61 protein-coding genes and 1 other annotated feature (2 of these 62 cut by a window edge) are annotated in these 57,671 nt (G+C 37.8%); of the genes, 50 read left to right on the top strand and 11 right to left on the bottom strand.

Translation table 11 applies throughout. From position 1 onward, the window contains the following. The 5 genes from ctaD to ACB089_RS19920 all read left to right on the top strand — a co-directional run. A protein-coding gene (gene ctaD / locus ACB089_RS19940) for a cytochrome c oxidase subunit I (RefSeq protein ID WP_068983282.1) crosses the window boundary here: on the top strand, positions 1–238 show its end. Its footprint begins 1,646 nt before the window's first position; only the last 238 of its 1,884 coding nucleotides appear in the window; its start codon lies beyond the left edge, outside the window; its stop codon occupies positions 236–238. Then, positions 238–864, top strand: a complete 627-nt coding sequence (locus ACB089_RS19935) for a cytochrome c oxidase subunit 3 (RefSeq protein WP_068983281.1) — start codon at positions 238–240, stop codon at positions 862–864. Before ctaD ends, ACB089_RS19935 begins: the two co-directional genes overlap by 1 nt. 1 nt (position 865) lies before the next feature. Then, a complete protein-coding gene (locus ACB089_RS19930) occupies positions 866–1,210 on the top strand; it encodes a cytochrome C oxidase subunit IV family protein (RefSeq protein ID WP_368636850.1) in 345 nt (114 codons plus the stop codon). A 532-nt stretch (positions 1,211–1,742) separates the two neighbouring features. Next, positions 1,743–2,672, top strand: coding sequence for a cytochrome c oxidase assembly factor CtaG (gene ctaG, locus ACB089_RS19925; protein ID WP_374963613.1), 930 nt, complete (start codon positions 1,743–1,745; stop codon positions 2,670–2,672). A gap of 34 nt (positions 2,673–2,706) precedes the next feature. After that, the gene (locus ACB089_RS19920; RefSeq protein ID WP_374963612.1) at positions 2,707–3,168 is read left to right on the top strand and encodes a DUF420 domain-containing protein; all 462 of its coding nucleotides are present in this window, start codon (positions 2,707–2,709) and stop codon (positions 3,166–3,168) included. A gap of 247 nt (positions 3,169–3,415) precedes the next feature. Here ACB089_RS19920 and ytvI read toward each other — a convergent pair whose 3' ends face one another. Both ytvI and ACB089_RS19910 read right to left on the bottom strand, forming a co-directional pair. Then, a complete protein-coding gene (gene ytvI, locus ACB089_RS19915) occupies positions 3,416–4,480 on the bottom strand; it encodes a sporulation integral membrane protein YtvI (RefSeq protein ID WP_374963611.1) in 1,065 nt (354 codons plus the stop codon). A 213-nt stretch (positions 4,481–4,693) separates the two neighbouring features. After that, the gene (locus tag ACB089_RS19910; RefSeq protein ID WP_068983277.1) at positions 4,694–5,059 is read right to left on the bottom strand and encodes a YugN family protein; all 366 of its coding nucleotides are present in this window, start codon (positions 5,057–5,059) and stop codon (positions 4,694–4,696) included. A 149-nt stretch (positions 5,060–5,208) separates the two neighbouring features. On the opposite strand from ACB089_RS19910, the gene ACB089_RS19905 reads away from it, so the two are divergent. Further along, entirely contained in the window at positions 5,209–6,330 is a 1,122-nt protein-coding gene (locus ACB089_RS19905) for a CAP domain-containing protein (protein WP_374963610.1), read from the top strand. A gap of 748 nt (positions 6,331–7,078) precedes the next feature. Then, a complete protein-coding gene (locus ACB089_RS19900; protein WP_374963609.1) occupies positions 7,079–8,560 on the top strand; it encodes a UDP-N-acetylmuramoyl-L-alanyl-D-glutamate--2,6-diaminopimelate ligase in 1,482 nt (493 codons plus the stop codon). Here the strand turns inward: ACB089_RS19900 and ACB089_RS19895 are convergent. Further along, positions 8,541–9,041: a PaaI family thioesterase gene (locus ACB089_RS19895; RefSeq protein ID WP_374963608.1), complete on the bottom strand. Its 501-nt coding sequence runs from the start codon at positions 9,039–9,041 to the stop codon at positions 8,541–8,543. The genes ACB089_RS19900 and ACB089_RS19895 overlap by 20 nt on opposite strands. A gap of 87 nt (positions 9,042–9,128) precedes the next feature. Between ACB089_RS19895 and ACB089_RS19890 the strand changes: the two genes are divergently transcribed. Then, positions 9,129–9,575, top strand: a complete 447-nt coding sequence (locus tag ACB089_RS19890) for a YlbF family regulator (RefSeq protein ID WP_368635567.1) — start codon at positions 9,129–9,131, stop codon at positions 9,573–9,575. A 164-nt stretch (positions 9,576–9,739) separates the two neighbouring features. Then, a complete protein-coding gene (locus ACB089_RS19885; RefSeq protein WP_374963607.1) occupies positions 9,740–10,792 on the top strand; it encodes a tartrate dehydrogenase in 1,053 nt (350 codons plus the stop codon). Positions 10,793–10,997: 205 nt separating this feature from the next. Here ACB089_RS19885 and ACB089_RS19880 read toward each other — a convergent pair whose 3' ends face one another. Then, positions 10,998–11,906 (bottom strand): glycerophosphodiester phosphodiesterase, encoded by a 909-nt coding sequence (locus ACB089_RS19880; RefSeq protein ID WP_374963606.1) that lies wholly within the window; start codon positions 11,904–11,906, stop codon positions 10,998–11,000. A 257-nt stretch (positions 11,907–12,163) separates the two neighbouring features. Here ACB089_RS19880 and ACB089_RS19875 point away from each other — a divergent pair, with 257 nt between their 5' ends. Then, positions 12,164–12,436: a YlbG family protein gene (locus ACB089_RS19875; protein ID WP_374963605.1), complete on the top strand. Its 273-nt coding sequence runs from the start codon at positions 12,164–12,166 to the stop codon at positions 12,434–12,436. Between the two features lie 2 nt (positions 12,437–12,438). Here the strand turns inward: ACB089_RS19875 and ACB089_RS19870 are convergent, their stop codons facing one another. After that, positions 12,439–12,828, bottom strand: coding sequence for a methylthioribose kinase (locus tag ACB089_RS19870; RefSeq protein WP_368635564.1), 390 nt, complete (start codon positions 12,826–12,828; stop codon positions 12,439–12,441). A gap of 56 nt (positions 12,829–12,884) precedes the next feature. Between ACB089_RS19870 and ACB089_RS19865 the strand changes: the two genes are divergently transcribed. From ACB089_RS19865 to coaD, 3 genes are all read left to right on the top strand, one after another. Next, positions 12,885–14,309 (top strand): RNA polymerase II, encoded by a 1,425-nt coding sequence (locus ACB089_RS19865; RefSeq protein ID WP_374963604.1) that lies wholly within the window; start codon positions 12,885–12,887, stop codon positions 14,307–14,309. A gap of 164 nt (positions 14,310–14,473) precedes the next feature. Beyond that, positions 14,474–15,049, top strand: a complete 576-nt coding sequence (gene rsmD, locus ACB089_RS19860) for a 16S rRNA (guanine(966)-N(2))-methyltransferase RsmD (protein ID WP_374963603.1) — start codon at positions 14,474–14,476, stop codon at positions 15,047–15,049. Between the two features lie 94 nt (positions 15,050–15,143). Further along, positions 15,144–15,635 carry a pantetheine-phosphate adenylyltransferase gene (coaD, locus tag ACB089_RS19855; RefSeq protein WP_368635561.1) on the top strand — a complete coding sequence of 164 codons (492 nt, stop codon included), beginning with the start codon at positions 15,144–15,146 and terminating at the stop codon, positions 15,633–15,635. 269 nt (positions 15,636–15,904) lie between these two features. Here coaD and ACB089_RS19850 read toward each other — a convergent pair whose 3' ends face one another. After that, a complete protein-coding gene (locus ACB089_RS19850) occupies positions 15,905–16,804 on the bottom strand; it encodes a hypothetical protein (RefSeq protein ID WP_374963602.1) in 900 nt (299 codons plus the stop codon). Between the two features lie 120 nt (positions 16,805–16,924). On the opposite strand from ACB089_RS19850, the gene ACB089_RS19845 reads away from it, so the two are divergent. Beyond that, the gene (locus ACB089_RS19845; RefSeq protein ID WP_374963601.1) at positions 16,925–17,971 is read left to right on the top strand and encodes a SepM family pheromone-processing serine protease; all 1,047 of its coding nucleotides are present in this window, start codon (positions 16,925–16,927) and stop codon (positions 17,969–17,971) included. 655 nt (positions 17,972–18,626) lie between these two features. On the opposite strand, the gene ACB089_RS19840 is transcribed toward ACB089_RS19845, so the two are convergent. Next, a complete protein-coding gene (locus tag ACB089_RS19840; protein WP_374963600.1) occupies positions 18,627–19,838 on the bottom strand; it encodes a nucleotidyltransferase in 1,212 nt (403 codons plus the stop codon). Positions 19,839–20,043: 205 nt separating this feature from the next. Here ACB089_RS19840 and ACB089_RS19835 point away from each other — a divergent pair, with 205 nt between their 5' ends. From ACB089_RS19835 to ileS, 32 genes are all read left to right on the top strand, one after another. Then, positions 20,044–20,577: a DUF177 domain-containing protein gene (locus ACB089_RS19835; RefSeq protein ID WP_374963599.1), complete on the top strand. Its 534-nt coding sequence runs from the start codon at positions 20,044–20,046 to the stop codon at positions 20,575–20,577. Between the two features lie 24 nt (positions 20,578–20,601). Next, positions 20,602–20,775, top strand: a complete 174-nt coding sequence (rpmF, locus tag ACB089_RS19830; protein ID WP_010858320.1) for a 50S ribosomal protein L32 — start codon at positions 20,602–20,604, stop codon at positions 20,773–20,775. Between the two features lie 163 nt (positions 20,776–20,938). Beyond that, positions 20,939–21,706, top strand: a complete 768-nt coding sequence (locus tag ACB089_RS19825) for an enoyl-CoA hydratase/isomerase family protein (protein WP_374963598.1) — start codon at positions 20,939–20,941, stop codon at positions 21,704–21,706. 128 nt (positions 21,707–21,834) lie between these two features. Then, the gene (locus ACB089_RS19820) at positions 21,835–22,212 is read left to right on the top strand and encodes a transcriptional regulator (protein ID WP_368635553.1); all 378 of its coding nucleotides are present in this window, start codon (positions 21,835–21,837) and stop codon (positions 22,210–22,212) included. A gap of 315 nt (positions 22,213–22,527) precedes the next feature. Next, complete coding sequence (locus ACB089_RS19815) at positions 22,528–23,430, top strand: ketopantoate reductase family protein (protein ID WP_374963597.1); 903 nt, start codon at positions 22,528–22,530, stop codon at positions 23,428–23,430. Next, positions 23,427–23,822, top strand: a complete 396-nt coding sequence (locus ACB089_RS19810; protein WP_368635551.1) for a DUF3397 domain-containing protein — start codon at positions 23,427–23,429, stop codon at positions 23,820–23,822. The genes ACB089_RS19815 and ACB089_RS19810 overlap by 4 nt, the downstream gene beginning before the upstream one ends. Positions 23,823–24,049: 227 nt before the next feature. Then, positions 24,050–25,666 carry a bacillithiol biosynthesis cysteine-adding enzyme BshC gene (gene bshC, locus ACB089_RS19805; protein WP_374963596.1) on the top strand — a complete coding sequence of 539 codons (1,617 nt, stop codon included), beginning with the start codon at positions 24,050–24,052 and terminating at the stop codon, positions 25,664–25,666. Between the two features lie 255 nt (positions 25,667–25,921). Next, on the top strand, positions 25,922–26,353 hold the full coding sequence (mraZ, locus tag ACB089_RS19800) for a division/cell wall cluster transcriptional repressor MraZ (protein WP_374963595.1): 432 nt from the start codon (positions 25,922–25,924) through the stop codon (positions 26,351–26,353). A gap of 60 nt (positions 26,354–26,413) precedes the next feature. Then, positions 26,414–27,364 (top strand): 16S rRNA (cytosine(1402)-N(4))-methyltransferase RsmH, encoded by a 951-nt coding sequence (gene rsmH, locus ACB089_RS19795; protein WP_374963594.1) that lies wholly within the window; start codon positions 26,414–26,416, stop codon positions 27,362–27,364. Beyond that, the gene (gene ftsL, locus ACB089_RS19790) at positions 27,365–27,733 is read left to right on the top strand and encodes a cell division protein FtsL (RefSeq protein ID WP_374963593.1); all 369 of its coding nucleotides are present in this window, start codon (positions 27,365–27,367) and stop codon (positions 27,731–27,733) included. Further along, positions 27,730–29,949 carry a penicillin-binding protein gene (locus ACB089_RS19785; RefSeq protein ID WP_374963592.1) on the top strand — a complete coding sequence of 740 codons (2,220 nt, stop codon included), beginning with the start codon at positions 27,730–27,732 and terminating at the stop codon, positions 29,947–29,949. The genes ftsL and ACB089_RS19785 overlap by 4 nt, the downstream gene beginning before the upstream one ends. A gap of 58 nt (positions 29,950–30,007) precedes the next feature. Further along, on the top strand, positions 30,008–31,924 hold the full coding sequence (locus ACB089_RS19780; protein WP_374963591.1) for a stage V sporulation protein D: 1,917 nt from the start codon (positions 30,008–30,010) through the stop codon (positions 31,922–31,924). A 125-nt stretch (positions 31,925–32,049) separates the two neighbouring features. Further along, positions 32,050–33,021 carry a phospho-N-acetylmuramoyl-pentapeptide-transferase gene (mraY, locus tag ACB089_RS19775; protein WP_374963590.1) on the top strand — a complete coding sequence of 324 codons (972 nt, stop codon included), beginning with the start codon at positions 32,050–32,052 and terminating at the stop codon, positions 33,019–33,021. Further along, positions 33,021–34,370: a UDP-N-acetylmuramoyl-L-alanine--D-glutamate ligase gene (murD, locus tag ACB089_RS19770; RefSeq protein WP_374963589.1), complete on the top strand. Its 1,350-nt coding sequence runs from the start codon at positions 33,021–33,023 to the stop codon at positions 34,368–34,370. Before mraY ends, murD begins: the two co-directional genes overlap by 1 nt. Before the next feature lie 40 nt (positions 34,371–34,410). Beyond that, positions 34,411–35,490, top strand: a complete 1,080-nt coding sequence (gene ftsW, locus ACB089_RS19765; protein WP_374963588.1) for a putative lipid II flippase FtsW — start codon at positions 34,411–34,413, stop codon at positions 35,488–35,490. Positions 35,491–35,510: 20 nt separating this feature from the next. Then, complete coding sequence (locus ACB089_RS19760) at positions 35,511–36,332, top strand: cell division protein FtsQ/DivIB (protein WP_374963587.1); 822 nt, start codon at positions 35,511–35,513, stop codon at positions 36,330–36,332. Further along, positions 36,310–37,038: a DUF881 domain-containing protein gene (locus ACB089_RS19755; RefSeq protein ID WP_374963586.1), complete on the top strand. Its 729-nt coding sequence runs from the start codon at positions 36,310–36,312 to the stop codon at positions 37,036–37,038. Before ACB089_RS19760 ends, ACB089_RS19755 begins: the two co-directional genes overlap by 23 nt. Before the next feature lie 144 nt (positions 37,039–37,182). Further along, positions 37,183–37,902: a DUF881 domain-containing protein gene (locus ACB089_RS19750; protein WP_374963585.1), complete on the top strand. Its 720-nt coding sequence runs from the start codon at positions 37,183–37,185 to the stop codon at positions 37,900–37,902. 3 nt (positions 37,903–37,905) lie between these two features. Then, positions 37,906–38,274 (top strand): small basic family protein, encoded by a 369-nt coding sequence (locus ACB089_RS19745; RefSeq protein ID WP_374963584.1) that lies wholly within the window; start codon positions 37,906–37,908, stop codon positions 38,272–38,274. A gap of 98 nt (positions 38,275–38,372) precedes the next feature. Then, the gene (gene ftsA / locus ACB089_RS19740) at positions 38,373–39,656 is read left to right on the top strand and encodes a cell division protein FtsA (RefSeq protein WP_374963583.1); all 1,284 of its coding nucleotides are present in this window, start codon (positions 38,373–38,375) and stop codon (positions 39,654–39,656) included. Positions 39,657–39,709: 53 nt separating this feature from the next. Beyond that, complete coding sequence (gene ftsZ, locus ACB089_RS19735; RefSeq protein ID WP_374963582.1) at positions 39,710–40,864, top strand: cell division protein FtsZ; 1,155 nt, start codon at positions 39,710–39,712, stop codon at positions 40,862–40,864. A 322-nt stretch (positions 40,865–41,186) separates the two neighbouring features. Further along, positions 41,187–42,020 carry a sigma-E processing peptidase SpoIIGA gene (locus ACB089_RS19730; RefSeq protein ID WP_374963581.1) on the top strand — a complete coding sequence of 278 codons (834 nt, stop codon included), beginning with the start codon at positions 41,187–41,189 and terminating at the stop codon, positions 42,018–42,020. 13 nt (positions 42,021–42,033) lie between these two features. Then, complete coding sequence (gene sigE, locus ACB089_RS19725; protein ID WP_053594633.1) at positions 42,034–42,741, top strand: RNA polymerase sporulation sigma factor SigE; 708 nt, start codon at positions 42,034–42,036, stop codon at positions 42,739–42,741. A 114-nt stretch (positions 42,742–42,855) separates the two neighbouring features. Continuing rightward, positions 42,856–43,629, top strand: a complete 774-nt coding sequence (gene sigG, locus ACB089_RS19720; protein WP_049668350.1) for an RNA polymerase sporulation sigma factor SigG — start codon at positions 42,856–42,858, stop codon at positions 43,627–43,629. A 665-nt stretch (positions 43,630–44,294) separates the two neighbouring features. Then, a complete protein-coding gene (locus tag ACB089_RS19715) occupies positions 44,295–44,447 on the top strand; it encodes a hypothetical protein (protein ID WP_374963580.1) in 153 nt (50 codons plus the stop codon). Positions 44,448–44,792: 345 nt separating this feature from the next. Further along, positions 44,793–45,029, top strand: a complete 237-nt coding sequence (locus ACB089_RS19710; protein ID WP_049668351.1) for a PRC-barrel domain-containing protein — start codon at positions 44,793–44,795, stop codon at positions 45,027–45,029. Between the two features lie 151 nt (positions 45,030–45,180). Then, entirely contained in the window at positions 45,181–45,885 is a 705-nt protein-coding gene (locus ACB089_RS19705; protein ID WP_374963579.1) for a YggS family pyridoxal phosphate-dependent enzyme, read from the top strand. Continuing rightward, positions 45,869–46,366 (top strand): cell division protein SepF, encoded by a 498-nt coding sequence (locus ACB089_RS19700; RefSeq protein ID WP_068983241.1) that lies wholly within the window; start codon positions 45,869–45,871, stop codon positions 46,364–46,366. The genes ACB089_RS19705 and ACB089_RS19700 overlap by 17 nt, the downstream gene beginning before the upstream one ends. Before the next feature lie 20 nt (positions 46,367–46,386). Further along, complete coding sequence (locus ACB089_RS19695) at positions 46,387–46,668, top strand: YggT family protein (RefSeq protein WP_374963578.1); 282 nt, start codon at positions 46,387–46,389, stop codon at positions 46,666–46,668. Positions 46,669–47,009: 341 nt separating this feature from the next. Next, positions 47,010–47,798 carry an RNA-binding protein gene (locus ACB089_RS19690; RefSeq protein WP_374963577.1) on the top strand — a complete coding sequence of 263 codons (789 nt, stop codon included), beginning with the start codon at positions 47,010–47,012 and terminating at the stop codon, positions 47,796–47,798. 95 nt (positions 47,799–47,893) lie between these two features. Continuing rightward, positions 47,894–48,418 (top strand): DivIVA domain-containing protein, encoded by a 525-nt coding sequence (locus tag ACB089_RS19685; protein WP_374963576.1) that lies wholly within the window; start codon positions 47,894–47,896, stop codon positions 48,416–48,418. 77 nt (positions 48,419–48,495) lie between these two features. Further along, positions 48,496–48,715, top strand: a binding site (T-box leader). Positions 48,716–48,917: 202 nt separating this feature from the next. Next, complete coding sequence (gene ileS / locus ACB089_RS19680) at positions 48,918–51,686, top strand: isoleucine--tRNA ligase (RefSeq protein ID WP_374963575.1); 2,769 nt, start codon at positions 48,918–48,920, stop codon at positions 51,684–51,686. A gap of 201 nt (positions 51,687–51,887) precedes the next feature. On the opposite strand, the gene ACB089_RS19675 is transcribed toward ileS, so the two are convergent. Next, positions 51,888–53,066, bottom strand: coding sequence for an AraC family transcriptional regulator (locus ACB089_RS19675; RefSeq protein WP_374963574.1), 1,179 nt, complete (start codon positions 53,064–53,066; stop codon positions 51,888–51,890). Between the two features lie 236 nt (positions 53,067–53,302). On the opposite strand from ACB089_RS19675, the gene ACB089_RS19670 reads away from it, so the two are divergent. Continuing rightward, positions 53,303–53,635 (top strand): hypothetical protein, encoded by a 333-nt coding sequence (locus ACB089_RS19670; protein WP_374963573.1) that lies wholly within the window; start codon positions 53,303–53,305, stop codon positions 53,633–53,635. Between the two features lie 29 nt (positions 53,636–53,664). Continuing rightward, positions 53,665–55,233: a cation acetate symporter gene (locus ACB089_RS19665; RefSeq protein ID WP_374963572.1), complete on the top strand. Its 1,569-nt coding sequence runs from the start codon at positions 53,665–53,667 to the stop codon at positions 55,231–55,233. Here the strand turns inward: ACB089_RS19665 and ACB089_RS19660 are convergent. From ACB089_RS19660 to ACB089_RS19650, 3 genes are read right to left on the bottom strand one after another with little or no spacing between them, the layout of a single operon-like run. Next, positions 55,230–55,451: a hypothetical protein gene (locus ACB089_RS19660; RefSeq protein ID WP_374963571.1), complete on the bottom strand. Its 222-nt coding sequence runs from the start codon at positions 55,449–55,451 to the stop codon at positions 55,230–55,232. The two genes, ACB089_RS19665 and ACB089_RS19660, sit on opposite strands and share 4 nt — an antisense overlap. Then, positions 55,448–55,594 carry a hypothetical protein gene (locus ACB089_RS19655; protein WP_374963570.1) on the bottom strand — a complete coding sequence of 49 codons (147 nt, stop codon included), beginning with the start codon at positions 55,592–55,594 and terminating at the stop codon, positions 55,448–55,450. The genes ACB089_RS19660 and ACB089_RS19655 overlap by 4 nt, the downstream gene beginning before the upstream one ends. A gap of 15 nt (positions 55,595–55,609) precedes the next feature. Beyond that, a complete protein-coding gene (locus tag ACB089_RS19650) occupies positions 55,610–56,143 on the bottom strand; it encodes a hypothetical protein (protein WP_374963569.1) in 534 nt (177 codons plus the stop codon). Positions 56,144–56,448: 305 nt separating this feature from the next. On the opposite strand from ACB089_RS19650, the gene lspA reads away from it, so the two are divergent. Both lspA and ACB089_RS19640 read left to right on the top strand, forming a co-directional pair. Beyond that, complete coding sequence (lspA, locus tag ACB089_RS19645; RefSeq protein WP_368635525.1) at positions 56,449–56,928, top strand: signal peptidase II; 480 nt, start codon at positions 56,449–56,451, stop codon at positions 56,926–56,928. After that, positions 56,925–57,671: the 5' portion of an RluA family pseudouridine synthase gene (locus ACB089_RS19640; protein ID WP_374963568.1), read on the top strand. Its footprint extends 165 nt past the window's final position; only the first 747 of its 912 coding nucleotides appear in the window; it begins with the start codon at positions 56,925–56,927; its stop codon lies off the right edge, out of view. Before lspA ends, ACB089_RS19640 begins: the two co-directional genes overlap by 4 nt.

Genomic DNA, 57,671 nt, shown 5'->3' with positions numbered 1-57,671 from the left:
TAATAACTCAGCTATCCCATTTGTTATTTCTCTAGGTATGTTTATTGCAGCATTCGGTGCACTTTATCATCCAGATGCAGATAAACCTTGGTCTATTTATATTTTAATTGGTGGTCTTGCAATTACATTTGGTGCTATGATTTTCCGTTCTGTTAAGGATGATCACGGTTTCCACTTACACAAAGAAGAAATTCTTGAAATTGAAGAACATCTTTACGGCAAAGGGGGAAATAAATAATGGATTTCAATACTAAATTTACTCCTCATACTTGGCCAGATCATCCTGAACAAGCTACGATGGAAGGTAAAAATAAAGTTGTTGGTTTCTGGATTTTCCTTGCCTGTGAAGTTGTACTTTTCGCAAGTTTATTCGCTACTTACCTAGCGCTTAAGAACAAAGGGCCAGCTGGCATGGAGTTCACAACACAAAGTTTATTTGAATTACCTTTAGCTTTCGCGATGACGATGTTATTATTAACATCTTCACTAACATCTGTTTATGCAATTTACCATATGCGTAACTTTAACTTTAAAGCTATGCAAACTTGGTTTGGTATTACATTACTTTTAGGTCTTGGATTCTTAGGTCTTGAAATCTATGAGTTTTATCACTATGTACACAAAGGCTTCACATTTGACCAATCTGCGTTCTCAACTGCGTTTTATTCATTAGTTGGTACACATGGTTTCCACGTAACTTTAGGTCTTGTGTGGATTTCAACGTTAATGATTCGTAACGCTAAACGTGGTCTTAACTTATACAATGCACCTAAATTCTTCGTGGCTGCTTTATACTGGCACTTTATCGACGTAGTTTGGGTATTTATCTTTACAGTAGTATACTTGATGGGAGTGATCGGATAATATGTCATCACACGATACACCGATAGTTGCTAAGTCTCAGGCACAATACGAGTATGATCGTCATCATAATGCCGTTCATATGCGTAAACAAGTAATGAATTTTGCGATTATGATTTTCTTTACGTTTATCGCATTCGCAGTAGTTGCAGCTGATTTTTCTAAATACTTAATATTCCCGCTCATTTTATTGCTTGCTGGTGTTCAAGTTGTTCTTCAACTTTACGCTTTCATGCACTTAGAAGACAAAAAAACACACTTCGGTGGTGTAATTGGCTTCTTCATGTGGATGGGTATATTAATCGCATTTACATTCTTCTTAGCATTTTTAACAATTATTTGGTGGTAATCACCAAAAAAGCACGTTCTCTACCTAGCGTAGGAACGTGCTTTTCTTTTTTCTTCTTTTTAAAGCTAGATTGGTGAAGACTAATAATTAGTGGTGGATAGAGAAACCTACACTACTTGCAAATGAGCTTTTTTGGCTATATTGGAGTAAAGGCTCAACGCCAAATTGTTCTGCCTATATAATAAAGAAGAACACTTTATACAAGTTGATTGGAGTGGAGACTGGGCGACTCCTTGGGGATTAGCGTCACAGATGAGACCCTGCAACGAGCAACGCGAGTGAAGCGGCTCATCGGACGCCCCCAGGAAAGCGCCCAGTCGGAACGGAAATCAACCCCACGCTATGCCGATGAGTCACGAAAAATAAGATACTCTTCATGTGGTGATTTATAGTTTTTAACATTTTTTCAATAGATGCTCTAGCTTGTTCGAGTAGTAAACTGTGGATAGTTATTTGTTCACCTTTCGTTCATTGCAGAATAAGTGTAAGCGTTCTATAATAGGAGTACTGAAGTTAAAGGAGTGCGTTCTATATGCCACTTAGTATATTTGGTTTCCAAGCTTTATGGAGCCCATACTTAATAGGGGTTCTTGTTTTCATAACAGTCATCTATTTTTTAGTCACAACAAAGTGGCGCAAGGATTTTAAAGTAAGTGAGCCTCTGAAAAAGGGAGAGGCAATTTATTTTGTACTGGCAATGGTAACGATTTATATTATTAAAGGATCTCCAATAGATTTAATGGCGCACATTATGTTTACGATGCATATGGTGCAAATGGCTATACTATTGTTACTTGTACCGATTTTCTTAATTAAAGGGATTCCATGGTGGGTATGGAAAGTTGCGATTGAAGCACCAGTTGTTAGATCTGTATTTAAAGTACTAACATTACCTGTCGTTGCGGTAATTGTGTTTATCGGTCTATTTTCTTTCTATCATTTACCAGATGTATTAGATTACATTAAGTTAAATGAAACATTACATGGTACATATACGTTTGTATTATTTGTTTCTGCTGTTTTAATGTATTGGCCATTAATCCACACGGTGCCAAATGGTCCGCAAATGAAGCCTTTGTATAAGTTAGCCTATATCATTGCTAATGCGGTCTTAATTACACCTGCTTGTGGGCTAATTATTTTCGCACCAAACGCTATGTATGAAACATATACAAATGGTGAAGCATGGCTTAAGGCAATGGAGCTTTGTGTACCCGCTTCAACATTATCTGGTTTATCCCTATCAGGACCAGAGCTCTTTACAGATATGACACCTGTTGCGGATCAGCAACTAGGCGGCGTTCTAATGAAGATTTTACAAGAGCTTATTTTTGGCGTTTTAATTGGCACTATCTTTACAAGATGGTATCGGTCAGAACAAAAGGATCCTGATAAAATTACAGCTGATGCGTTAAAAGAACATCAAAAGAAATGGGAAAGTCAGCAGCAACATCAATTGTAAAATAGAAATTTACTTTGTATAAGGAGTTTTGTGAATGGAATTGCAAATTTTGCCTACTATAAGTACATCATTCATCGTTATCAGTGCTGTACTTGTGGCTATTGGTTGGGGCTTAATAATTAAAAGAAAGGTAGAAGCACATAAAAAAGTAATGTTAGCTGCAGGGGTTGCTGCACTTACCTTCTTTATCATTTATGTTTCACGTACAGTCTTTATTGGTAATACAGCGTTTGGTGGAGGAGAAGATTTAAAACCATATTATACTTTCTTCTTGATTTTCCATATTACCCTAGCGACAGTAGGAGCAGTATTTGGTATTGTTAGCATTATTTCTGGTTTAAAAACTAATATCAAGCTTCACCGTCGTATTGGACCGATTACAAGTATTATTTGGTTCTTCGTAGCGATTACTGGAGTTTTAGTATACTTTTTACTATATATTTTATTTGAACCAGGTGAAACAACATCTGCCATTAAAGCTATTTTTGGCTTCTAACTTCTTTCAGCGGGTATCCAAACCCTCCGCTGAAAAAGAAGAATTCAGTCTAAGAACGCCACGTCCTGTGGCAACGACTGAGTGACCAGCATCATCATGTTGTTGAAGTCGCTATGCTTTCGCACAGACAAAACTATTTTGCTGACGCTACGTTAGCACTACGCTTTCGTACAAAAAACATCTGTTAGCCTAAAGCTTCCGGACACAATTATGCCGAGGTATAATTGATAAAAAAAGATCTCCCTCCTTATTCTTGAGAAGGTGGGAGATTTTTTATAGATGTTTGATTAAATAGAGAAAGAAACACAACAACGAGTAAAGGACCAATTAAAATACCGAAAAACCCAAATATTTCATAACCGATAAACATTGCAATAAAAGTTGTCAGTGATGACAGTCCGATTTTATTTCCGATTACTTTAGGCTCAATCATACGTCTAACTAAAAATAGTACGATTGTGAGTATGACTAAAACAGCAACAAAGACATAATCACCTGTAAAGGCTTTGTAAATTGCCCAAGGAATCAGCAACATAAATGAGTCTAAAAAAGGAATGAAATCTAAAATGACTAGTAAGAGTGCTAAAATAAGTGGGAAAGGTGTTTTAAGAAAATAAAAGGTTCCAAAAGCTATAGCAAAAATGCAAATACTAACTAAAAATTGTGCTTTTATAAAACCAAATAATGCAAGTTTTACACGTTGTCCAATAAATAGTATTTTTTGATGGTAGTGGAAGGGAATAGGCGTTAATATTTTACGATTAATAGTTGGTAATTCTAAAAGGAACATGTATAACACAATCCAATAAACAAAAATATCAAACAAACGTGAAGCTATATACGTAAGTAAAGATGACCAAACATTCACACTTGTTAAAGAAAGTGCAAATTTTTCGATTGCGGATAGGCCCTGTGCTATCATAAGTTGAATTTGTATAACTAGATCTAAGGGCAATTGATAAGTATAATTGGAAAGCTTGGATTGTATTTGAATCCATATGGCTGATAGCTGATTAAGGTACTCTGGAATTTGAATGATAAATGTTGAAAATTGTTTCCAACTTATAAATATAACGAAAATACATAATAGTAATGTCATACTTAAAAAGAACATAAAAAAAATGGAAGCGACTACTTTGCGTTTTTTTCGGAATCGTTTACTGATTCGTATGATTACAGGTTCTAATAGTAAAGCTGTTACGTAGGCAAGTAGTATTGGTAATGACAAGGATATAATCCAGAGAGTTGCAATCGCGATAACTATAACGATTATTGGATGACGAAAAAAAGGACTTTTAAAGAATTGTAACATTTATCTCACCTACATCATGTTAAAGATATAGGTAGTATGAGAAGAAATAATTTTTTTACTCAAAATAAAAAAGACTGGACCACCAGTCTTTTCAGATATAGCTATTGCACTGTATGCTGTTGCCAACTTGATGTACTGTCACCGTCTGACAGATAAATGATAAAATGATTCCGAATGTTTAATCGACATGCACCGTGAAATAACTATCTAAAATTACGCATGAATTTTAAAAGCTTCTAGGTCTAATTTAACCTTTTTTAAGATTTCTTCACATTTTTTTACAAGATGAGCTGGGAAAACTTCGTCATCTCCATACTCAACGCCGTGTGGATAGTAGTACTTACCAAGTACTGGTTTCATTAATGTTAGGATTGCATCGTGTGCACCAACATCACCAGATTTTGCATATGCAAATACACGTAGGTAGTAACGTCCCTCGCGAGTATCGAAACGCTTATCAAATGTCATACGTTCGTAGTCCCAGCCGCCATCACATTCTAAACCATTTTGTTTCATGATGCTTACAATAAGTTCTTGATCAGCTGTTAAATTTTCAAGGTTAGTATTTTCAAAATACATCTATAATCCTCCTTTAGGTTCTCGTACAAAGTATACGCTCATTTTTATAATAGAGCATATTTAACATTGTTGCAATGACAACATTGTGTCAACCCAATTACAATTGATATAATAATTTACAGAATAATGGCGATGAAAAGGAGTCAAATATGAAAGCTTTATTTCGCATTTTTATGGCATGTGCTGCAATTGCGTTGATTGGCTTTATGTTTTTTAATACACCACGGGAAAACGAGCCATTAAAAGGTCCGAATGCCAATTCAAATGTTATTCCTAAAACCGAGTTAAAGCAGCCTGAAGTAGGTGCGGTGACACGCCCAAAAAGTGGGATGTCGACATTAATCGGTCAAGAAGCAAAGAAAGTTTTGGATAAATACGGTAAACCGGCTCGGAAAGAACCATCATCCTTTGGTTATGAATGGTGGGTTTATAATGCAAGTGCTTCTACATTTTTTATGGTAGGCGTTCAAAATAATGTTGTGACACAAGTTTACATAGCTGGTGAAGATATAGATGCTTATCCGTTTAAAATTGGACAGAAGCGCGATGATATTTACCGAATGACACTCATTGATTATGAAGTATCTGCGAATGTAGGTGAAAATATCTTCGTTTTCTCCATGAGTGAAGAAGATATGCAGACTCGATTGCTTGTAAAATTCGATGGGCTTTTTGCGCAACTCTATATAGATAGAGAAACAAGTGAGCTACAAGGAATACGCTTTACTAATAGTAAAACGCTTGCTCTTCATCAACCTTATGAAATGACTTATCAAGGCGAGCTTGTTACATCAACACCACCTTCCTCGTTTTTACAGCAGGAAATTAATGAAGCGAATGCTAGACAGTTAGACGATTTAATAAATGTAACAAGGGTTCATCATGATTTACCTGTAGTAGAAATGGATGAGTCATTAGAAGAAGTAGCAAAAATGCATAGTGAAGATATGAAGGTTCAAAATTTTCTTGGACATGAATCACCAACAAATGGAGATTTAAAAAAGAGATTAGAAACACAGGAAATCATCTATAGTGAGGCCAATGAAAACCTTGCAACTGATTATTTTGATGCGATTGAAGCAATGCATGGTTGGCTTAATTCTCCTGAGCATCGAAAGGTTATATTAAATGATAAATATACTACAGTAGGATCTGGCGTATTTTTAAACTATTATACACAAATATTTTTAGAACCTTCTTCTCAGGAGCTGGATAGTGAGAATAAAGACACTGAGGAACCAGTAGAAAATATTGATGAATCATCACCATAAAGTGAAACTTTAATCAGTGGGGTTTTCTTCATCCCCACTGATTATTAGTCTTCACCAATCGGGCGATTACAGGCAGTTTATATGGTACAGATAAATTACTGCCTGTTAACGCGGGATAAAGTGAAACTTTAATCAGAGGGGATTTTCTTCATCCCCACTGATTATTAGTCTTCACCAATCGGGCGATTACAGGCAGTTTATATGGTACAGATAAATTACTGCCCGTTAACGCGGGATAAAGTGAAACTTTAATCAGCGGGGTTTTCTTCATCCCCACTGATTATTAGTCTTCACCAATCGGGCGATTACAGGCAGTTTATATGGTACAGATAAATTACTGCCCGTTAACGCGGGATAAAGTGAAACTTTAATCAGAGGGGATTTTCTTCATCCCCACTGATTATTAGTCTTCACCAATCGGGCGATTACAGGCAGTTTATATGGTACAGATAAATTACTGCCTGTTAACGCGGGATAAAGTGAAACTTTAATCAGAGGGGATTTTCTTCATCCCCACTGATTATTAGTCTTCACCAATCGGGCGATTACAGGCAGTTTATATGGTACAGATAAATTACTGCCTGTTAACGCGGGATACATATAAATCTAAGACTGAAGATAAACTTGGCACAATCAAGTTTATCTTCAGTCTTTTCATTTTATACGAAAAAGATAAGCACAATGACCGCTTAGATTTTTCGTCACACTGATACATACGCCGTCATATGATAGAGAACTGAAAGGGGGAATGAACTTGCAATTAGCTGAACTATTGAAAGACTGGCCATGTAGCGTGACTGGAGGATCGATTCGCACAATTATTACGGGCGTTGAGGATTATGCACAGGCAATCAAGCCTGGAGATATTTTTATTGTTCGTAAGGGGAAGAAAACATCGGGAAGCCGCTTTGTAAATGAAGCAATAGCTCGGGGTGCTGCCGCCATAGTATCAGAGGAAAGTATCTCACTACCTAGTACCGATCAAAACATACCTTTTGTGTGGGTTCCGAATACACAGTTATTTTTATCGTATGCGAGTGCAAAACTTTCAGCCTTTCCAGCAGAAGCATTAACAGTAATTGCGATTACAGGTACAAATGGTAAAACAACAGTCAGTCATTTTGTGAGCCAGTTGTTAAGAGCCTTACATAAAAATGTAGCAGTTATTGGAACGGTAGGATTTTTCATTAATGAACAGAAACAACAAACAAAGTATGAGCAATTAACAACATTGCAAGCAAAAGAGTTACATCCGATTTTAAAGCAATGTATACGAAATGGTGTTACACATGTTGTTTTAGAAGCTTCATCGATGGGGTTACAGCAACATAGACTTGATCATTGTGATATCGATTGTGGCGTTTTTTTAAATTTATCGGAGGACCATTTAGAAGATCATGGAGGACTTGAGGCGTATAAACGTGCGAAAAAAAGATTGGCAGATTTATCAAAAAAGCTAGTATTAAATGGAGATGATAATTTTTGCCGTTCTGTCGGTATTTATGATAAGAAAAAATCCTGCTCATTTGGCTTTGATAATCACAATGATTTACATATCCAAATTGTCAGTGAATCCACTGGAAAAACAGTACTTTGTTTACAAACTTCATCAAGTGAGCATATTGTAGAAATTCCTTTTGTTGGTAAGTATCATGTGCAAAATGCTGTAGCTGCGTTAATGACTTTGTGGCGTCTAGGTTTTTCCGTTGATGAAATAGCAGCGCATATGTGGTTGTTGAGGCTACCAGAAGGAAGGCTTGAAAAAATAGACAATACATTTGGAATTGATGTGTATGTAGATTATGCGCATACTGCAGAAGCATTGCAGGCTGTTTTACAAACTTTTGATAGCTCGAAAACGCTTTACCTCGTATTTAGCTGTGGGGGAAATCGTGATAAGGCCAAACGATTTGCGATGGGAGCGGTAGCTAGTAAGTATGCGGATATCATTTATTTAACAACCGATAATCCACGTGATGAAGACCCAATCTTAATTAATGAAAGTATTATTGCTGGTTTTACTGAACAGCAATACTATGAAATCTATCTAGATCGAAACATTGCTATTCATAAGGCATTAGCAAAGGCTGAAAAAGGTGATATTGTATTAGTTGCCGGAAAAGGGCATGAACAGACTCAACAAATAAAAAATCAAAAACTCCCTTTTTCCGATCAACAATGTATTCGAGATTACTTTTTAAATCTTATGACTAAGGACGGCGTTGAATGACAAAGAAAGAAGCGGTCGCAATCGCAAGTTTTCGCCCAGTCTCATCTTCAATATCACATTCCATCACAAGTGTTTGACGTCCCTTATGTACGAAACGTCCTCGAGCGATTAGTTCTTTGTTAGTTGTTGTTGCAATATAAGAGACATTAATATTAGTTGTGACCACATTAAAGCCTTCTGGTACAGAACGCGAAGCAAGCCCTCCCATTGCTGCATCTGCAATTGTTGCAATAATTCCTCCATGTGGAACCTTAATGGTATTATGGATAACGGGTGTAATGGGGATACGAACCTCGCTAATCTCAGCTTCAAATTTGCCAACCATATGTAAGGCAGCATTAATATAACGGCGATGGATACCTTGTTGTTTATCACGAAGTCCTGACAATAAATGCAGTAAAACTTCCTCATCTTCAGCTGTACTGTTTTGTAAAATATCTGCTAATAATTCTTCTATTTGTCCTTTAGACGATGTGACCAATTAGAAAACTCCTTTATTTAAAAATATCAATAATGTAAAATTACCACAAAATCTGTTATGATGGGAAAGAGATTGGGGGAATTAAATATGATGATCACCTCTGACTGGGTAATCATTTTGGATGAGGCCGATGCGCTTTGTGAGATGATTCTTTCCTCTGAGCCTGCGAAAACGCTGCAACAAGCGTATGATGCTGTTTATAGCGATGCCCAATTAGTTCAAGCTATTTACTCATTTAATCGCATAAAAGAGCAGTACGAAGATGTACAACGTTTCGGAAAATATCATCCGGACTATCATACAATTATGAAATCGATTCGTCAGCAAAAGCGCGCGCTCGATTTAAATGAAAAAGTTTCGGCCTTAAAGATTGCTGAAAATGATTTTCAAGATTTACTTGACGAGATAAGTCTACTTATGGGGAAAACTGTATCAGAAGCAGTGAAAGTTCCTGTAAGTAATCCATTCTTTGCATCAGGTTCTTCCTGTGGCGGAGGATGTGGCTCAGGCGGTTCTTGCTCTTGCTCTGCATAAACTAAGTAATACTTCTTTTTAGACTGTAACAAACTCGATGAATTATGAGTTTGTATACAGTCTTTTTTCTATATACAATACTACTGCGACTGCGGGGTGTAATAGTTGCGGAAAAATTGTATAGGATTGAATAAGCAATATAGAAATAAAAGGAGGATAAACAAATGAAAACTTATCGAATTGCCGTTATACCAGGAGATGGCATAGGTAAAGAGGTTGTACCAGCGGCGATAGAAGTTCTTAATAAAGCTGCTCAATTGGATGGAAGCTTCCAATTTGAATGGACAACATTCCCATGGGGCTGTGACTATTATTTAGAGACAGGTAAAATGATGCCTGATAATGGTATTGAAATATTGAAAGGTTATGATCAAATTTTCTTAGGTGCGGTTGGCATGCCAGATTTAGTACCAGATCACATTTCATTATGGGGACTACTTATTAAAATTCGCCGTGAGATGAAACAATCTATTAATGTACGTCCAGCAAAGCTACTTCAAGGATTGCCTTCGCCGTTACGTAACCCAAATGGCTTCGATTTTGTCGTTGTACGTGAAAACTCAGAGGGAGAGTACGCTGAAAGTGGTGGCAGAATACATAGTGGACAAGATGAGATTGCTATTCAAAATGCCATTTTTACAAGGAAGGGTACAGAACGTGCGATGCGGTATGCATTTGAAATGGCGAAAACTCGACGTCAGCATGTTACAAGTGCCACAAAATCGAATGGAATTACATACAGTATGCCTTTTTGGGATGAAGTATTTGCGCAAGTAGGTAAAGATTATGAGGACATAGGACAAGTGTCTAATCATATTGATGCTTTAGCTGCCTTTTTAGTAATGAAGCCAGATCACTTTGATGTTATCGTTGCATCAAATTTATTTGGCGATATTTTAACAGATTTAGGTGGTGCAATTATGGGGAGCATCGGAATTGCTCCTGCCGCAAATTTAAATATTGAGCGACAATATCCATCTATGTTCGAACCAGTCCATGGCTCTGCGCCTGATATTGCAGGTCAAGGGAAAGCCAATCCGCTTGGACAAATTTGGACGGGTAAAATGATGCTTGATTTTTTAGGCTATCATGAGCTTGGCACAAGCGTACTAAATGCAATAGAAGCGACATTAGCACAAGGTGTTAAAACAGCCGATTTGGGCGGAACAGCAACATTACGAGATGTGACAGATACAGTATTAGATTATCTGAAATAAAAGCTTTGTTTAAAAAATGCATGGGGTGAGAGCTACAAACAAATTCTTTGAATATAGCGGGATTCGTGGCATCACGGGTGAAAAAGACCGAATATTTAATTTTAATGAGTAAAAGGTAAGGGCTGGTAAAAGTGGCCCTTACCAATTCATGTAGTGACCTAGTATCTATCTAGTACTAGCTTAGAAATAGAGAGTAAGCTCCATTCTAGTTTTCATTTTTTTGTAATAGTTCTACAGCGATATCAGGCCGATCTGTAACGATACCTTTTGCACCGTTGTGAATTAACTTATCCATTGTTGCCGCGTCATTGATTGTCCAATAGTGAACAGGGATGTTTAAGTTGCTTAAAAACTGAATAAACTTCGGTGAATCCAGTGCAATAACCCCTGATTTTGGCGGTATTTGGAATACATCTACCTTTGGGTGATATAAATGTCCAAATTGGCTTGAGAAAGAAGCGAATGCTTTACGAATATCTGATTCACCTGCACCAAGTGCTACTTGATTTTGTGCATATAGATTAAAGCGATCTATCTGTTCACCGTAAGTACTTGTGACAACTACTCGATTCTCTGCCCCAAGCTCTTCAATTAAACGCCATAGTTTAGAGGGCATTAAACTTCCTTCGTACGTATCTGGTGCATCTTTAATATCAATATTTATCAACATATTTGGATAATTTTCTAGTAGATCACGTAACGTTACGACATCTATTTTTTCATTTCGATAAGGAAATTCCCCATCCAAATCTTCAAATTGATAACCGTGGTTTAATGCATTTATTTCTGCTAAAGTCATGTCTGCAACAAGACCATAGCCATCTGTCGTACGCTCAACAGTATCATCGTGGAATACGATGATTTCCTCATCTTTAGTTAAGCGAATGTCTATTTCAAAGCCGTCAACACCTAACTGTGCGGCTTTTTCAAAAGCAGGCATTGTATGCTCAGGTGCTAAATCGGCACCGCCACGATGTGCAAGAATAACTGGATGATCGAATTGTAATGCTTGTTTACTTTCTCGTTGTTGAGGTTTAGAAATAGCTTTACTACCTGCCCAAGCAGCTGCACTTGCCGCTGCAATTGCGAGCGCAATCTTTGTTTTCTTACCCATATTCGTCCTCCTTAACAATAAAATAATATAAAAAGTACTGGCAAATTCACTTATAGAATTTTTTGTGAACAAACAAAATCAGTGAAGTTCAAACTCTAGTTCCCTATTAACTTGTATAAGTGAAAGTAAAACTCTGAAAATCAACGTTGTATGCTTTTTTATTATAACGGAAAAATGAGCGTTCTGTCAGCTAAACTCTGTTGCTATCATTTTCCGGTCTATGGTATTCTTTTATGTAAGAAATGAGGGAATAATATATGAACGAACGACAAGGGCTAATCGTTTACGTCCATCAATTAAAACATGCGAAGTCTCTTCGAAAATATGGGCATGTTCTTTATATTTCTCGGAGGCAAAAATATGTAGTGCTTTATTGCGAGCGAGAGGAAATTGAAACAATGACAACAAAATTACAACGCCTTCCATTTGTGAAAGACGTTGTGAAGTCTTATCGTCCATTCGTTAAAACTGAGTTTGAAAATGCAAAACCAGATAAAGCGAAGGAATATGACTATAAAGCAGGACTATAATATTACACTAATGCTGGAATATAGTGATGAAGTCTCATTATCCCGATTAAGTATTGATAAAATAGTTTTGATTCCGAAAATATAGATGAGTGCTTTATTTCTACAACAACCGCTTTTCGATCTAGTTGTTTAATACTTTCTTCGAACATTTTTTGTCGCTTTGAAGGCTGCTCCTCATTAAAAGGGATGCCTTCTCGACAAATATAAATCGGCATGAATTTACTGTCACCGACTGGTTTTAAAGCGACTGCTAAAGAAGCAAACTTTTTTTCTTCTTTTGTGGAGGTTAGTATAAAGGCTTGGTGGAAGCGATCTTGATTGGTTCTTACTATTTCAAGTAGCTCATAAACATCACCATAGCCCTCACCTAATTCTATAAATTGTTGTGGCATAATAATTGCACATCCTTTCCAATACACATAGTATCATGCTGCGGGAGGTCAAGCACATGAAATTTGCAATGAGTTTTTTTTCCATACTAGTACTAATCATTACCGGAACGTTATTTTTCCAGTACCATGCTTATTCATCTGATTTAGAAACAGGAAATGGTGAATTCCATTATTCGCAAGAGATCGAAATTGTCTATCGGGAAAATAGCTTGGATATTCGCCAACATTTTAAAAATTTACCCAACCAAAAGGTGAATATTAAATGGCCAGAAAATGCGGTAAATCCTAGTTGCTTTATTGAAAATGAAAAAAGTTGTGGTCGTTTATCTGAAGAAGTCTCATACTTTAAAAAAGGAGAGACTAAATCGCAATCTGTTTCATACATAATTCCAATTGAGGGTGGCTTAAAAGATAAAATGCTCATCCAAAATGCTTTCGCTACATTAACGAATGGTGAAGCGTCTTATTCTGTTGTACATATTTCAACTGATAGTAAAATTGTTGGTCAGTGGATAACTGGCTTGCCTTTAGTAGGTCAGCAACAACTATCACTTGTTAACTATACAATGTTTAGTGGAAGTGGTACAGTTCGTGATATTTATTGGCAAGCGGGTAATCTAAAGGTACAAGAGCAAACCCCTGTGTTATCTATTTATGCACCGGAAGCTATTTCAAAGGATTTCTTAACGTCATTAGAAAATTTACAGTTTTTGAATGACGAACACGTTGCTATTATTCAAGAGAAGAGTCCAGCGAAAGAACATGATGATCGACTTTTATTTTTGCCAGAACTAACTGAACAAGCTGTTGAGCAAGAAGTTATAATGTCTCAAATAAAGTCACAATATAAGTTTAAAGATTCGCCAACATGGTTGCCGGAAGTTTTGGCATCCTATCTAGTGAAGGATACGATTGGTTCAGATAAAACAAAGGATATCGTGAAGACGTTAAAAGAATATATGACAGCTGATCAAGAGGCGGCATGGCAGGAGGCTCTGAATGAGCTTGGAGAAGAGCCGATTTCTCCTGATACAATGGACAAGCTTTTATCAGAGGTGTTAGAAGCAAAAACGTCTTATTTTAAGTTAAATGCGGCACAAGAACATGGCACATACCCATTGTTATTTGAGGATGAGCGAAGTGTTTACGTTAATGACGTTTTAAAAGAAGATGTTCATGTTATTCTCCATGAAGGACAAGTATTATATACTGCTGATACATTGTTGCCGTATCTAGGCTATACTGCTGGTGAAGGCAAAAATGGGTATTATGTAAATAGTGATAATCGCATTTTCCGATTCCCGAACGAGCCTGGATTTTATGTATTCAATCAACGTAGATATTCTACTATTTCAGAACCAATTATTAAAATTGCCAATCATTATTATGTTGAAGAAGCTTGGCTACAACGATTATTTTTAGTAGAATTACAAAAAAGTGATGATCGTATCCAAATTATAACTCAAGAACAACAAGAATAAATTTTTGCAGCGGAGGTTTGACTTTCGCTGCAAAAATGTTTTTTCTAAAGCTTCTGGCGGATGTCTCAGATTTTGGATTGTACAGGAACAATTCAAAATCTGGACGCAATTACGCCAAGGTGAAATTGATAGATGGAATAAAGAAAGTATGGTGATTTGACTACATGAGAGTTGTAGCAGGAGAACGTAAAGGGATGCCGTTAAAGGCCATTACAGGAAACACGACGAGACCTACAACAGATAAAGTGAAGGAATCCATTTTTAATATTATTGGTCCATTCTTTGATGGAGGCATTGCGCTCGATTTATTTGCAGGAAGCGGTGGCTTAGGCATCGAATCTTTAAGTAGAGGAGCTGAGCACGCCGTTTTTATTGAAAAGGATGCAAAGGCGTTCCAAGTGTTACAGGAAAACATAAAAAAATGTCGTTACGAGGATTATTCTGAGCTCTTTCGTATAGATGCGAAGCGTGCTGTGAAAGCGTTATTAAAACGTGATATTACGTTTAAATTAGTATTTTTAGATCCACCATACCATCATCAAGAGTATTATGACTTAGTGCAGGTACTTGTCGACAATAATAAGATTCAGCATGAAGGCATTATCTTATGTGAGCATGCAAAAGAAGTAGAATTACCACAAAGTTTTGGGGATTTTGTATTAAAGAGACAAGAAACTTATGGCGGAACGATTATTTCTGTTTATCTTCATTCAGTGGATGTCCAAACACCTACTGAATAGAGGGACTTAGGCTAAGAGCTTCACATTAACGAAGTGACAGCTACAATTACGCCAAGACGAAATGATTGTTGTGCAGAGGAAGAGGGAGAATAAGTTGTCAGAGAAAATTGCTGTAGTTCCTGGAAGTTTTGATCCGGTGACATTTGGCCACTTAGATATTATTAAACGTGCGGCAGATGTATTTGACACAGTTTATGTTGCTGTTTTAAATAATTCATCAAAGCGACCATTATTTTCAGTAGAAGAGCGCATGGCTTTAATGGCTGAGGTGACTAAAACATTGCCCAATGTACGCATTGAGAGTTCATCTGGACTGTTAATAGACTATGCTAAGGAAAAAAAAGCAAAGGCGATTGTCCGTGGTTTACGTGCTGTTTCGGATTTTGAATACGAAATGCAGATTACGTCGATGAACCGTTTTCTTGATGAAACCATCGAAACATTTTTCATTATGACAAAAAATCAATATTCATTCTTAAGCTCAAGCATCGTCAAAGAGGTTGCGAAATATGGTGGTGATGTCAGGGAACTGGTTCCTGTTTGTGTTGTGGCAGCCTTAAAAGAAAAGTATGATTTTACTAAATAAAATACAAAGAGGATGTCTTATTTTTAAGGCATCCTTTTTGTGTGTCATGTTAATTAGGAGACGCTGATTTTCGCTGTGAGCTACTCGTTTTCTAAGGGGGAATGTCGAGCGGATTTCTCCTCTTTCGTGCCCTATAGCGAGCCTGTAGAGGAACGAAGGGTAAAAACATCATTCGCCAATGCCCTTATGCCACAGTGACTCAGTCGGCACCTTGAGAAAGCCCCTAGTCGAAACGGAAATCAACCACACGTTATGGTGATGAGCCTTAGTTATTTTAAGAAAAAAAGAGCATAAATAGTGGGTACAATGATTATGCTAAGTAGGCGGAATTTTATATATGGTCGAACGGAAAGCTTGGCTGATTTCGCAATAACAAAAATTTGTAAGTGGATGCTTATACTTTGCATCGTTAACAAGATAACAACTAGTAATGGTAAATATGAAAGATTGGGAAAAGCCGAGACGGTCATTTTAAGACCATTTGTAACTTCGAGAATTGCGGCAATGGAAAGTTCGGCTATATAGGGAAGTTTGGGTATCAGTGAATCTAAGCCTTGCTGAACGATCGTCTGGATGGTAGTGAAAAAAATTATTGTCGTTCCAACTAATAGTATTGTTGGTGCTGTTTCTTTTATGCTTTCAGAGAATGGTGCTGTATGCAAAGGTGTATTGTGTATGGAGATGCTAGGAGGATCCGTTTTACGAAATAAAAAGTAACCCGTTATTAAACAACAAATATTAAAACTATGTAGTAAACATAAAAACAACCATCCGAACGTATTACTTTGTAATAAATCGAGGCTTACAAATCCCAACACGAAAAGTGGACTTGGCGCATGACATACAGCTAATAAAAAATTTGCTTCTTTTGGATGTAGTTGCCCACTGTTTTTTAAGTAAACGATTGTTGTTGCTCCAGATGGATACCCCCCGAGTGCGCTAATAATATAGGCTTGTACGTATAAGGAAGCTCTTTTTGTTTTCGTTCGCATAGGAGCCGTTAAACGGAGAAGCCATTGCGTTAAAATAAGATAGGGTAATAAATAAGGGAATAGCGCATCCATAAAAAGGGTTAAACCTAAATCAGTACCATGATGAGCTGTTTGTGGGAATAACAAGAGTAATAGAATAAGAACTATGCAAATCGCTATTTGAATTGTCGCATACATGTTATCATCTCGTTTCAACTTTTTGTCATTCACATAGGCAAATGCTAAAATCAATATATGTAAAAAAGGCAAAAACATGAACGTATGGATTTGCGAGCGTCCTAGGAGGTGTTCTTCTAAATGAAGAAAAAAATTAGTATTTATGCATTGTTACTCGTCTTGATTTGTTTTTTTATGTTATACCGTCTAGACGCTTATATTATGAAACCTGGAAGTGCTTATGATGTCAGTAAATTTGTTGCCGTTGAAAATGACCACACGGAAAACAAAGGATCTATGAGTTTAATGACAGTGGCTATGCAGCAAGCAACGCCTTTTTCATATTTGTGGGCGAAAACACAAAAGCATCAAAAAATAATGGATATTAGTCAAGTTCGAAATCCATTGGAGGATGAAGAAGAATATAATGTACGCCAGCTTAAATTAATGTCAGACTCACAATTTAATGCAAAGTATGTAGCTTTTCAAAAGGCTGGTATTCAAACAAAAGTTATCTTCAACGGTGTTTTTGTATTAAATGTCCTAGAGGGCGGTGCCTCAGATAGTCTATTAAAAGCTGGTGATGAAATTATTGAAGTTGATGGGCAAAAAATTAGGAACCAACAAATGCTTGTAGATCTTTTGAAGCCAAAGCAACTTGGAGATAAGGTGACTATTAAATTTATACGTAATCAAAAAGAACAAGAAGTAACGATTACATTAAAGGAAATTCCTAAATCAGAAGAGAAAAGAGCTGGTTTAGGTATTACGTATGCTGAAAGTAAGTCTATTGAAACGGATCCAAAGGTGTCTATGAAAACAGAGGATATTGGAGGTCCGTCTGCTGGGCTAATGTTTACATTAGAAATTTTAGATCAACTTCTCGAAGAAGATTTAACAAAAGGCTATGCTGTTGCAGGTACGGGGGAAATGTTGGTTGATGGCTCCGTTGGAAGAATTGGTGGAATAGACTATAAAGTCATTGCTGCGGATAAAGATGGTATGGAAATCTTTTTTGCGCCAGATGATGAAATTTCTCCAGAAATGAAAGCTAAATATCCCGAGCTTGAATCTAATTATGCTACAGCAGTAAAGACTGCTAAAGAAATTGGTACAAAAATGAAAATAGTTCCAGTTAAAACAGTTGATGATGCAATCGAATATTTAAAACAGTTACCACAGAAATAAAGTTTTATCATCGTAACGTGGGTTGATTTCCGTTGAGCGAGCGTCGAATCGCTTCCTCCGCGCTTTCGCAGGAAAAAACACGCTAATAATTAGGGTGATATCCTTGGCGACATAACAAAGTAAAAGGATTCACACATAGTTTTGTGTATGAATCCTTTTTTTTGCTCTTTGGAATGTGGATGTCGATAAAAACTTAAAGTTGGTTGATAAAACGTGAAAGTTAGTCGATAAAATTCAAAAGTTAGTCGATAAAATTCAAAAGTTGGTCGATAAAATTCTGAAGTTGGTTGATAAAGCGTGAATGTTTATCGATAAAAATTAACTTCTTTCAGCTGTCCAAACATCCGCTATAGAGAAACACTGCCTAAGAACGCCACGTCCAGAGGCAATGACTGAGTGCCCAACATCGTGCCACTGACACTACGTTAGCGCTTCGCTTTCGCGCAAAAACATCTCTTGGCCCGAAATCTGCCGCGAGTGAAGCGGCTCATCGTACGCCCCTAGGGAAGCGTCTACCCGAACGGAACTCAACCTTCGTTTTGCCCGCTAACTAATTTCATTGACGTAATTGTTTTCTAACAGCAAAAAAGGATGCTAGAAGATTTTCTGGCATCCTTTTGGTGTGAATTAGAAGTATTTTTCTTTAATTAATTACTTAAAAACGAATCGGTGGTGTTTGATAATCTTTAGGAAGACTTTGTTCTTTTGTTCCGTGTTCCATACTTAAATTGTATACCTCTGCTGCATGAATATCCACAGCAAGCATAGCATTGTCCATAGCTGCAACACGACTGATCAAAGGTAAAGGTATGTCTTTTTTATGCATTCCTAAATAGGCTTGTCCCTCTCTACTCATACCAAGTAAACGAATATTAGATGGTGCCTTAAAGCTTTGCAGTTGTTCCTTTGTAAATCCAGTATAAATGTGTGTGAGCATACGCTGAAGTCGTGTCCAAGTATAGCGTTTTGATTTAATCTTCTCCATAAAGCTGCTGAATGAATGACTTGTTTTCGCTGCTTTAATTAGAGCATGTTCAATTCCTTCTGTTACTTCAGCGTAGCGAGTAAGTTCCTTAGGTGTGTGCCGAATAAGTGTAAACTGTAAGAAAGGCCAAAAAGTATCCCAACTTGCAAATTTACTGTATTTTCCATGCCAATCAGTTAAATAATCAAACGATGCTTTAGGGAGAACGTCTTGGACACTTTGTAGAGCACTGGTTGTTGATAGAGCCTTACGTATTCCTGTGGCACTAGCAATGGATGAACCTTCTTGTAAAGCGTCGTGGTAACCTGCAGCAATACGAGGGATCGTTAAAGGTTTAATCTTACTATCTAATGCCATGGCTGCCTCAATATAATGAAAACCGAGTATATTGTTTGGTTGTGCCAAATCAATGTATGTAGCAGGAAACTTTTGAGAAAGCTGTTCATAGGCATAATGTAGACTTTTAGGATAGCTTGCACCCGTTTTAAGGCTTTCTTTAATAAAAGCGTCATATTCAGTGCGATGATTCTTAATGAGCTGAAACGTATTCATAAAGGGTTGAATGGAACCATCTTCGCTTCCGAAGGCAAAAGAATCGCAACCAATTGCAGATAGTAAGGAAATGGCTCCTTTTGCGAAATCAGTTGCAGGTGCGGTACTATAGACATAAGGTAGCTCGATGACGATATCAACACCACCTGCTAGAGCCATTTGTGTGCGTGTCCATTTATCGACCATGGCTGGTTCACCGCGCTGTAAGAAATTCCCGCTCATGATAGCGATGACTATATCCGCTTGTGCTACTTTTTTTGCCTGTTCCAAATGATAGGCATGTCCATTGTGAAAAGGATTGTATTCAACAACTATTCCGACTGCTTGCATTATTTAAGCCCCCTTTATCAAAATTATTTGCTTCGCGTTCTCAGTAAATTTGGAGTCTGTTGCTTATTTAGAACGGTTTGGAGCAAATACGCTTTTCATATATATATAATTATAGGTGGGTTTTATTGTGGTGACAAGAAATTATCTTGACATCTATTTTTACACATTATATAATCAACAGTGTTGTCTCGAGGTGATTAAACGAATGAAATGGTCAATTCATCAATTATCTAAATACCGCCAAAACGGGATGCCAATCGATGCCTGTGTCCAGTTGGACGAGGTGATGGAGCGAAACCAGGATATTCGAGCAATTTCGCCCGTTCATGTAAAAGGGCTATGTACTTTCGGTGCATCGCAAATGACATGTCAGCTAACTGTAGCGGCGACGTTAACATTACCATGTGCACGCACGTGGGAAGATGTTGAGTTTCCTATCGAAGTTGAGACAGTTGAAGTTTTCAGCTGGATTGACGAAGAAAAACGAGGGGAAGATGGCGGAGATATTCACTATCTTGATGGTGAAGTAATCGACATGAAGCCAGTTCTTGAGGAGTTAGTGCTTCTTGAGGTACCTATGCAAGTGTTCAAGGATAATACTGAAAGGCAAATGCAGGGTGGTAAAAACTGGTCTTACGCAACAGATGAAGACGTTAAACTACACAAAAAAGCTGATGAACAAAAAGTGGATCCAAGACTTGCTAATTTAGCTAAGTATTTTGATCAAACAGACGAATAGACGATCTGTAAGGAGGTGCCATCAATGGCTGTACCATTTAGAAGAACTTCTAAAACTGCAAAAAGAAAGCGTCGTACGCATTTCAAACTATCTGTACCTGGTATGGTAGCTTGCCCAAACTGTGGTGAAGCAAAATTATCACACCGTGTTTGCAAAGCTTGCGGACAATACAAAGGTAAAGAAGTAGTAAGCAAATAATACAGTGTTTGCTCACTTAAAAGGCTAGTAGAGAGACCATGGCTCTTTACTAGTCTTTTTGTTAGTTCAAAAAGACGGAATCTTTCGTCAATGACGAAGAGATATATAGTACTATAATAATTGTATGATACAATCTATCCAATGGGACAAAGGGGGAAATAGTATGGCTTATATAATTGATAACAAAGAAGGTATCATGACTTTTACGATTAATCGAGAGGAAAAGAGAAATGCTGTCAACGATGAGGTTATGGATGGTCTTCAAGAAGTCATTACATATATTCGGAATCATGATGATGTGCGTTTTTTAGTCGTGACGGGTACGGGGGATAAATCATTTTGCTCGGGTGGAGATTTATCTGAGTTCCATTCGCTTGAAACTGAGGATGAGGCGTTTGGGATGTTAGGTAAGATGGGCGAAATACTATATGACCTTGCAACATTGCCTGTGCCGACGATTGCATTGATAAATGGAACAGCAGTTGGTGGAGGCTGTGAGATTGCGACAGCTTGCGATTTTCGTCTAGTGGCAAGTCATGCGAAGTGTGGTTTTATACAAGGGACATTAGCAATAACGAGCGGCTGGGGTGGCGGCACGTACTTATTCGAACGAGGGTTACGCCATGATCGTGCGATGAAGATGCTGGTTGATGCGAAGCCTTATCCAGCACAATTACTATATGAAATTGGTTGGGCAATGCGTGTTTTTGAAGGTTCGAAAGAAGAGGCGTTGAATGATTTTATTGAACATATGCGTAAAATTCATCCTTCTGTTCATAAGGCCTATAAAGAAATTGAGCTTCGTAAGTGGCGTGAGTGTAATATGTATGAGCGTGTTATGGAGGAAGTTCGAACATGTGCAAAATTGTGGGAAAGTGAAGCTCATCACGAGGCAGTTGCTAATTTCCTAACAAAGAAGAACAATAAATAATGTATAACGACAGTGATTATAGCAAAACCTAATCGCTGTCTTTTTTAACATCAAGGCGAAATTGATTTCGGTGATTCTATTTTGCTCGCTCATGCATATAGTAGTAAAAAATGCGAGGGTGATAGATTATGGAATTGAAAAAAAGAAAAGATCAATGGACAAAGGAAGACGATGAAAGATTAGCAGAAATTGTGTTGCATAATGTGCAAAATGGCAAAACGCAGCTAGAAGCTTTTGAATTGGCAGCTGTTGAACTAGGTCGTACAAAACAAGCATGTGGTTTCCGTTGGAATAAAACGTTGCGTGGTCAATATAGTCAGTCACTACTAGCTGTACGAAATCAACCGCAACAATCTATGCGTAGCCATTTAAAATTGGCATTGACAAGTTTTGATGAATTAACAGAGGCCTATCAAAGTCTTGAAATGAGGCACCGTGAATTACAAAATGAGCATGAAAAACTAGTGAAATGGTTGCAACAAGGATATTCTTTAATGAAAGATTAAATGAGGTAGCGACTATTGAAAGTTAAAAGTGCTGTAGAGTAAGTTACTTAGAAAGAGTTTAAACTTGAATGAAAACATAATCCTACGCTAAGTGGTTCAACAATTATTTATCCCGCATTGACTGACCATAAAAGCCTGATTGGTGTATAATAAAAGAACCTGCATAGGAGGTGCCTTAGAAGTAAATCTAAGGCACCTCCTTCTGTAGAGAGGGGCAAAGACAGTGGCAGTCACGATGGTTTGTGATAGGGCTGTTTAGTAGGGTATTCTTTTATTTTGTGTGTCTATTTGTAAATGTGGGAGGTGTAGAGTGTTGTGAATGTAGCGATTATTGGTGCTGGGGCTGTAGGACAGTTAACGGCAAGTTTTTTAGTTGAGTCTGGTATCTCTGTGACATTGGTGGCAAGAAGGCAAGGACAAGCGGATGAACTTAATGCAAAGTATTTAACACGAGTGAATGTTGATGGAACGAAAACGGTTCAAAAGGTTGCTTCAACTACGAAAATAGAAGAGTTGCAACAGCATGATTTAATTGTAATTGCGGTTAAATATGGTCAATTACAAAAGCTTTATGAACAATTGTCTTCATTACCAAGTTCAGTACCGTTGCTGTTTATGCAAAATGGTTTAGCGCATTTCGATGAAGCACTACATTTACCGCAAAAAAATATAGCTTTTTGTTCTGTGTCATTTGGTGCTCAAATGATAAATCAGTCAACCGTACGACATAGAGGTGTAGGGGCTTGCAAAATCGCGATAGAGCGAGGGAGTAGTGATGCATTTAACGAGTTGTTACAACTTGGAAATTCTTTTTATCCAGTTGAATTGGCTGTTAATGCTGAACAAATGCTATTTGAGAAAGCTGTATTCAATTGCTTGATTAATCCATTAACGGCTGTTTTACAAGTGAAGAATGGAGAGCTAGTAACGAATAAGCAAGCATTTTTATTAATGCAAACTATCTATCAAGAGTTAACAGCTGCTTTTGAAGGTCTAGAACAAGCTATACCTTTTTTGGGAGTGATAGACTTATGTGAAAAAACAGCGAGTAATACATCCTCTATGTTAGCGGATCGGATGCAAGGAAGAAAAAGTGAAATTGACACGATTGTTGGAGTAATACTAGAAAAAGCTCTAGCGGGCGGTCATAATTTGCCTACTTTACGTACTTTATATCACCAAGTACTTGCAATAGAGGAGAGCGGTGAAAGACGTTGAAAGATTTTTTACATATTGTTATTAGTGTCGTTATTTTTTGTCCAATCCTCCTGTTTATGATTGTCTATTTAATTAGTCGAAAGGTTAAATTTCGAGGCACTCATGCTTTTGGAGCAGCATCGGACGTGACGACATTGTGTTTGTTTTTTTCAGTACCACTAGCGATTGATGTACTATGGAATATTAATGTTAGCGCTCTATTAGTAACGTTAGCGATAATGATGGCAATGGTTTTTACATATATTGATTGGCGAACAAAAAAAGAGATTGAAGTGAAATCGCTACTTAGGAAAATTTGGCGCTTTCAATTTTTAGTACTAAGTACGGCGTATATTGTTGTTTGTATAATAGGTGTTATTCAATCTGTAATTGAATATTTACAGGCTGTCTAAGCATTTTCTTTTCATGTTGAAGCCATAAGCGTTAAAATGATAGCATTATAAATTGTTTTTAATAATAACTCTTTATGTGCAAAAAATATTAAATAATTTCCAATGTACTTTAGCGATTGATAACATACTAAGGGTAAATCGCATAATAGTAAGTATTAGAAGAATTTATTTCGAATTTGCTTGTTAGAGTAAGAAGATGATTTAGTGAGTAGAGGAGTTTGTGTTAAATGAAACTGGAGTCAATCCGAGTACCCATAAAAAATCGTTTGCTAGCAGATTATTGGTCGCCAAATACTGCTATCCATGAGTTTTTTGAATATGAATATAACGATAAATCTTTTGAAAAACGAGCGCAATACTTAGATGAGCATGCGCGTGATCAAAAAGAATTAACGGCCATCATCCGTCAATTTATGGAGCCGCTTGGTATTTCAAAGAAAGCGAATGAACATTTACAGCAGCTAGAGCAAGGAGCTGTTGCGGTTGTCGGTGGACAACAAGCGGGTATATTAACTGGCCCTCTTTACTCGGTGCATAAGGCGATTTCGGTCATTACATTAGCGAAAGAGCAAAGTGTGAAGCTTCAGCGACCAGTTGTTCCTGTTTTTTGGATAGCTGGAGAGGATCATGATTTAGAGGAAATTAACCATACGTATACAGTCCATGGCGCTGACATTAAAAAAAGAGCGTACAGTGAACGTTCAAGACGTAAAACAATGGCTTCTGTAACAAGTATAAACAAAGAATCTATGACACAATTGTTAAATACAATTGTGAAAGATATTGGTGAAACAGAATTCACTGAAATACTTATTAAACAATTAGTGGATACTCTGAATAAGAGTGAAACATTTACGGACTTCTTTGCGCGACTCATGAACCAACTATTTGAAGATGAAGGTTTACTGATGATTGATGCGGCAGACTTTAAATTCCGTCGATCTGAGAGTGAAAATTTTACCCACATCATTCGTAATAATGAAGAAATTGCTAGGGTAGTAACGGAGAAGGAAGCTCAGTTAGCAAGTGCGGGTTATGGTAAGCCTATATTGGCAACGAATGAAGCGGCCAATCTATTTTTTGTAGAAGATGGGGAACGGCATCTATTGGAGAGAAAGAATCAGCTATTTGTTAATTTAGCTGCAAATATTAAGATGTCGCGTGAAGAACTTTTAGAAATGGCTAACAAGCATCCTGAGCAATTAAGTAATAATGTTGTAACAAGACCATTAATGCAGGAGATGACTTTACCTGTGCTTGCGTTTGTGGGTGGGCCAGGAGAACTTGCGTACTGGGCAACATTGAAGGATGCGTTTTCAGTATTAGGCTTACAAATGCCAATTTTTGCTCCGCGTCTTCATATCACGATTGTCACACGTCATGTAGAACAACTATTGCGTGAACATCATTTGAATGTTGCTGATGTGTGGGATGGGAAAGCGTTGCAACTTAAAGAACAGTTTATTGCTGAAGTACAAGATACTGAAGCGAAGCGTCAAATTCAAACGATGCAACAGATGCTTTTAGAAAAATATGATGAGCTTCGATCTTATTTAGAAGAGCAACATCTTCCGTTAGATAAAATACTTGGGAAAAATAAAGAGAATCATCTTAAACAATTTGAGTATTTACAGCAAAAGGTTGAACAAACAGTACTTAACAAGCATGAAACGACAATTCGAAAGTTTATGACGCTACACAATGAGTTATATCCAAATGAGGGATTACAGGAAAGAACTTATAATCCTTATCAATATTTCAATGAGTTTGGGCCAATGTTAATTACTGAAATGCTGAAGCAAAATTATAACATTGGAAACCATCACTATATACTTTACTTATAATTCCTAAAAAGTATATCTTTATACCTAAATGATGATTTAATACAATATAGATTTGATGATCAATGTCATATATTAATAATAAACGGTGAGCTATCCTACTAAGGGTAGCTCTTTTGTTATGTCATTTAGCACGGGTTGGATATTGAATTTGAGGTCTAATTTCATATTAAATATTTAAATGTCAAGTTTTTTTTAAAAAAAGTGGAGGAAAGTGGGGGGATGTGGTACATTATTTAATAAAGTGGGGTGAATAGCATGTTCATGGGAGAATATCAACACTCTGTTGATGCGAAAGGACGATTAATCGTACCCGCAAAATTTCGTGAAGCCTTAGGTGAAACGTTTGTTGTGACACGCGGACTTGATAATTGTTTATTTGGCTATCCTATGGATGAATGGCGAAAACTCGAAGAAAAATTAAAGGGCTTACCGATGACCAAAAAGGACACACGTGCATTTGCAAGGTTTTTCTTTTCTGGAGCAACGGAAGTAGAGATAGACAAGCAGGGGCGCATTAATATTCCTTCAACTCTTATGCAGCATGCACATCTTGTGAAAGAATGTGTAGTGTTAGGGGTTTCGAATCGAATTGAAATATGGGCGAAAGATGCTTGGGAGGCTTACTTTAGTGAGTCTGAACAATCCTTTAATGATATTGCAGAAAATATGATTGGCTTTGATTTTTAACTTATTAGACGCTTACGTGTCTGCTGTATATGAAGTTAAGGCCTGAGGGGAGCGAGTGGTATGTTCGATCATACAACCGTGTTATTAAAAGAAACAGTTGATGGGTTGAACATCGATCCTGATGGTGTATATGTGGACTGTACGTTAGGTGGGGCAGGACACAGTGAATATTTAGTACAACAATTATCTGAAAAAGGTCGTTTAATTTGCTTTGATCAAGATACGATAGCTATTAACAATGCAAAAATTCGATTGGCGCCATATATTGAGCGCGTGACATTTGTCCACTCGAATTTCCGTTATTTAAAAGAAGAGTTATTAGCTCTTGGTATCGAGCAAGTTGATGGCATTTTATATGATTTAGGTGTTTCATCACCACAGTTAGATACACCAGAACGAGGTTTTAGTTATCATCATGATGCACCTCTAGATATGCGCATGGATCAAACGGCATCACTTACAGCATTTCATGTCGTAAATGAATGGGCATATGAGGATTTAGTGCGTATATTTTTCCGTTATGGAGAAGAAAAATTTTCAAAGCAAGTTGCTCGTAAAATTGAAGAGGCGCGAAAGATGGCGCCGATTGAAACAACTGGACAACTTGTAGAACTTATTAAAGAGGGTATCCCAGCAGCGGCTCGCCGAAAAGGTGGACATCCAGCGAAGCGCATATTCCAAGCAATACGAATTGCTGTTAACGATGAGCTAGGCGCAGCAGAGGATTCATTAGTCGATGCGATTGATATGATAAACGTAGGTGGACGCATTAGTGTCATTACGTTCCATTCATTGGAGGACCGCCTATGCAAGACTATTTTTAAGGAAGCGTCATCATTACCGGAATTACCACCGAATTTACCAGTAATTCCTGATGACATGAAGCCAACTTTAAAGCTTATCACGAGAAAGCCGATTGTTCCTTCTGATGAAGAATTGGCAGTAAACAATCGTGCTCGTTCAGCAAAGCTTAGAGTGGTAGAGAAAATTAACGACAAAGGGCGTGAGTAAATGGCAGCAGTTCGTGTAAGGCAGCACCAACAGCAACATGTGCAACAACCGATAACACCACCTAGTCCACAACCCACTATCATACGTCGTAAAAAAACGAACCAGAAGTTTGAAAAGACAATGCTAATTATTTTAATTGGTATGATTGCTGTATTATCAGTACTGGTTTTAAATAAGCAAGCAGCAATTCAAACGACAAGCATGGACATTCAAAAAATCGAAGCTGAAGCAGATGAGATTGCGAAACAGAATGTTGACTTGACAGTTCGTGTAAGTGAACTTTCTACTTACGAAAACATATGGAAAAAAGCTAAAGAACTCGGTTTAACTCAAAATGAGAAAAATGTAAAGGTAGTGCCGGGAGAATGAAAAAAAAGAGATTTCGATTCCAATGGGGAGCCTTTCTATTATTAATTTTTTATGGAGGGCTCTTTTTTCTATTGTTCACGAGAATGGTTACGTTACAGGCAACGGGTGAAGCGGAAGGTCAGGAGCTTGCGGCTAGGGCAGCTGCAAAATATAGCAAAGAAAGTGCCATTACAGCAAGTCGTGGGAAAATTTATGATCACAACGGTCAAGTCATTGCTGAGGACACACTCAGCTATCGATTGATTGCAATTGTAAGTGACAAAGCCACGACGGATCCAAAAAACCCTCGGCATGTAGTAGATCCTGAAAAAACTGCAAAAATATTAGCAGAAAATCTTCCTAATTCAGACGAAGAAAAAATATATAAACAGCTTACTAAGGAAAATGCTAATGGCGAAAAGCCTTATCAAGTTGAATTTGGTAGTGCAGGTCGTGGAATTAGTCATGAAGTAATGAGTAAAATCAAAGAAGAAGAATTACCAGGGATTTTATTTGTGAAAGATTTAAAACGTTATTATCCAAATGGTATTTTTGCCTCGCACTTAATTGGCTTCGCAGTAAAAGAGGGAAATAAAGATGGAACGTTCACGACAAAAGGTAAGATGGGTCTTGAATACACCTACAATAAAGAGCTAACTGGAAAAGACGGTAAGGTAGAATATGAAACTGATGCCTTTAGTTATCTATTGCCAGATAGTGAGAAAATGATCACACCTGCGAAGGATGGCGACGATATTTATTTAACTCTTGATAAAACCATTCAAAGCTTTTTAGAGGAAGCGATGACGCAGGTGGAAAAGGAATACAACCCTGAATCCATGACGGCTGTTGTGGCAGATCCGAAAACAGGAAAAATCCTAGCAATGTCTCAACGCCCCACATTTAATCCTGATACACGTGAAGGCACAAATGTGAAGTGGTTAAATGAAGTTATTGAGGAAACCATTGAGCCGGGTTCGACGATGAAAACGTTTACGCTCGCCTCAGCTATTGATACTGGAGTATGGCAACCAAATGCGACGTATATGTCAGGTAGTTACAAAGTGCTTGATCGTACAATTCGAGATCATAACGGAGTCGGCTGGGGGCCAATTACTTATCTAGAAGGTTTCCAGCGTTCATCAAATACAGCGATGGCAAATTTGTTAAAACTTATTGGTGATGATGTCTTTATTGAATATTTAGATCGCTTTGGTTTTGGTCACAAAACAGGCATTGATTTGCCAAATGAAGCGACAGGTACGATTTTATCGCAATATCCTATCCAACGTGTTACAACGACTTATGGTCAAGGTTCTACCGTAACACCTATACAGCTTATTCAAGCAATGACGGCAATTGCGAATGACGGAAAGATGATGCAGCCATATGTGATTGATCGTATTGTAGACTCATCAACAGGAAAAACCATTCAAAATCATGAGCCTATTGAAAAGGGACAGCCGATTAAAGCGGATACAGCAAAACAAGTACGTGAAATTCTTGCGTCTACATTAACAGCAAAATATGGGACAGCGAAGGATTTTATACTTGAAGATTATCAAGTTGCAGGGAAAACCGGTACTGCCCAAATTCCATTAGGAAATGGTAGATATTCGTGGGGTTCAAACGAATTCCTGTATTCATTCCTAGGAATGGCTCCTGTAGATGATCCACAGCTCATTATGTATGTCTCAGTAAAAAGACCAAAATTAAAGGGTGAACTTGGTTCTGTACCAGTTTCAAAAGTATTTAACCCAGTTATGTTAAATAGTTTAAAGTACTTAAACATTAATCCTGAAGATGTACAGCATGTTAACAATGCAACAATACAGGATTACACAGGTCAAAGTGCTGAGGCTACTCAAGTAGAGCTTGCAAATGATGGTCTACAGCCAGTTATTGTTGGTGGTGGCGGCAAAATAATTGACCAGTATCCAAAAGGTCCTCAAAAACTTGTTAAAGGGAACCTTGTGTTTTTAAAGACAGAAGGTAATGTGACACTGCCAGACTTCACCAATTGGTCATTGCGAAATGTACTTGTCTTTAAATCAATGGCAAATTTAGAAATTGAAGTCGTTGGAGAGGGCTTTGTAGCTAGTCAAAGCGTATCGGCAGGTACCGTAATTTCAGATAAATCACCGATTGTCGTGAAGCTGAAAACACCAGCCGAAAGCTTTAAAAAAGATGTAGAGACCCCATCTGAGGGTGACATTGAACAAATGGATGATGAATAGACACTGAATAGAAGTCCACTTTATTTCATACGTTGTAAAAAACAAGGTGTGATGTCGAATGAAGTGGATTTCTATCCATTCCAAAAAGCGATTGCGTATTTTATACGTATTGTTTATGTTTGTAGCAGCTGCGATTGTCATTAGGCTTTTCTTCTTGCAAGTATTAGATCAAAAAGAACTGACCAAGAAAGCTGAAGAGAACTGGGACCGAGAAATTCCATTTGCCAACGAGCGAGGGCATATTACAGACCGTGATGGGAAAAATATTGTTACCAATAAGCTAGCGCCAACTTTATATTTTATGCCTTCTCAAAGTAAGGATATTGAAGGGGCAGCAGCAAAAATTGCACAAGTTTTAGGGGTAGATGAACAAAAGTTATTGGCAAAAATGAAGAAAAAAGAATACTTAGTAAAGCTGGCACCTGAAGGGAAAAACATTTCCTATGAGAAAGCAGTGCAGTTACAAGGGATGCAGATTGACGGATTGTATAGTGGTGTTGATTATTCAAGGGATTATCCATATGGTACCTTACTATCCCGTTTTTTAGGTTTCACAGGCTATGATGCACAAGGTTTAGCAGGAATTGAATATGAATACAATAAGCTGTTACAGGCTAATTCTTCGGCAATACGGCTCTTTACAGATGCGAAAGGGAATAATTTGCAGAACGTAGCAAGCGCTTGGAAAGCTGGTGAAGATGGCGCGACAATCGAGCTTACGATAGATGTAGATGTACAACAGGTTGTCGAGCGTGAATTGTCACAGGCGATGGAGCGTTATGAAGCTGATCAAGCATTGGCGATTGCTATGAATCCAAACAATGGCGAGATTTTAGCATTAGCCTCATATCCTACCTTCCATCCGGCAGAATATCAACTGGTGGAGCCTGCTATCTACAATCGGAATTTACCAGTTTGGATGACATATGAGCCGGGATCGACGTTCAAAATTATAACGCTCAGTGCAGCACTAGAAGAAAATTTAGTAGATTTAGAGAAGGATACTTTTTATGATCCAGGCTATACAATGGTTGCTGGAGCTAAACTACGTTGCTGGAAGCGTAGTGGTCATGGACATGAAACTTTCCTAGAAGTTGTAGAAAACTCTTGTAACCCAGGTTTCGTTGAATTAGGGCAGCGAATTGGTAATGAAAGATTACTGCAATATATTAAAGATTTTGGTTTTGGTCAAAAAACTGGATCTAATATTGCAGGCGAAGCTTCTGGGATTTTATTTTCAAAAGAAGCCTTTGGACCAGTTGAGCAGGCAACCACTTCATTCGGTCAAGGGGTAGCTGTTACACCCATTCAACAAGTGCAAGCCGTAGCCGCAGCAGTAAATGGAGGTAAGCTTTATACGCCATATGTTGTGAAGAAGGTTTTTAACCCGAATACTGGAGAAGTTATACAAGAGACTGAGCCGGTAGTTAAAAAACAAGTTATTCGAGAGGAGACGTCTGCGAAGGTTCGAGGTGCTTTGGAATCCGTTGTAGCAAAGGGCTCGGGACGTCAAGCCTATCGAGACGGATTACGTATTGGCGGCAAAACGGGTACAGCGCAAAAGGTAGAGAACAGCCGTTATATAAATGGTGAATATATCGTATCGTTTATTGGCTTCGCTCCTGCGGATAATCCGCAAATTGTCGTTTATGTAGCAGTAGATAACCCGAAAAAGACAACGCAGTTTGGTGGTGTTGTAGCAGCTCCAATCGTTGGTCAAATTATTGAAGATGTTGCACCTTTTGTTGGCATTGAAAAGTCGAAGGAACAGCTTGAAAAGGATTATCGTTGGGGTGACCCAATCACTGTGAAGGTACCAAGTTTTATTGGTCAAACGAAGGATGATATTGCCAAGCAACATTATCCATTCCGTATTGAATGGCATGGAGAAGGGACTAAAATTGGCAATCAACTGCCTGAAGTGGATAGTGTTATTAAACAAGATGGCACCATTCATCTATATTTAGAGAACTAATATAACTTTACCTTTAAAAAATGGGAAAGAACCACTATTATTATGAAGGGTAGTAATAAATAAATGAAAGTTTGTGCTTTTTTCTTGAAGAAGAAAGTGAAACAAGATTTAAAGGAGATTTATCAATGAAACTCGCAACAACGCTTACCATTTTAGCTCTTGCTTTTATAGTAACAGTTATCCTGGCACCAATTAGTATTCCACTTCTTCGCCGATTAAAGTTCGGTCAAAGCATTCGTGAAGAAGGACCAAAATCACATATGAAAAAAGCTGGTACACCAACAATGGGCGGCATTATTTTCTTACTTGCCATTATCCTTACTACTGTTGGTGTAGGAAGCTTTTTAGATTTATTTACAACACAAACCGTCGTATTGTTATTAGTATTAGCAGGGTTTGGGTTAATCGGCTTGTTAGATGATGGCTTAAAGGTTGTTTTTAAACGTAATTTAGGACTAACATCACTTCAAAAGCTGGTTGGTCAAATTGTCATTGCGGTCCTAGCATATTTTTTACTACATGTAGGATCGTTTGATACAACACTTGCTATACCATTTACTGAGTGGACGGTTGATCTTGGTAATTTCTATGTAGCCTTTTTAATTTTCTGGTTAGTTGGCTTCTCGAATGCAGTGAATTTAACAGATGGATTAGATGGACTTGTGGCAGGTACTGCATCCATTGCCTTTGCGGCATTTGGAGTTATTGCACTATTCCAAGATCAAGCTGATATCGCCTTATTTGCATTTGCGGTGACAGGTGCATTATTAGGATTTTTACTTTTTAATGCGAATCCAGCAAAGGTATTTATGGGAGATACAGGTTCGTTGGCATTAGGTGGCGCTTTAGCAATGGTATCTGTTTTAGTAAAAGAAGAATTCTTACTGTTACTAATTGGATTGGTGTTTGTTATTGAAACATTATCTGTAATTTTACAGGTAGGTAGCTTCAAACTTCGTAAAAAACGAATTTTTAAAATGAGTCCTATTCATCATCATTTTGAATTATCAGGTTGGTCAGAATGGAAGGTAGTACTTGTATTTTGGTCAACTGCATTAGCAGTAGCATTGATTGCAGTCTTATCGGAGGCGTTCTAATGAGAAACTATACAGATTTACAACATAAAAAAGTCCTTGTTTTAGGTCTAGCTAAAAGTGGTGTGGCTGCAGCTGAGATTTTACATGAGCTTGGCGCCTTTGTGACGGTCAATGATTCAAAACCATTTGACGAAAGCCCAGATGCGCAAGGCTTATTGCAAAAGGGGATTACAGTTATTTGTGGGCGTCACCCGGAGGATTTACTGGATGAAGGCTTTGAGTTAGTTGTGAAAAATCCAGGGATTCCTTATAGCAACAAGATAGTAGCAGATGCTATTAGCCGTGAAATTCCCGTATGGACAGAAATTGAGCTTGCTTATTTAATTAGTGAAGTGCCATTTATTGGTATTACAGGGTCTAATGGTAAAACAACAACGACAACATTAATTTTTGATATGCTGAATAATGGTGGTCCAACACCGTTAATTGCAGGGAATATTGGGACAGTAGCATGTGGTGTTGCAAGAGAAGCACAGAAGGATCATGTGATTGTTACGGAGCTATCTTCTTTCCAATTAATGGGGATAGAGACGTTCAAGCCGAAAATCGCTATTTTAACTAATCTTTATGATGCTCATCTTGATTATCATGGGACATTTGACAACTATGCAGAAGCGAAATTTGGTGTCACACGTAATCAAGATGAAAGCGATTATTTTATCTACAATGCCGATCAGCCAATTGTTGTTGGTTATGCAACAAAATCCAATGCTAAAAAGGTACCATTTAGTTCTAATGGGCGTACAGAAGAGGGTATTAGTGCAGATGAAACAACAATTTACTGGCAAGGTGAACCATATCTAGATCGAGCAAATATCGCTTTGCCTGGTAAGCATAACTTAGAAAATATTTTAGCAGCTGTAGCCGCTTGTATTTTAGTCGGCTGTGACAAAGCTAAAATGGAAGAAGTTTTAGCTAAGTTTGGAGGAGTTCGTCACCGTACTCAGTTTGTGCGCGAATGGAACGGACGCAAAATTTACAATGACTCTAAGGCGACAAACTGCTTAGCTACAAAAAGTGCTTTAGATGCTTTCCAAGCACCTGTTATTTTACTTGCAGGTGGTTTAGATCGAGGACATTCGTTTGAAGAATTACGTCCATGCATGAACCATGTAAAAGGTGTTGTTGCCTTTGGAGAAACAGGTCTACGATTTGTAGAATTTGCAAAATCGTGTGGTGTACAGCAAACTGTCATTGCTCAAAATGTCGAGGATGCCGTACATTATGCGGCACCGATGTCGACAGAAGGCGATGTTATTCTCTTATCTCCAGCGTGTGCAAGCTGGGATCAATATGACAGCTTTGAAATAAGAGGCGACGTTTTTATTGATGCTGTAATGAAGCTGTAATGAGCCTGTAACTATTTTAGAATATACTTGACTTGGAAGGATGGCATTACTGAGAGGGAAAGAAAGCTATTTATTGCTCGTCACAACATTGCTGCTTTCAATAATCGGCATTATTTTCGTCTATTCTGCAGGTACCTATTGGAGTGCCATTCATTATAGTGGAAAAATGCCGTTTTATATGAAGCAAAGTCTGTACTTTGCCGTTGCCATTGTAGTGTTTTTAATCACCATTCGATTAAATATTTTGAGAGAGCAGTCCTTTTGGAAAATGGCCTATATATTTTCGTTAATTTTACTGGTCCTTGTACTTATACCAGGAATTGGACTTGTGCGAAATGGTTCTCAAAGCTGGATTGGAGTAGGACCGTTAACAATCCAGCCAGCAGAGCTAACGAAAATTACAGTCATTGTGTACCTGAGTCATATTTTAGCGCAACATAAAACGGGTAAGCCGATTATTAATTGGCGTCATGGATTGATCTTATTATTACCTGTTGTACTTATTATGTTGCAGCCTGATTTTGGTTCAGTATTTATTCTAGTTGTTTCTGTGTTTTTATTGTTTTTTGTGGCAGGTTACCCTTTAAAGCTTTATGCGATGTTTATGGTTGCTGGAATTGCTGGGTTAGTGGGCTTAATTGTCACAGCGCCATACCGACTAAAGAGAATTGAAGCATTCATTGATCCATGGGTCGATCCTCTAGGAAGTGGCTTTCAGGCTGTACAATCGTTAATGGCTATAGGTCCTGCAGGGATTTTTGGGCATGGTTTTGGACAAAGCAGGCAAAAGTTTTTATATTTACCTGAACCACAAAATGACTTTATTTACGCAATTATTCTAGAAGAGGTAGGGTTGCTAGGTGGGCTAGTTATTTTAGCGCTTTTTGTACTGATCATTTATACAGGCTATAAATTCGCAATACAGGCTAAAACAAGAACATCTTATTACGCGATAATAGGACTTGTCACAATGCTGACCGTACAAGCATTTCTAAATATAGCAGTAGTGATTGGCTTAGTTCCTGTAACAGGTGTTACATTACCGTTTATTAGCTACGGAGGAACATCTTTAGTAACAATGTGGTTAATAATAGGTATTATTTATCAATTAGCGAAATAAATATAAAGGAGGAGTACTTTTTGGAGAAAGTAATTGATATAGAAGATCGCATACCTACGCTAAAAAAGCGACGAAAAAAGCGTACAAATCGGAAATTTATAGTGCTAATATTACTTTTCTTTATCGTGTTAGCAGTACTCCTTTATTTTCAATCTCCTTACAGTAAAATCAACAAAATAACAGTCAACGGCGCTCAGTTAGCAGATGCACAATACTACGTACAAGCCAGTACTCTTGCACCTGGAAAGTCGATGTGGGGATTTAAAGTAGAAGATGTAGAGAAATCATTACTAAAGGATAAATGGGTGAAAGATGCACATGTTAAACGGGATTGGCTTCAAGGCGTGACTATTGAAATTAAAGAATGGAAAAAAGTTGCGTACTTAGCCGGTGACGGTACTTATTATCCGTTACTTGAAAATGGCGAGCGTTTTGAACAAGCTGGAGATGACATTCCGATTGACGCACCTGTATTTATCGGCATAGCTGGCGAAAAGACAATTAAGAAGCTTGTTAAGCAATTAGCACAATTAAAGCCAGAAGTATTAGCATTAATTTCTCAAGTCAATATTAACAGTGATGGGTCAAATCCTAATGCAGTTAAGCTTTATATGAACGATGGCTATGAGGTACGTGCTGTTATTCAAACGTTGGCAGAAAAGCTAAATCATTACCCATCGCTCGTGGCACAAATCCCTAATTTAGAAAAGGGTGTTATCGATTTAGAGGTCGGCTCGTATTATAAATCTTTCAATGATGAGTACAACCAAGAAAGCATTGACTTAGAAGGAGATGCGGCCAACCAGGAAGTGAAAAAAGATGAACAACAAGAAAAAGAGTAGCAAAGGAAATTTCATTTCAAGAAAACAATTTGAGTTGCTTATTGTTTGTGTGACTATGGGGTTTATCGTTGGTTATTCGTACAACCAGGCAAAAGATAATCGAGATGCAGGTGCTAGTGATGCAGAGCTTTTTGAGCAAGAAGAGTCATACCGTGAGGAGTTAATTGCACAGCAAGAGCGCAATAAAGAACTGTCAGAAGAGTTGACTGCTTTACAAGAAAAAATTCGCAAGTATGAAAAATCATTTGTTGCTAGTAAAAAGGATTATACAAAGCTGGTTGAAGAAGCAGAGGATTTACGCTTGTTGCTAGGCGATTTAAACGCAGAGGGAAAAGGGATACGTATTACCCTTCAAGACGGTGATTACAATCCGAAATCTGCTAATCCTAATGATTATATTGTGCATGAAAGCCATGTATTTAAATTACTCAATGAGCTTAAAATTTCTGGTGCTCAAGCAATTGCTATTAATGGTCAACGCGTTTTGGCGAATTCTTATATTCGTTGTAATGGACCAGTCATTACGATAGACGGCAAGCAGCATCCAGCTCCATTTGTTATTGAGGCTGTAGGAGATTCAGCAACATTGATGGCTTCCTTAAATTTAAATGGTGGCATTGTGGATCAACTAGTAAATGACAATATTGTTGTGTCATTAGAAGAAGAACAAAAGCTTATAATGCCAAAAGTAATAGTAGAAGGTTAAATGATTTCCAGTTAATATTTGCAAACTAAACCTTAGTTATAGCCTCCAGATAAGTTATAGATTGTAACATGCATTTGCATAATTCAAGATATAAGGCAAGGCGTAAATCTGTGGGGGGTTACGATACGTCTAGGAGGGGCTATTTTGAAAAAAAATATGTACACCCGAATAACGATCGTGCTATTTATTATCGGTTTGATGATAGCGGTACAATACAATACCATAAAGCAACCAGCTGAGCGAGATACACGAGATATTTGGGCCATAAGAGAGGAATTAGCAGAAGAAAAGCAAAGGCATTCCACATTATTAGCAGAAATTCGCTCACTAAATGAAGTAGTGGGTCGCTATGAGCAATCTGAGAAAGCAAATTTACAGTCAGCATTATATGAAACATTGAATCGTTTAAAGCTACAAGCTGGGCTAACAGAAGTTACAGGGCCAGGTGTTGTACTTCGTGTTGAACCAGCGCCCGAATTAATAGAAATGGGCTATGAAATCAAAGAAATTTCACCTGATTTACTAACCCAATTATTGAATGCGCTGTTTAAAAACAATGCAGCGAGTGTTTCGATAGATGGAAATCGTGTTGTCCATACGACAGCCATTCGAGACATAAATGGAAAGACTACAGTGAATAGTATACCACTGTCCTCACCACCTTTTGAAATTTATATTGGGACAAGCTCTTTTAAAGAAGCTCAAAAAATGTACAATTCATTACAGGCCTCAACATTTATCGATTCCTTTTATTTAGATAATTTTAACTTAATAATAGAGGAACCGACAGAGCATTTAACAATCCCAGCATTTGATCAGCCATTGACAAATGATTATTTAACAGAGGTGGAAAAAGGAGAATAATATATGTGGCTACCATTTTTAGGTTTGATATTTGGACTTGCCCTTGGCTTGTTAACAAATATTCAAATACCCTCTATCTATGAAAATTATCTGTCGATAGCTGTTTTAGCAGCCCTGGATACATTATTTGGCGGTATTCGTGCTCAGCTACAGCAAGTATATGACGATAAAGTATTTGTATCTGGATTCTTTTTTAATATAATTCTTGCAGCAGGATTAGCCTTTTTAGGTGTGTATTTAGGGATAGACTTGTATTTAGCAGCTATTTTCGCTTTTGGAGTACGTTTGTTCCAAAATATAGCAATAATTAGGCGTATTTTACTAACTAAGATAGACGAAAAACGTCACGAGAAAAGGAAAAATACCATATAATTAGAGAAAAATTGTGCAAAATGCTCGATTTGCTTAGACATTATGCTGAATTTACAATAGAATGAGGATAAGAGCATTTTTCAAGGAGGTGCAGCTAATTGAATCAGCAAGATTTATATATTTCTCTTGATATAGGATCATCCTCTATCAAGGTATTAATAGGTGAAATGGGCGACGGTCAATTACATGTAATTGGCGTCGGAAATGTAAAATCGAATGGAGTTAGAAAAGGTGCAATTGTTGATATTGATGCAACAGTTCAATCGATTCGAAAAGCAATAGAACAAGCCGAACGAATGACAGGATATCAAATTAATGAAGTCGTTTTAGGTGTTCCTGCAAACCAGACGATGTTACAGCTAGTTAAAGGTGTTGTCGCTGTAAATAGTGAAAATAGAGAAATTACAGATGATGACTTAGATAGAGTGGTAGAATCTGCACAAGTCATGTCAATACCTCCTGAACGTGAATTAGTTAACATCATTCCAAGACAATTTATTGTCGATAACTTAGATGAGATTAAAGATCCACGAGGTATGATTGGTATCCGTTTAGAAATGGATGCCACAATGATTACAACCTCTAAGACACTTTTACACAATGTTCTACGTTGTGTAGAACGTGCAGGTTTAAGTATTCGAGAAATATATTTGCAACCATTAGCAGCAGGCTTTTTTGCATTAACGGAGGATGAAAAAAACCAAGGTACTGCTTTCGTTGATTTAGGAGGCGGTTCAACTACTATCACAGTATTCGAAGAGGGACTGTTGACACATACGGGTGTTATTCCTATTGGTGGCGATCACATCACGAAAGATATTTCGATCGTCTTAAAAACGCCAACAGAACAGGCAGAACAAATAAAACATCAATTTGGACATGCCTTTTATGATGACGCATCAGATGATGAACTCTTTGAAGTACCGGTTGTCGGGACAGATTCAACAGATCAGTACAGCCAGCGCTATATATCAGAAATTATAGGCGCTCGCTTGGAAGAACTATTTGAGTTAGTCATTGACGAGTTAGCACGTCTAGGTGTTCGAGATTTACCGGGCGGTGTTGTTTTAACTGGTGGCGTTGCAAAACTTGAGGGTATTGCTCAATTGGCACGTCAGATTCTGCAAACCCGTGTTAGAATTTATACACCCGATTATATTGGCGTTAGAGAGCCTTCATTTACGACAGCGGTTGGACTTATTCGTTACGCCTATTTAGAAGATGATTTTTATGGGAAAAGTACTAATACGCAGCCTATTGAATATGCAGTTGTCGGATCTTCAGCAGCCACACATAAAAAGCAAGAATATGTTACACCTTCAGAATCAAAAGGGAGCGTAATTGGGAGAGCAAAAAAATTATTTGATAAGTTTTTTGATTAACTTGAATGCGTAATGAATGATACAGAGTCGAGTTACCGTGGGAGGAAAAAGAAATGTTAGAATTTGATACAAGTGTTGATCAACTTGCAGTAATAAAAGTCATTGGTGTTGGTGGCGGCGGTAACAACGCTGTCAATAGAATGATAGAACATGGTGTACAAGGTGTTGACTTTATTGCAGTTAACACAGATGCACAAGCGCTAAATTTATCGAAAGCAGAAATAAAGCTACAAATTGGTACAAAATTAACACGTGGGTTAGGTGCAGGTGCAAATCCAGAGGTAGGGAAAAAAGCTGCAGAAGAGAGCCGTGAACAATTAGAAGAGGTTCTACGTGGTGCAGACATGGTATTCGTTACAGCTGGAATGGGCGGAGGAACTGGTACTGGGGCCGCGCCAGTCATTGCACAAATTGCTCGTGATTTAGGAGCTCTTACAGTTGGTGTTGTAACGCGTCCATTTACGTTTGAAGGTCGCAAACGACAAACACAAGCTATCGGTGGTATTGGTGGCATGAAAGAGTCTGTTGATACGCTAATCGTCATTCCGAACGACAAGCTATTACAGATCGTTGATAAATCAACGCCAATGCTAGAGGCATTCCGTGAGGCAGATAATGTTTTACGTCAAGGTGTACAAGGTATTTCAGATTTAATTGCAACGCCAGGTCTTATTAACTTAGACTTTGCAGACGTAAAAACAATTATGTCTAACAAAGGTTCAGCGTTAATGGGGATTGGTATTGCTACAGGTGAAAATCGTGCTGCAGAAGCAGCTAAGAAAGCTATTTCAAGTCCTTTACTTGAATCCTCAATTGATGGCGCTAAAGGTGTTCTTATGAATATTACAGGTGGCTCGAATCTTAGCTTATTTGAAGTACAAGAAGCCGCAGACATCGTAGCTTCAGCATCAGATGAAGAAGTAAATATGATTTTCGGTTCTGTTATTAACGAAAATCTAAAAGATGAAATTATTGTCACAGTTATTGCGACAGGTTTCTCGGAGGAAGCTTTACAGCAACAACGTAGTACTACACGTCCGACGATCAATACAAATAGACAAGCTGTACAGCAACAGCAAGCTCCGGTGCGTGAGCCACGACAAGATGTACATGTACAGCAAGAGCAACCACGTCAAAATCAACAAAATTATGCGCAGGATGACATGCTTGAGGTACCAGCATTTTTACGTAATCGTAGAAATCGCTGATAAATGAAAGCATCTGACTTATAAAAAACTCGTATTTTACATATGTAAAATACGAGTTTTTTATATTTCCAAAGTAAAAATTTTATCTTATTCGGCAAATGTTATTGTGGCGAAAGGAAAATTCAAATACCACTGTTGATTGATCGTTTGCCTAGAGAAACGTTAACAGGCGACAGCGCTACTAATTACGAGAAATTAATTGATTGTTCAGATTGTGTAAGGAAAGGATGTATTTTGTCAAAACATTTTAAGGAAATGATGCGATTGTTTGACAATATTTGTGGGTGTAACATGCTAACTTTGTATATAGGAGGCGGCTGTTATGTATGGAGAATGGCTGGTGCTCATTAATACACTTTTTAATCTAGCGATACTCAAGTTTACAGCAAAAGTAACAGGGGTTTTTGTAAAGAACACGAGATTATTAATGAGTTCTATTTGTAGTAGTTTTGTAGCTGTAATTGGTGGACAAATGCTGTTGACGACGCTACTAAGCTTTATCTTACTAATCGGACTAGCTTTTCGTTTCAAGATTCGGAGCTTTCAAAAGCAAGGACCAATTGTTTTGACAGCAACAATCGTTATCGGTGGATTGTTAACGGCGTTACAACCATATTTAAAAAATCTTTCTGCCGTCCATTTTATAATTATTTGCCTACTATTAGCTGTTGGTAATCTTATTGCTTTTTATAAGCAATGGGGATTTGTAAAGCTAGAGCGGTTAAGTGGTCAGTTTGTGTTTGAAACGACATTAAAAATTTTTGATGTAAAGATACCGCTTTCTGCATTTGTAGATACGGGAAATCAAGCGATTGAGCCACTATCAGGAAAACCTGTTCACTTTGTCTCTTATTCAGCATTACGTCCACATTTACCTGCAGCATTTTGCAAATCATTATTAGAATGGCAAGAAACTGATCCGTATAATGTATCCATGTTTTCAGAAGATTATCAGCGTTACATTCGATTTATTCATGTTAATACAGTACAACAGCAATCGGTTGTATTAGGTTTTCGCTTTGAAGAGTGGCATATCAAAGGGGAGCACTCACAAGTGAAAACGAATGAATATATCGTATTAACAAAAAAAGCTAAAAATTTTCCACATAGCACAGCAGCAATTTTACATTTTTCAGCGCTTTCAAATAACTCATAGAGGGGGAGAACTATTGCTTCTTAGGCTACTTGCTAGCTTGAAAAAATTATGGAGTAAGTTTCGAAGTCGTGAAACGTACTATATAGGGGGAAATGATTCATTGCCAGTGCCACTAAGTCGAGAAGAAGAAGTTACAGTCATTGCATCCTTTATGAATGGTGATTTACGAGCTAGAGATACACTAATTGAACGTAATTTGCGTCTTGTTGTTTATATTGCTAGACGTTTTGATAATACAGGTACGCCGATTGAGGATTTAATAAGTATTGGTTCGATCGGTTTAATTAAGGCGATTGAAACGTTCAATACAGATAAAAATATTAAGCTTGCCACATATGCATCACGTTGTATTGAAAATGAAATTTTGATGCATTTACGTAAAACAAGTCGCATGAAGGGTGAAGTTTCATTAGATGAACCATTAAACTCCGATGCTGATGGAAATGAATTGTTATTGTCTGATATTTTAGGAACGGAAGAACATATTATTTTAGATAATGTAGAGAAAAAAATTGAACGTCAACATATGTTTCATGCCATTAATTTACTAGGGGCGCGTGAAAGATATATTATGGAATGTCGTTTCGGACTAAATGGAAAAATTGAAATGACTCAGAAAGAAGTAGCTGATCATTTAGGTATTTCGCAATCATATATTTCCCGATTAGAGAAGAAGATTATTCAAGATTTACGTGAAAACTTGAATCAACCGATATCTTAAGTAGGGAAATTTAACCTACCTAAAATTGGTCTTAGCTTTTGTGCATATTCTCGTTTCTCTCGGACAAACTGATGTCACGGTTTAGTCAGAGAATAACATCCGGAGGAATCGAATATGCGAACTAAAGTAGATCTTTGCGGCTTAGATACATCGACTTTGCCAATTTTAAAGCACGAGGAAATGAAGGAACTATTCATCCGTTTACAAGCTGGAGAAACAGAGATTAGAGAAGAGCTTGTAATGTGCAATTTAAGGTTAGTGCTTAGTATTGTCGGTAGATTTGCCTACAGGGGTGAGCAGGCAGATGATTTATTTCAGGTAGGCTGTATTGGCCTCATGAAAGCCATTGATCATTTTGATTTGAAGCATAATGTGCGATTTTCAACATATGCTGTACCAATGATTATTGGTGAAATTCGTCGCCATCTGCGTGATCATCATGCATTACGTGTTTCTCGTTCTCTTAGAGATATTGCGTATAAGGCGATGCAGGCAAAAGAGCAATGGATAACCGATAATTTACGAGAACCAACAATTGAAGAAATTGCTGAAATGATTGACATGAAAAAGGAAGATGTATTATTTGCTTTAGATGCCATTCAAGATCCAGTTTCATTACAAGAGCCCATTTATTCTGACGGTGGAGACGCTGTTTATATGATGGACCAATTACGTGATGATGATGTATCAGAAGATCAATGGGTTGCCTACGTGTCGGTAAAGGAAAGTTTACAAAAGTTAGATGATCGTCAACAAATGATTGTTGCAAAGCGTTTTTATTACGGTGAGACACAAACTGAAATTGCAAAGGAATTGGGAATATCTCAAGCGCAAATTTCACGTCTAGAAAAAAATGCAATTGAAACAATGCAGAAAGATTATAAGTAAAAAAACAATGCGCATCCGAAATCCTCGGTGCGCATTTTATTTATTTCAATGAAATTAAAATGTCATATAAGATTAAGGTTGCTCTTCGGCAAAACGAGGGGTTGATTTCCGTTCCGACTGGGCGCTTTCCTGGGGGCGTCCGATGAGCCGCTTCGCTTCGCTCCAGGGTCTCGGGGCAACAGGATGTTGGTCACGAAGGCGTTATCACAGGACGTGATGCTCTTAGCCTTCGTTCCTCTATCGCTAATCCCCAAGGAGTCGCCCAGTCTCCACTCCAATCAACTAATTCATACAGTGGGCATTCTCTGACATGATGCTCTAATTGAAGCGATAAAAGGTAACTTTAACAAAAGGGTTTTGTCTGTGCGAAAGCTTAGAGACTGTAACAACAGATGTACAATCACCACACTGATAAAAGTCTATTCTGTTCGATTAAGGTCGTTTTCATAGCATCCATTTTTGAAATGTTAAGTTTATAAAAGTTCTACGCTATTGTTGATTGGAGTGGAAGGCTACTCGACTCCCGTGGGAAAGCGAGACAGCCGAGACCCTGAGGCCAACACGATGTTGGTCACGAAGGCATTGTCACAGGACGTGACGCACTTAGCCTTCGTTCCTTAAGCGAAGGAAGCGGCTCGACGCTCGCCCACAGGAAGCTTTGAGCTTTGCTCTGCGCGAAAGCGAAGCGTCAGCGACAAATGTTTTATCTGTGCGAAAGCGAAGTGACAGCAACAAATGTTTTATCTGTGCGAAAGCGAAGTGACAGCAACAAATGTTTTATCTGTGCGAAAGCGAAGAGTCAGCAACAAAGCGAGTAGCCTGGAACGGAAATCACCCACATGTTTTGCCAAAGAAAGATTCATTGATCATTTTCATTTAAACAACAATATACACATAAATATAAAGAGAGAACATAGTTTAACTTCTTTCAGCAGAAGTCTCCCATCTCTATAAGTGGTGAGATTAATGCGAATGTAAGCTATTTTTCAGCGGGTGTCCAAACGCCCGCTGAAAGAAGTTAAAGCCCCCGGCAGGATGTCATGGAATCGGAAATGAGTTCTTTGTGCAAGCACAAAGCCGATTCCAGACGCAATTATGCCAAGGCACAATTGATTGAGATAAAACGATGTTGAGAGTAATTGATTTAGTTAGGGAGGGAAAATATGCGTTTCTCGATGTTACAACAAAAGGAAGTTATTGAAGCAGGCAATGGACGCTTTTTAGGATTTGTGGTTGATGCAGAGGTATCCAAAGAAACAGGCTATGTAACGGCATTTATGATTGCAGAGCCTCGCAAATATCTGGGTTTTTTTCGTGGAGAAGAATCTGTTAGGAAAGTGTATATGAAAGATGTACTTGTAGTTGGCAAGGATGTCATTTTAGTAAAAGCATTATCCTAAAGTGCGCAGTTTTTACGCTTATTAAAACCAAAGCTGTTTTTAAGCTGCAAATGGTTAAAATGTAATTTCACTTAGGTCAGGCTATTCATTGATAATTCAAGCATTGCTTGTTACAATAAAAGAAACTATTGTTGTAAAGTTGGGAAAAACAGTGACAAAAATCATAACAAATTTGAATAAAATTAATGATCTTATACAAGCAGCAAAAAAACGTGCTAATCGAGAAGAAAACGAAGTCCAAATTATTGCAGTGACAAAAGAGGTTTCAGTAGAAAGAACACAAGAAGCAATTGATGCAGGACTGATTCATTTAGGAGAAAACCGTCCTGAAGGCTTAAATCGTAAAATTGAGGCGATTCAAGCTGATGTACATTGGCATTATATTGGGTCTTTACAAACACGTAAGGTAAAACAAGTCATTAACAGCATTGATTATTTGCATTCATTAGATCGTTTGAGTTTAGCAGAAGAAATTGAAAAAAGAGCAGACAAACCTGTCAAATGTTTTGTACAAGTTAATGTATCAGGCGAAGAGTCAAAACATGGTTTAGCAATCGAGGAAATTCTGCCTTTTATTGAATCATTAAAGAGTTTTACAAAAATTCAAGTTGTTGGTCTAATGACAATGGCACCAAATACAGATGAGGATACAATTATTCGCTCTGTTTTTAAGGAATTAAAACAATGTCAACAGCAAATAGCCGAGCAAGGATTCGTACACGCGCCTTGTACCGAGTTATCAATGGGCATGTCTAATGACTTTGAAATGGCGGTAGAGGAAGGGGCTACATTTGTTCGAGTTGGAACGGCTCTTGTTGGAAATGAAAGAGGGGAAGAGGATGAGCATGAAAAATAAAATTAAAAATTTCTTTTATCTTGAGGAAGAAATAGAAGAAGAAATCACGCAAGCTCCTGTTCAACAGCAACAACCCGTACAACAACAGCAACAAATTCAATCAGTGAAGCCAAAAAAAGTTATTAAGGAGCGAAAGGCACCTGTTCAGGAAATTTTTCCGCAGAGTACAAATACTACAAACAACATTGTAAGTTTACAGGCAGCTATGAATTCTAAAGGTGCAAAAGTTGTATTAGTTGAACCTAGAGTTTATGCAGAAGCACAGGATATTGCTGAACATTTAAAAAATAAACGCGCAACAATCCTCAATTTGCAACGTATTGAGCGAGAGCAAGGTGTACGAATTATTGATTTTTTAAGTGGCACAGTTTATGCACTTGGCGGTGATATTCAAAGGATTGGAAAAGACATTTTCCTATGCACACCTGATAATGTAGAAGTATCTGGAGAAATTTCGAATTTTATTTTAGACGATAATTAATAGCGAGGATTGTAGTTTATATGACTTTATGGGTAATTCTAGGTTATGCATCATTAGCATTTAAGATATATTCTTATATGTTAGTGGGATATGTTTTACTGTCTTGGGTACCTGCTGCCCAAGATTCAGCAATTGGTCGTTTTCTTAAAAAAGTATGTGAGCCTTATTTGGGGATTTTTAGGAAATTTATCCCTCCAATTGGTATGATTGATATCTCGCCAATTGTGGCAATTTTTATGCTTAATTTTATTCAAAACGGACTTTTTATTGTTATTGAAAAAATATATGAAATGTTCATCTAAAAGAAATCCTCACGAACGGTGGGGATTTTTTATTTATGGGGAATACTATATTTAACAAAAATAGTTGCTAACAATTTAGTGATGATTCCCTAGAATTCATAAGTGTGAGTAGGGAACGGTGTTTTGGCAATCTAAAGCAAATTCAACTGAAATTGAGGATCAATACTAAAATCTGATCTTGATTAAAAATGTATTTGCTCAACGGACGCCCCCAGGAAAGCGCCCAGTCGGAACGGAAATCAACCACACGTTATAGTAATGAGCCTTATTTTTCGATATAAATCCTTAAAATACCAATGAAATTAAACTAGTAAAAGAGAGATAATAGAGGTGGAGTAAACATGGAGCATTTAATTCAGCATTTTAGGAAAGATGAACAGCCTTTTATTGAACAGGTTGTGAGTTGGCAACATGAGGTGGAGGATCGATATGCTCCAAAGCTTACTGATTTTTTAGATCCTCGACAACGTTTTATTGTTACATCGATTATTGGCCAAGAAGACACATTGAAAACAGTTAGTGCTGGGCTCTTTGATGAAGCAGAAAGACAACGTATGCTTATTTATCCTACTTATTATGAGCCTGTGGAGGAAGATTTTCAGCTTACAGTATTTTCAGTTCAATATCCTGTGAAATTTGTGCAACTACGACATCCAGATGTTCTAGGGGCATTATTATCATTAGGACTGAATCGTGGCAAATTCGGTGATATTCGTGTAAATGAACACCAAGTACAATTTGTAGTAGCGAATGAGGTAGCAGAATATGTACGTTTACATTTAACAGGCATCGGCAAAGTAAAGGTACATGTAGAATCGATTAAAGAGATGGAGCCTCTGCTACAAAATGAGGAAGAGTGGCTAGAAGAGTCTCATACTGTTTCTTCCATGCGTTTAGATGTTATTATCTCAACGGTTTTAAAAATTTCCCGTCAAAAGGTTCAAGCGTTAATTACAACTAAAAAGGTACGTGTTAATTGGACTGAACGGGATACAGTTGCTTTTGAATTGCAAGAAGGGGATATTTTATCTGTACGCGGAAGCGGTCGAGTGAAAATTATGATGACTGAAGGCCGTACAAAAAAAGATAAGATTCGTTTACAAGTCGGTCGATTGACCCAAAAAAGCTAAAAACCAGGTTAATTTCATTAATTTTTACTGCTAAGTTGTTGGAACAATTGTATAATAGAAAATACGAATGTACATGTAAAGGAGAGAAGGATCGTATGCCATTATCACCTATTGATATACATAATAAGGAGTTTACTAAAACCTTTAGAGGTTATGCTGAAGATGAAGTAAATGAATTTTTAGATCAAATTATTAAAGACTATGAAATTTTGCTACGTGAAAAAAAAGAAGTAGACAGACAATTAGAAATGTACTTAGAACAAGCGAGACATTTTAACTCTTTAGAGGAAACCTTACAAAAATCAATTGTTGTCGCGCAAGAGGCAGCAGATGAAGTGCGAAGAAATTCTCAAAAAGAAGCTAAACTAATTGTCAAAGAAGCAGAAAAAAATGCTGATCGTATTATCAATGAGGCTTTAACGAAGGCTCGTAAAGTGACAATTGAAATCGATGAGCTGAAAAAGCAATCAAAAGTATTCCGTAATCGTTTTAAAATGCTTGTAGAGGCACAGCTTGATTTACTAAATGCAGATGACTGGGATCACTTGTTACAATATGATATTGATCTTACAGAAATTCAAGTATCTGTTGAAGAAGCTCAGGAGGCCGATCAAGTTTAAATGCAATAAGTGAAACTTGACGTGATTGTTTGATTTTCATATACTATTGTAATAGTAATTATTTTGAACAGATATGCATACAGGCAGAGACGAAGACAGTATTTGTTAGGCGTAGTTAAGCGATTTGGGGATAGTGTGAGCCCAAACATGCAAATAACAATGAACATCACTTCGGAGCTAAATAACTGAATGAAGTAAGTTATTTCGTGATGCACGACGTTAACGTGCTTTAAGTGGTAGTACAATTTTGTGCTACAATTAGGGTGGTACCGCGAGTATAAGCTTCTCGTCCCTTTGAGGGATTGAGAGGCTTTTTTATGTTCAAATGGTGGGAGTCTTCCATTTCTATAAGTGGTGAAATGGATAAATGCTTTGAATCCTAAGTTTGAACTTATACGCCTATTGTTAAAATTCGTTGACTTTGCTAATAACTGTTGTATGTAATGAGCGCTTAAGTGTATTTGTTCTTTGTTTGTAAAATTAAAGGAGGAATTGAAAAATGGTTGAGTATAAAGATACTTTATTAATGCCAAAAACAGATTTCCCAATGCGTGGAAACTTACCGGCAAATGAACCGAAGATGCAAGAAAAATGGGATGAAATGGACATTAACAAATTACAGATGGAGCGCACAGAAGGACGCCCTGAATATGTGTTGCATGATGGTCCTCCATATGCGAATGGCGATATCCATATCGGCCATGCTTTGAATAAAGTATTGAAAGACATGATTACACGTCACCGTTCTATGACTGGCTACCGTGTAAACTATATTCCAGGTTGGGATACACATGGTTTACCAATTGAGCAGGCTCTTACGAACAAAGGCGTAAAGCGCAAAGAAATGTCTGTTGCTGAATTCCGTCAATTATGTGAAGAGTATGCTTACGAGCAAATCGACAACCAACGTATACAATTCCGCCGTTTAGGTGTTCGTGGTGATTGGGAAAATCCATATATCACATTAAAGCCTGAATTTGAGGCACGTCAAATTGAAGTATTCGGTAAGATGGCTGAAAAAGGCTATATTTATAAAGGTTTAAAACCAGTTTACTGGTCTCCATCATCTGAATCTGCACTTGCAGAAGCAGAGATTGAATACCAAGATATTAAATCGGCGTCTATTTATGTAAGCTTTGCAATTAAAGATGCTAAAGATGTTGTACCAGCAGATGCTAAATTTATTATCTGGACAACAACACCTTGGACAATTCCAGCGAACTTAGGGATTTCTGTAAACCCTGAATTTATCTATGTAGTTGTAGCAGTTGCAGATAACAAATTCATCATTGCAAAAGAATTATTAGAAACAGTTGCTAACGAACTTGAGTGGGATGCATATGAAGTTGTTCAGGAAGTAAAAGGTGAGGCACTAGATCGAGTTGTTGCACAGCATCCATTCTATGACCGTGAATCGCTTGTGATGGTTGGAGAGCACGTAACTGCTGAAGCGGGTACTGGCTGTGTTCATACAGCACCAGGACACGGGGAAGATGACTATCATATCAGTAAGCAATATGGTCTACCAATTCTTAGTCCTGTTGATAATAGCGGCTGTTATACAGATGAAGCACCTGGTTTTGAAGGTGTATTCTACAATGATGCAAACAAAATAATCACAGAAAAATTAAAAGAAGTAGGCGCATTAGAAAAACTTAACTTCTTTACACACTCTTACCCGCATGACTGGCGTACGAAAAAACCAGTTATTTATCGTGCAACACCACAGTGGTTTGCGTCAATAGATGCATTCCGTGATGAGTTATTAGAGGCTGTAAAATCAACGGCATTTACACCTGCTTGGGGTGAAACTCGTCTTTATAATATGATTCGTGACCGTGGTGACTGGGTAATTTCACGTCAGCGCGCATGGGGAGTGCCAATTCCAATTTTCTATGCTGAAAATGGAGAGCCAATTATTACACCAGAAACAATTGCCCATATCTCAGCATTATTCCGTCAACACGGGTCAAATATTTGGTTCCAAAAAACTGCAAAAGAATTATTACCTGAAGGCTTCACACATCCAGGTAGCCCGAACGGCGAATTTACAAAAGAAAATGATATTATGGACGTTTGGTTCGACTCAGGTTCTTCACACCAAGGTGTATTAGTAGAACGTGGTATGAAATATCCAGCTGATTTATATTTAGAGGGCTCAGACCAACACCGTGGATGGTTTAACTCATCATTAATTACGTCAGTAGCTATTAATGGCTATGCACCATATAAGGGACTATTAACACATGGTTTCGTTCTAGATGGTGAAGGTCGTAAGATGAGTAAATCTTTAGGAAATGTCATTATCCCGAAAAAGGTTATGGATCAATACGGGGCAGATATTCTTCGTTTATGGGTTGCTTCGGTGGATTATACAGCCGATGTTCGTATCTCGATGGATATGTTGAAGCAAGTATCTGAGGTTTATCGAAAAATCCGTAACACATTCCGTTTCTTACACGGCAATGTAGCTGATTTCGATGTAGCGAAAGATCGAGTAGCGTATGCAGACCTTCGTGAAATGGATCAATACGTTTATATGCGTCTACAAGATGTGTTAAAAACTGTACGTGCTGCTTACGATCGCTATGATTTCGCTGCCGTTTACCATGCAGTGAATAACTTTGTTGCGGTAGAATTATCTTCATTCTATTTAGATATTGCAAAAGATGTTGTATACATTGAAGGCAATGACAACAAAGATCGCCGTGCAATGCAAACCGTTATTTATGACACATTAATGACGTTAGTAAAAGTGATGTCACCAATTATCCCTCATACAGCTGATGAGATGTGGTCTTATTTACATGCTCAAGGTGTTGTCGAAGAGGTATCTGTACAATTAACAGACTTCCCAGAGGTTGATGAACATGAAAACTTCGAAAGTCTACGTGCAAAATGGGTGAAAATCATTGATGTACGTGATGATCTTTTAAAAGCATTAGAGGAAGCTCGTAATGCAAAAACAATCGGTAAATCACTTGAAGCAAAAGTGACAGTTTATGCAAAAGAAGATGTGGCAGCTTTATTGAAAGATGCAAACATTGATTTTGCGCAACTTTCAATCGTCTCTGCCTTTGAAGTAGCACCAATAGAAGCTGCACCTGCAAATGCATTAGCTCTAGAACATGCATCGATTGTTGTAGAGAAAGCAACAGGCGAAAAATGTGAGCGTTGCTGGTCAATTTCTGAAACAGTCGGTTCAAATGAAGCGCATCCAACAGTGTGTACACGTTGTGCAGAAGTTGTAGAAAAATATTACGTTTAAGTTCTTTCAGCCGATTCCGGACGCAATTATGCCGAGCATAATTGATAAAAACAAACAGTAATGCAAACTAAGAACAAGAATTTGCATGCTATGTAATAAAAACGCAAGTCTCCTTGATGAAGGGGGGCTTGCGTTGTTTACTTTTATGGAGGTCTAGCAGATTCTTTTTATAGGTTTAGTTACGCAACGATGTGATATGAACTATTTAAATAATATTTCTTGCGTATTGCGGTAGTCAGTTGGAGATATGCCAACATATTTCTTAAACGTGATGCTGAAATAATTAGGTGTGTTAAAACCGCAGATGGATGAAATTTTTTCAATGGTGTAATCGTATTTTCGTAAATAGGGTAGCGTCTTGATGATCCGTGTAAAAGCTACATAGTCCACAAAGTTACGACCAGTCTCTTTTTTAAACAATCTACTAAAATGCGTAGAACTAAAGTTAATATATTTGGCAACATCACTAATCGTTATTTGTTCATCATAGTGTTCTTCGATATAGTGGATAGCCTTTTGAAGCGATTCTTGCTTTGTTAAATCTTCATAAAATCGTATATGAATATTATGGACAGGTGGTTTTCTCCGTGCCTTTCGCGCTTGACTATAAGATTCCTTAACTTGCATGGCGTCCTGAAAAACACCGCCAATCCCCATAAAAAGATGAATGCCATAATCTTTTTTTAACACTTCAATAACCTCAAGTAAACAAGCTACCCCCTCAGACCAATGCTTAAATGATGTGTATTCATTTGGAAGGCGCATAAGCAACAATAAATAACGTTCAAAATTTAAAAAGGATAGAGGTGCTTTGTTAGCAAAGTTTTGACGAAACACATTTGCTATAACACTGCTCGCATCATAAAGGATAGATCGATTTTCATTCACATCTATATAGCCCTGAATTAAAAACACGATATTTGGGATGCAATTTTTTGATAAAAAAGAGGCAGACTGGATAATTTCCTGCTCATTTTCAACTTCTCCCCGTATAAGTCGTTTTAAAAAGGCTTCTCGGAAAGGGGAAGTATGGTCTTGTGAAATTTGCTGTGATAGCTCAAGCATTGTTATAGTACTTGCCTGTTTTTCTTTATAGGACGTATAAAGCTTTTTAACAATTCGTAGAAATTTTGCTTTCTGTAATGGTTTTATGAGAAGTGCGGGCAAATTTAGTTCAATTGCTATACCAGTTGAGTAAGTAAGGTGTTCTGCAACAATAGGGACAATTATACTATCAGGATAATTTCTTTTTAACCGATTTATCTTTACCCAGTCAAATAAGCGGTTGATTTCATAGAAAATGAGAGCGACATCTTCTGTTTTGAGTTCTTCACAGTTCATAAAGGTATTAGGTAGAAATTCTTCTAACCAGTAGCCCATTTGTTGTTTTTCATTTGAATTTTCAATATACCAAACAATATTTAAAATGCTAACAACTCCCTTTCGTTGTAAATGAAAATAATAAAAATATTTTAACCTAAAATAGCATTTTTTTGTACTAATACAGCAATATTTTGTAACTAAATTATGGGTTAAATAGAATAAAATAATTGTAGTAAATAGTAATTTGAAATTTCAGATAATTATTTACCTAGATAGAAAGGGGGAGTTGAAGTATGGCAGAAGTAGGGAGTCATGATTATGAATACGTGGAAGCTGGAAAAGTAGATGTGAAGGATCTTCCACCACTAGATGCAACTACTAACCAAATTATGAAAGATGAGTTTACGACAGGTTTTGGCTTAACGGTATTTTATTTCATTTTAATTTTTAGTATTCCAGTGATGAACTGGTTTGCTCCAGAACTTGCTTTTAAGAAAATTTGGGGTGGTATAACGGTAACTTGGTTTGTGACAACAGTCGTAATGATGGCAATGGCTTTTATTATTGCCTATGTGCATACAGCATTGTACGAAAAACGCCTAAAGAAATACGAAATACTTAAGTAAGTAGCTTTAGCTTAGGGGGGATTTGTTAAATGATGAAAGCTCTATTAGAACCGAAGATGTTAATGACCATTGCTTTAATGGGAACAATTGTATATATTACGTATTTAACGAAAAGAAATGCAACGGCATCTGACTTCTTTGTAGGGGGAAGAAGTTTTGGATGGTTTACAAATGGTTCGGCAATTGGAGGAGATTATTTAAGTGCAGCGACTTTCCTTGGGATAGCTGGTTTGACTTTCCAATTAGGGTATGATGGTGCTTATTATGCATTTTGCTTCTCCATTGGATTAACATTGTTAGCAATTTTTGTGGCAGGTCCATTAAGACGTTTTGGTGCATTTACCGTTGCTGATTTTTTAGCTTATCGTTTTCATAGCAAACGAGCTCGACTAGTAGCAGTAGCTGTAGTTTTAGCGATTTCTGGTTTTTATGCGGCGCCACAATTATTAGGAGCAGCACAAATTTTAAGTATGTTTTTTGGTACCTCTTATGAATTTGGTATCGTCTTTACATGTATTGTAATGATTTTCTATGTAGGAATTGGCGGTATGAAAGGAACAACAATCAACCAAGCTTTAGAGCTTTGGATTCGCCTTGGTGCGTTTATTGTTATGTTGATCGCAGCGATGTATAGTGGTTTACATTATGATAAGATTTTAGCTGCCATTAATTCATTTAGCGGTCCTATTACAGGGACTTCACCATATGCTTTAGATGGAAAGGATATTAATTTTGATGGTGCTGCTTGGACAGGGACAGGCTTTTATTTTCCAACATTTTGGCAAACTATTAGTATGACAATAGGTTTAGCATTAGGTACGATTGGTTTACCACATATATTACTAAGATTTTATACAAATCCAAGTGCAAAGGCAGCTCGTAAATCAGCACTTATGGCGATTGGGATTGCAAGTGCGTTTTTCCTATTAGCTGTATATTTAGGTGTTGTAGGGCGTTCTATTTTTATTTCGGGTACTGCAAGTGAGGAAGTAATGCGAGATTTAGTACTTGGCGGGAACAATATGGTTATTCCTACAACAGCACTTGCACTAGGAGGCAAATGGCTTCTTGGGCTTGTCATCGCGGGGGCATTTGCGGCCATATTCTCGAATTTATCAGGATTATTTATCACAAGCTCAGGGGCATTGGCTCATGATTTATATGCAAGTGTTATGAAAAAGGATATTACAGAAAAACAACGAGTGATTGCAGGGAAAGTAGCAATTGTGATATTAGGTATTTTATATGGAGCATTGGGCTTACTTGTTAAGGATGCATCCATCGGACATTTAGTGGCTCTTGCTTTTACTGTTGCGGCGAGTACCTTTACACCAATATTTATTTTAGGTATTTGGTGGAGAGGAATGACAGAAAAAGGAGCCATAGCAGGCTTACTTATTGGACTTGGGGTCTCTATGTGGATGATATTTTTACCTGGAACGCTGCCAAGCTTTTTGCAATTTAAAATTCCTGGCATTGTGACAGTACCAGCTGGCTTCTTATCGGTTATTATCGTGTCGTTATTAGATCGAAAAGTACCAGCTGATGTGAATGATTTTATGAGACGTGTACATTCAAAGGAATCTGAAACAGTCTAGATTTTGAATAGAAATTGAAAAGCTATTGCCATTACTTCTGAAGTGATGGCAATAGTTTTTTTGTTGGAACAAAAGCGACGGAAAGAAGAGTTAAAGCGACGGAAAGAAGAGTTAAAGCGACGGAAAGAAGAGTTAAAGCGACGGAAAGAAAAGCCAGAACGACGGATAGAAAGGCGAAAGCGACGGAAGAAACCCAGAGTGACGGAAAGAAGAGTCAAAGCGACGGAAGAAACCCAGAGCGACGGAAAGAAGAGTTAAAGCGACGGAAAGAAAAGCCAGAACGACGGATAGAAAGGCGAAAGCGACGGAAGAAACCCAGAGCGACGGAAAGAAGAGACGAAGCGACGGAAAGAAGAGCCAAGGTGACGGATGAAAATCAGAGCGACGGAAAGAAAGCCGAGAGCGACGGAAAGAAGAGACGAAGCGACGGAAGAAACCCAGAGCGACGGAAAGAAGAGTCAAAGCGACGGAAAGAAAGCCGAGAGCGACGGAAAGAAGAGCCGAAGTGACGGAAAGAAGAGCCAAGGTGACGGATGAAAATCAGAGCGACGGAAAGAAAGCCGAGAGCGACGGAAAGAAAGCCGAGAGCGACGGAAAGAAAGCCCAGAGCGATGGAAAGAAGAGACGAAGCGACGGAAGAAACCCAGAGCGACGGAAAGAAGAGATGAAGCGACGGATAGAAAGGCGAAAGCGACGGAAAGAAGAGACGATGCGACGGAAGAAACCCAGAGCGACGGAAAGAAGAGTCAAAGCGACGGAAGAAACCCAGAGCGACGGAAAGAAGAGTCAGAGCGAAGGAAAGAAAGCCGAGCGCGACGGAAAGAAGAGACGAAGCGACGGAAGAAACCCAGAGCGACGGAAGAAACCCAGAGCGACGGAAGAAACCCAGAGCGACGGAAAGAAGAGTCAAAGCGACGGAAAGAAAGCCGAGAGCGACGGAAAGAAGAGACGAAGCGACGGAAGAAACCCAGAGCGACGGAAAGAAGAGTCAAAGTGACGGAAAGAAAGCCAAGAGCGACGGAAAGAACAGCCAAAACGACGGATACAAAGTCGAAAACGACGGATAGCAAAGCGAACGCCCACAAGAAAACGCCTATCGGAGCAAAAATCATCCCCACATAAAGCATTCCGCCATATTTTCATGCTATATTAGTTATTCTGAGATGGGCTGTTATGGTAGAATAGGTTAGATGTTGAGTGAACGGAGGAATGTCTGTGTATAAATATTATGGATTGGCCGCATTCGTTGTCCTATTAGATCAATGGACAAAATGGCTAATTGTGAAAAATATGGAGTTTGGTGAACGAATTTCAGTATGGGATCCATGGTTTGGGATATTGTCTCATCGAAATAAAGGGGCAGCATGGGGCATGCTTGAAGGACGTATGTGGCTATTTACGATTGTCACTGTAGTTGTTATATGTGCCGTTATTTACTATTATCATAAAGAGGCAAAGGGGAAACCTATTTTTCAAGTAGGCTTAATGCTCTTATTAGGCGGAGCGATAGGTAATTTTATTGATCGTTTATTTAGAGGCGAAGTTGTCGATTTTATAGATGTATTAATTCCAGTAATTAATTATGATTTCCCGATCTTCAATATTGCGGATGCAGCTTTAACAATTGCGGTAGTGGTAATAATGATTGGCTTAATCGCTGAAGATAAAAAAGAAAAGAAACAGGTGAAAGAATGACGCAAGTATCATATACAATGGAAGAACAGCAAAAGGGAGAGCGCATTGATAAGGCGCTTTCAAGTGTGCAATCAGAATGGTCGCGTACACAAATTGGTAATTGGATTACTGAAGGTATTGTTAAAGTAAATGGAGAAACTGTCAAGGCGAAGTATAAGGTAAAAGTAGGAGATCTAGTAGAAGTAGATGTACCTGAAGCAGAGCCATTAGATGTTATTGCTGAAAACTTGGACCTTGATATAGTTTATGAAGATGCAGATGTCCTTGTTGTGAATAAACCAAAAGGCATGGTCGTGCATCCAGCACCTGGACATATGACAGGTACTCTTGTAAACGGTTTAATGTATCATTGTAAGGATTTATCAGGCATAAATGGTGTTCTGCGTCCGGGAATTGTGCATCGTATTGATAAAGATACTTCAGGATTATTAATGGTTGCTAAAAATGATGCGGCTCATGAATCGTTAGTGAATCAGCTAGTTAATAAAACAGTGACACGTAAATATACCGCGCTAGTACACGGACATATTGCACATGATAAAGGGACAATTGATGCACCTATTGCACGCGATCAAAAAGATCGTCAAAAACAAGCAGTTGTCGATAACGGAAAGCATGCAGTAACTCACTTCCAAGTTATTGAACGCTTTGGCGACTTTACACTAGTGGAATGTCGTTTAGAAACAGGACGAACTCATCAAATTCGTGTGCATATGAAATATATTGAATATCCACTTGTTGGT

The organism is Lysinibacillus sp. RS10 (assembly GCF_041956855.1).
Taxonomy (GTDB): domain Bacteria; phylum Bacillota; class Bacilli; order Bacillales_A; family Planococcaceae; genus Lysinibacillus; species Lysinibacillus xylanilyticus_A.
This window is presented reverse-complemented; position numbering and strand designations above follow the sequence as displayed.

Coding starts and splice junctions, on each gene's coding strand:
- ftsW (WP_374963588.1), top strand. CDS start 34,411: ATGGCATTACTGAGAGGGAAAGAAAGCTATTTATTGCTCGTCACAACA.
- ACB089_RS19785 (WP_374963592.1), top strand. CDS start 27,730: ATGAAAAAAAAGAGATTTCGATTCCAATGGGGAGCCTTTCTATTATTA.
- ACB089_RS19865 (WP_374963604.1), top strand. CDS start 12,885: ATGAAATTTGCAATGAGTTTTTTTTCCATACTAGTACTAATCATTACC.
- rsmH (WP_374963594.1), top strand. CDS start 26,414: ATGTTCGATCATACAACCGTGTTATTAAAAGAAACAGTTGATGGGTTG.
- bshC (WP_374963596.1), top strand. CDS start 24,050: ATGAAACTGGAGTCAATCCGAGTACCCATAAAAAATCGTTTGCTAGCA.
- sigG (WP_049668350.1), top strand. CDS start 42,856: ATGCGAACTAAAGTAGATCTTTGCGGCTTAGATACATCGACTTTGCCA.
- ACB089_RS19875 (WP_374963605.1), top strand. CDS start 12,164: ATGAACGAACGACAAGGGCTAATCGTTTACGTCCATCAATTAAAACAT.
- ACB089_RS19670 (WP_374963573.1), top strand. CDS start 53,303: ATGGCAGAAGTAGGGAGTCATGATTATGAATACGTGGAAGCTGGAAAA.
- ftsZ (WP_374963582.1), top strand. CDS start 39,710: ATGTTAGAATTTGATACAAGTGTTGATCAACTTGCAGTAATAAAAGTC.
- ACB089_RS19755 (WP_374963586.1), top strand. CDS start 36,310: ATGAACAACAAGAAAAAGAGTAGCAAAGGAAATTTCATTTCAAGAAAA.
- ytvI (WP_374963611.1), bottom strand. CDS start 4,480: ATGTTACAATTCTTTAAAAGTCCTTTTTTTCGTCATCCAATAATCGTT.
- mraY (WP_374963590.1), top strand. CDS start 32,050: ATGAAACTCGCAACAACGCTTACCATTTTAGCTCTTGCTTTTATAGTA.
- ileS (WP_374963575.1), top strand. CDS start 48,918: ATGGTTGAGTATAAAGATACTTTATTAATGCCAAAAACAGATTTCCCA.
- murD (WP_374963589.1), top strand. CDS start 33,021: ATGAGAAACTATACAGATTTACAACATAAAAAAGTCCTTGTTTTAGGT.
- ACB089_RS19690 (WP_374963577.1), top strand. CDS start 47,010: ATGGAGCATTTAATTCAGCATTTTAGGAAAGATGAACAGCCTTTTATT.
- ACB089_RS19870 (WP_368635564.1), bottom strand. CDS start 12,828: ATGCCACAACAATTTATAGAATTAGGTGAGGGCTATGGTGATGTTTAT.
- ACB089_RS19695 (WP_374963578.1), top strand. CDS start 46,387: ATGACTTTATGGGTAATTCTAGGTTATGCATCATTAGCATTTAAGATA.
- ACB089_RS19730 (WP_374963581.1), top strand. CDS start 41,187: ATGTATGGAGAATGGCTGGTGCTCATTAATACACTTTTTAATCTAGCG.
- ACB089_RS19835 (WP_374963599.1), top strand. CDS start 20,044: ATGAAATGGTCAATTCATCAATTATCTAAATACCGCCAAAACGGGATG.
- ACB089_RS19920 (WP_374963612.1), top strand. CDS start 2,707: ATGGAATTGCAAATTTTGCCTACTATAAGTACATCATTCATCGTTATC.
- ACB089_RS19685 (WP_374963576.1), top strand. CDS start 47,894: ATGCCATTATCACCTATTGATATACATAATAAGGAGTTTACTAAAACC.
- mraZ (WP_374963595.1), top strand. CDS start 25,922: ATGTTCATGGGAGAATATCAACACTCTGTTGATGCGAAAGGACGATTA.
- ACB089_RS19890 (WP_368635567.1), top strand. CDS start 9,129: ATGATGATCACCTCTGACTGGGTAATCATTTTGGATGAGGCCGATGCG.
- ACB089_RS19710 (WP_049668351.1), top strand. CDS start 44,793: ATGCGTTTCTCGATGTTACAACAAAAGGAAGTTATTGAAGCAGGCAAT.
- ACB089_RS19910 (WP_068983277.1), bottom strand. CDS start 5,059: ATGTATTTTGAAAATACTAACCTTGAAAATTTAACAGCTGATCAAGAA.
- ACB089_RS19700 (WP_068983241.1), top strand. CDS start 45,869: ATGAGCATGAAAAATAAAATTAAAAATTTCTTTTATCTTGAGGAAGAA.
- rpmF (WP_010858320.1), top strand. CDS start 20,602: ATGGCTGTACCATTTAGAAGAACTTCTAAAACTGCAAAAAGAAAGCGT.
- ACB089_RS19745 (WP_374963584.1), top strand. CDS start 37,906: ATGTGGCTACCATTTTTAGGTTTGATATTTGGACTTGCCCTTGGCTTG.
- ACB089_RS19825 (WP_374963598.1), top strand. CDS start 20,939: ATGGCTTATATAATTGATAACAAAGAAGGTATCATGACTTTTACGATT.
- ACB089_RS19900 (WP_374963609.1), top strand. CDS start 7,079: ATGAACTTGCAATTAGCTGAACTATTGAAAGACTGGCCATGTAGCGTG.
- ACB089_RS19675 (WP_374963574.1), bottom strand. CDS start 53,066: ATGGGCTACTGGTTAGAAGAATTTCTACCTAATACCTTTATGAACTGT.
- ACB089_RS19845 (WP_374963601.1), top strand. CDS start 16,925: ATGAAGAAAAAAATTAGTATTTATGCATTGTTACTCGTCTTGATTTGT.
- ACB089_RS19880 (WP_374963606.1), bottom strand. CDS start 11,906: ATGGGTAAGAAAACAAAGATTGCGCTCGCAATTGCAGCGGCAAGTGCA.
- ACB089_RS19820 (WP_368635553.1), top strand. CDS start 21,835: ATGGAATTGAAAAAAAGAAAAGATCAATGGACAAAGGAAGACGATGAA.
- rsmD (WP_374963603.1), top strand. CDS start 14,474: ATGAGAGTTGTAGCAGGAGAACGTAAAGGGATGCCGTTAAAGGCCATT.
- ACB089_RS19780 (WP_374963591.1), top strand. CDS start 30,008: ATGAAGTGGATTTCTATCCATTCCAAAAAGCGATTGCGTATTTTATAC.
- ACB089_RS19885 (WP_374963607.1), top strand. CDS start 9,740: ATGAAAACTTATCGAATTGCCGTTATACCAGGAGATGGCATAGGTAAA.
- ftsL (WP_374963593.1), top strand. CDS start 27,365: ATGGCAGCAGTTCGTGTAAGGCAGCACCAACAGCAACATGTGCAACAA.
- ACB089_RS19840 (WP_374963600.1), bottom strand. CDS start 19,838: ATGCAAGCAGTCGGAATAGTTGTTGAATACAATCCTTTTCACAATGGA.
- ACB089_RS19930 (WP_368636850.1), top strand. CDS start 866: ATGTCATCACACGATACACCGATAGTTGCTAAGTCTCAGGCACAATAC.
- ACB089_RS19935 (WP_068983281.1), top strand. CDS start 238: ATGGATTTCAATACTAAATTTACTCCTCATACTTGGCCAGATCATCCT.
- ACB089_RS19850 (WP_374963602.1), bottom strand. CDS start 16,804: ATGTATGCGACAATTCAAATAGCGATTTGCATAGTTCTTATTCTATTA.
- ACB089_RS19905 (WP_374963610.1), top strand. CDS start 5,209: ATGAAAGCTTTATTTCGCATTTTTATGGCATGTGCTGCAATTGCGTTG.
- ctaG (WP_374963613.1), top strand. CDS start 1,743: ATGCCACTTAGTATATTTGGTTTCCAAGCTTTATGGAGCCCATACTTA.
- ACB089_RS19665 (WP_374963572.1), top strand. CDS start 53,665: ATGATGAAAGCTCTATTAGAACCGAAGATGTTAATGACCATTGCTTTA.